Annotated in this window: 49 protein-coding genes and 1 pseudogene (1 of these 50 running past the window's edge); 23 read left to right on the top strand and 27 right to left on the bottom strand. The window is 37.7% G+C overall.

Features of this window, described 5'->3' with window-relative positions; all coding sequences use genetic code 11:
* Positions 1-31: 31 nt before the first annotated feature.
* Positions 32-739, bottom strand: a complete 708-nt coding sequence (locus LZZ90_RS12895; RefSeq protein WP_237791116.1) for a DUF4294 domain-containing protein — start codon at positions 737-739, stop codon at positions 32-34.
* A gap of 82 nt (positions 740-821) precedes the next feature.
* Between LZZ90_RS12895 and LZZ90_RS12890 the strand changes: the two genes are divergently transcribed.
* From LZZ90_RS12890 to LZZ90_RS12870, 5 genes are all read left to right on the top strand, one after another.
* Positions 822-1,910 (top strand): M42 family metallopeptidase, encoded by a 1,089-nt coding sequence (locus LZZ90_RS12890; RefSeq protein WP_237791115.1) that lies wholly within the window; start codon positions 822-824, stop codon positions 1,908-1,910.
* Positions 1,911-1,915: 5 nt separating this feature from the next.
* On the top strand, positions 1,916-2,344 hold the full coding sequence (locus LZZ90_RS12885) for a septal ring lytic transglycosylase RlpA family protein (protein WP_237791114.1): 429 nt from the start codon (positions 1,916-1,918) through the stop codon (positions 2,342-2,344).
* 1 nt (position 2,345) lies between these two features.
* The gene (locus LZZ90_RS12880; protein ID WP_237791113.1) at positions 2,346-4,298 is read left to right on the top strand and encodes a sensor histidine kinase; all 1,953 of its coding nucleotides are present in this window, start codon (positions 2,346-2,348) and stop codon (positions 4,296-4,298) included.
* Between the two features lie 3 nt (positions 4,299-4,301).
* Positions 4,302-5,009 (top strand): LytTR family DNA-binding domain-containing protein, encoded by a 708-nt coding sequence (locus LZZ90_RS12875; protein ID WP_237791112.1) that lies wholly within the window; start codon positions 4,302-4,304, stop codon positions 5,007-5,009.
* A 126-nt stretch (positions 5,010-5,135) separates the two neighbouring features.
* The gene (locus tag LZZ90_RS12870) at positions 5,136-6,473 is read left to right on the top strand and encodes a hypothetical protein (protein ID WP_237791111.1); all 1,338 of its coding nucleotides are present in this window, start codon (positions 5,136-5,138) and stop codon (positions 6,471-6,473) included.
* A 109-nt stretch (positions 6,474-6,582) separates the two neighbouring features.
* Here LZZ90_RS12870 and LZZ90_RS12865 read toward each other — a convergent pair whose 3' ends face one another.
* From LZZ90_RS12865 to LZZ90_RS12845, 5 genes are all read right to left on the bottom strand, one after another.
* Positions 6,583-6,969, bottom strand: coding sequence for an ankyrin repeat domain-containing protein (locus LZZ90_RS12865; protein ID WP_237791110.1), 387 nt, complete (start codon positions 6,967-6,969; stop codon positions 6,583-6,585).
* A 63-nt stretch (positions 6,970-7,032) separates the two neighbouring features.
* Positions 7,033-7,545: a hypothetical protein gene (locus tag LZZ90_RS12860; protein WP_237791109.1), complete on the bottom strand. Its 513-nt coding sequence runs from the start codon at positions 7,543-7,545 to the stop codon at positions 7,033-7,035.
* A 275-nt stretch (positions 7,546-7,820) separates the two neighbouring features.
* Positions 7,821-8,768 carry a phosphoribosylaminoimidazolesuccinocarboxamide synthase gene (locus LZZ90_RS12855; protein WP_237791108.1) on the bottom strand — a complete coding sequence of 316 codons (948 nt, stop codon included), beginning with the start codon at positions 8,766-8,768 and terminating at the stop codon, positions 7,821-7,823.
* A gap of 100 nt (positions 8,769-8,868) precedes the next feature.
* Positions 8,869-9,387 carry a hypothetical protein gene (locus LZZ90_RS12850; RefSeq protein ID WP_237791107.1) on the bottom strand — a complete coding sequence of 173 codons (519 nt, stop codon included), beginning with the start codon at positions 9,385-9,387 and terminating at the stop codon, positions 8,869-8,871.
* Between the two features lie 100 nt (positions 9,388-9,487).
* Positions 9,488-10,438 (bottom strand): PhoH family protein, encoded by a 951-nt coding sequence (locus LZZ90_RS12845; RefSeq protein WP_237791106.1) that lies wholly within the window; start codon positions 10,436-10,438, stop codon positions 9,488-9,490.
* 97 nt (positions 10,439-10,535) lie between these two features.
* On the opposite strand from LZZ90_RS12845, the gene LZZ90_RS12840 reads away from it, so the two are divergent.
* The 5 genes from LZZ90_RS12840 (at position 10,536) to dnaN (ending at position 15,324) form a co-directional block, all read left to right on the top strand.
* Positions 10,536-11,363, top strand: coding sequence for an S-adenosyl-l-methionine hydroxide adenosyltransferase family protein (locus LZZ90_RS12840; protein WP_237791118.1), 828 nt, complete (start codon positions 10,536-10,538; stop codon positions 11,361-11,363).
* 19 nt (positions 11,364-11,382) lie between these two features.
* Positions 11,383-11,679 (top strand): putative quinol monooxygenase, encoded by a 297-nt coding sequence (locus LZZ90_RS12835; RefSeq protein WP_237791105.1) that lies wholly within the window; start codon positions 11,383-11,385, stop codon positions 11,677-11,679.
* A gap of 16 nt (positions 11,680-11,695) precedes the next feature.
* A complete protein-coding gene (gldF, locus tag LZZ90_RS12830) occupies positions 11,696-12,421 on the top strand; it encodes a gliding motility-associated ABC transporter permease subunit GldF (protein WP_237791104.1) in 726 nt (241 codons plus the stop codon).
* 2 nt (positions 12,422-12,423) lie between these two features.
* Positions 12,424-14,109 carry a gliding motility-associated ABC transporter substrate-binding protein GldG gene (gldG, locus tag LZZ90_RS12825; protein ID WP_237791117.1) on the top strand — a complete coding sequence of 562 codons (1,686 nt, stop codon included), beginning with the start codon at positions 12,424-12,426 and terminating at the stop codon, positions 14,107-14,109.
* A gap of 96 nt (positions 14,110-14,205) precedes the next feature.
* Positions 14,206-15,324, top strand: a complete 1,119-nt coding sequence (gene dnaN, locus LZZ90_RS12820) for a DNA polymerase III subunit beta (RefSeq protein WP_237791103.1) — start codon at positions 14,206-14,208, stop codon at positions 15,322-15,324.
* A gap of 142 nt (positions 15,325-15,466) precedes the next feature.
* On the opposite strand, the gene LZZ90_RS12815 is transcribed toward dnaN, so the two are convergent.
* Positions 15,467-16,369 (bottom strand): hypothetical protein, encoded by a 903-nt coding sequence (locus tag LZZ90_RS12815; RefSeq protein ID WP_237791102.1) that lies wholly within the window; start codon positions 16,367-16,369, stop codon positions 15,467-15,469.
* A 41-nt stretch (positions 16,370-16,410) separates the two neighbouring features.
* Positions 16,411-17,241: a universal stress protein gene (locus tag LZZ90_RS12810; RefSeq protein ID WP_237791101.1), complete on the bottom strand. Its 831-nt coding sequence runs from the start codon at positions 17,239-17,241 to the stop codon at positions 16,411-16,413.
* Between the two features lie 178 nt (positions 17,242-17,419).
* Between LZZ90_RS12810 and mnmE the strand changes: the two genes are divergently transcribed.
* Positions 17,420-18,853, top strand: coding sequence for a tRNA uridine-5-carboxymethylaminomethyl(34) synthesis GTPase MnmE (gene mnmE / locus LZZ90_RS12805; RefSeq protein ID WP_237791100.1), 1,434 nt, complete (start codon positions 17,420-17,422; stop codon positions 18,851-18,853).
* Positions 18,854-18,900: 47 nt separating this feature from the next.
* Here mnmE and ilvA read toward each other — a convergent pair whose 3' ends face one another.
* The 7 genes and pseudogenes from ilvA to LZZ90_RS12770 form a co-directional block, all read right to left on the bottom strand.
* Entirely contained in the window at positions 18,901-20,145 is a 1,245-nt protein-coding gene (gene ilvA / locus LZZ90_RS12800; RefSeq protein ID WP_237791099.1) for a threonine ammonia-lyase IlvA, read from the bottom strand.
* Positions 20,142-21,188, bottom strand: a complete 1,047-nt coding sequence (gene ilvC, locus LZZ90_RS12795) for a ketol-acid reductoisomerase (RefSeq protein WP_237791098.1) — start codon at positions 21,186-21,188, stop codon at positions 20,142-20,144. The genes ilvA and ilvC overlap by 4 nt, the downstream gene beginning before the upstream one ends.
* A gap of 3 nt (positions 21,189-21,191) precedes the next feature.
* A complete protein-coding gene (ilvN, locus tag LZZ90_RS12790) occupies positions 21,192-21,710 on the bottom strand; it encodes an acetolactate synthase small subunit (protein ID WP_237791097.1) in 519 nt (172 codons plus the stop codon).
* Between the two features lie 16 nt (positions 21,711-21,726).
* Positions 21,727-23,421 (bottom strand): biosynthetic-type acetolactate synthase large subunit, encoded by a 1,695-nt coding sequence (gene ilvB / locus LZZ90_RS12785; protein ID WP_237791096.1) that lies wholly within the window; start codon positions 23,419-23,421, stop codon positions 21,727-21,729.
* 11 nt (positions 23,422-23,432) lie between these two features.
* Positions 23,433-25,108 (bottom strand): annotated as a pseudogene (ilvD, locus tag LZZ90_RS12780) (dihydroxy-acid dehydratase).
* Position 25,109: 1 nt separating this feature from the next.
* Entirely contained in the window at positions 25,110-25,997 is an 888-nt protein-coding gene (locus LZZ90_RS12775; protein WP_237791095.1) for a branched-chain amino acid transaminase, read from the bottom strand.
* 528 nt (positions 25,998-26,525) lie between these two features.
* Positions 26,526-27,080 (bottom strand): DUF6642 family protein, encoded by a 555-nt coding sequence (locus LZZ90_RS12770; protein WP_237791094.1) that lies wholly within the window; start codon positions 27,078-27,080, stop codon positions 26,526-26,528.
* Positions 27,081-27,477: 397 nt separating this feature from the next.
* Here LZZ90_RS12770 and LZZ90_RS12765 point away from each other — a divergent pair, with 397 nt between their 5' ends.
* Both LZZ90_RS12765 and LZZ90_RS12760 read left to right on the top strand, forming a co-directional pair.
* Positions 27,478-28,689, top strand: coding sequence for a DUF6600 domain-containing protein (locus LZZ90_RS12765; RefSeq protein ID WP_237791093.1), 1,212 nt, complete (start codon positions 27,478-27,480; stop codon positions 28,687-28,689).
* 100 nt (positions 28,690-28,789) lie between these two features.
* Positions 28,790-29,110: a hypothetical protein gene (locus LZZ90_RS12760; RefSeq protein WP_237791092.1), complete on the top strand. Its 321-nt coding sequence runs from the start codon at positions 28,790-28,792 to the stop codon at positions 29,108-29,110.
* Between the two features lie 468 nt (positions 29,111-29,578).
* Here LZZ90_RS12760 and LZZ90_RS12755 read toward each other — a convergent pair whose 3' ends face one another.
* From LZZ90_RS12755 to LZZ90_RS12700, 12 genes are all read right to left on the bottom strand, one after another.
* Positions 29,579-30,136, bottom strand: a complete 558-nt coding sequence (locus LZZ90_RS12755; protein ID WP_237791091.1) for a DUF4494 domain-containing protein — start codon at positions 30,134-30,136, stop codon at positions 29,579-29,581.
* 347 nt (positions 30,137-30,483) lie between these two features.
* Positions 30,484-30,684: a YqaE/Pmp3 family membrane protein gene (locus tag LZZ90_RS12750; RefSeq protein WP_237791090.1), complete on the bottom strand. Its 201-nt coding sequence runs from the start codon at positions 30,682-30,684 to the stop codon at positions 30,484-30,486.
* Between the two features lie 10 nt (positions 30,685-30,694).
* Complete coding sequence (locus tag LZZ90_RS12745; protein ID WP_237791089.1) at positions 30,695-31,594, bottom strand: Mrr restriction system protein; 900 nt, start codon at positions 31,592-31,594, stop codon at positions 30,695-30,697.
* A 47-nt stretch (positions 31,595-31,641) separates the two neighbouring features.
* The gene (locus LZZ90_RS12740) at positions 31,642-32,085 is read right to left on the bottom strand and encodes a hypothetical protein (protein ID WP_237791088.1); all 444 of its coding nucleotides are present in this window, start codon (positions 32,083-32,085) and stop codon (positions 31,642-31,644) included.
* 127 nt (positions 32,086-32,212) lie between these two features.
* Positions 32,213-34,381, bottom strand: coding sequence for a DNA/RNA helicase domain-containing protein (locus LZZ90_RS12735; RefSeq protein ID WP_237791087.1), 2,169 nt, complete (start codon positions 34,379-34,381; stop codon positions 32,213-32,215).
* A 15-nt stretch (positions 34,382-34,396) separates the two neighbouring features.
* Complete coding sequence (locus tag LZZ90_RS12730; protein ID WP_237791086.1) at positions 34,397-34,735, bottom strand: nucleotide pyrophosphohydrolase; 339 nt, start codon at positions 34,733-34,735, stop codon at positions 34,397-34,399.
* Between the two features lie 128 nt (positions 34,736-34,863).
* Complete coding sequence (locus LZZ90_RS12725) at positions 34,864-35,523, bottom strand: hypothetical protein (protein WP_237791085.1); 660 nt, start codon at positions 35,521-35,523, stop codon at positions 34,864-34,866.
* A 1-nt stretch (position 35,524) separates the two neighbouring features.
* Entirely contained in the window at positions 35,525-35,665 is a 141-nt protein-coding gene (locus LZZ90_RS12720; protein ID WP_237791084.1) for a hypothetical protein, read from the bottom strand.
* Positions 35,666-35,683: 18 nt separating this feature from the next.
* Entirely contained in the window at positions 35,684-36,481 is a 798-nt protein-coding gene (locus LZZ90_RS12715) for a hypothetical protein (RefSeq protein ID WP_237791083.1), read from the bottom strand.
* Complete coding sequence (locus tag LZZ90_RS12710) at positions 36,481-37,551, bottom strand: AAA family ATPase (protein WP_237791082.1); 1,071 nt, start codon at positions 37,549-37,551, stop codon at positions 36,481-36,483. The genes LZZ90_RS12715 and LZZ90_RS12710 overlap by 1 nt, the downstream gene beginning before the upstream one ends.
* Before the next feature lie 113 nt (positions 37,552-37,664).
* Positions 37,665-38,420: a LytTR family DNA-binding domain-containing protein gene (locus LZZ90_RS12705; RefSeq protein ID WP_237791081.1), complete on the bottom strand. Its 756-nt coding sequence runs from the start codon at positions 38,418-38,420 to the stop codon at positions 37,665-37,667.
* 535 nt (positions 38,421-38,955) lie between these two features.
* Complete coding sequence (locus LZZ90_RS12700) at positions 38,956-39,705, bottom strand: hypothetical protein (protein ID WP_237791080.1); 750 nt, start codon at positions 39,703-39,705, stop codon at positions 38,956-38,958.
* Positions 39,706-39,737: 32 nt separating this feature from the next.
* On the opposite strand from LZZ90_RS12700, the gene LZZ90_RS12695 reads away from it, so the two are divergent.
* The 10 genes from LZZ90_RS12695 to LZZ90_RS12650 form a co-directional block, all read left to right on the top strand.
* Positions 39,738-39,950 (top strand): hypothetical protein, encoded by a 213-nt coding sequence (locus LZZ90_RS12695; RefSeq protein WP_237791079.1) that lies wholly within the window; start codon positions 39,738-39,740, stop codon positions 39,948-39,950.
* A gap of 100 nt (positions 39,951-40,050) precedes the next feature.
* Positions 40,051-40,236 carry a hypothetical protein gene (locus LZZ90_RS12690; protein ID WP_237791078.1) on the top strand — a complete coding sequence of 62 codons (186 nt, stop codon included), beginning with the start codon at positions 40,051-40,053 and terminating at the stop codon, positions 40,234-40,236.
* A gap of 208 nt (positions 40,237-40,444) precedes the next feature.
* Positions 40,445-40,753 carry a GIY-YIG nuclease family protein gene (locus tag LZZ90_RS12685; protein ID WP_237791077.1) on the top strand — a complete coding sequence of 103 codons (309 nt, stop codon included), beginning with the start codon at positions 40,445-40,447 and terminating at the stop codon, positions 40,751-40,753.
* A gap of 946 nt (positions 40,754-41,699) precedes the next feature.
* Positions 41,700-42,395: a phosphoadenylyl-sulfate reductase gene (locus LZZ90_RS12680; protein WP_237791076.1), complete on the top strand. Its 696-nt coding sequence runs from the start codon at positions 41,700-41,702 to the stop codon at positions 42,393-42,395.
* 34 nt (positions 42,396-42,429) lie between these two features.
* Positions 42,430-43,332 (top strand): sulfate adenylyltransferase subunit CysD, encoded by a 903-nt coding sequence (gene cysD / locus LZZ90_RS12675; protein ID WP_237791075.1) that lies wholly within the window; start codon positions 42,430-42,432, stop codon positions 43,330-43,332.
* A gap of 54 nt (positions 43,333-43,386) precedes the next feature.
* A complete protein-coding gene (locus tag LZZ90_RS12670) occupies positions 43,387-44,619 on the top strand; it encodes a sulfate adenylyltransferase subunit 1 (RefSeq protein WP_237791074.1) in 1,233 nt (410 codons plus the stop codon).
* A gap of 1 nt (position 44,620) precedes the next feature.
* Complete coding sequence (gene epsC / locus LZZ90_RS12665; RefSeq protein WP_237791073.1) at positions 44,621-45,436, top strand: serine O-acetyltransferase EpsC; 816 nt, start codon at positions 44,621-44,623, stop codon at positions 45,434-45,436.
* 225 nt (positions 45,437-45,661) lie between these two features.
* A complete protein-coding gene (gene cysK, locus LZZ90_RS12660; RefSeq protein WP_237791072.1) occupies positions 45,662-46,573 on the top strand; it encodes a cysteine synthase A in 912 nt (303 codons plus the stop codon).
* Positions 46,574-46,651: 78 nt separating this feature from the next.
* Positions 46,652-47,467: a uroporphyrinogen-III C-methyltransferase gene (gene cobA / locus LZZ90_RS12655; protein WP_237791071.1), complete on the top strand. Its 816-nt coding sequence runs from the start codon at positions 46,652-46,654 to the stop codon at positions 47,465-47,467.
* On the top strand, positions 47,457-47,485 hold the start of the coding sequence (locus tag LZZ90_RS12650; protein ID WP_237791070.1) for a sulfite reductase flavoprotein subunit alpha. Its footprint extends 1,633 nt past the window's final position; the window shows 29 of its 1,662 coding nt (coding positions 1-29); its start codon is at positions 47,457-47,459; the stop codon falls past the right edge of the window. The genes cobA and LZZ90_RS12650 overlap by 11 nt, the downstream gene beginning before the upstream one ends.

The raw sequence follows: 47,485 nt of genomic DNA, 5'->3' as shown, positions 1-47,485 counted from the left end.
ATATATTAAGGTATACTATAGATAGGAGTAATTAATTTGTTTTTTCAACTTTTTCACGAGCCAAGCGCTCTTCTCTATTTTTTTTAGATTGATTGATCCTTTCTTTCCAGGTTGCTGAAAGCTCAGCAAGATCGATCGGTTTTGCAGGATCTTGTTTAGGAAGCCTGTTGTCACGAAACGCTTTTAGCAAAATACTTTCGATATAAAAATCTTCCAAAGTAGTAAATGGAGCGTATTCCTGCTTCAGATTAATATCAAACATACGCGCGGTGCTGTTGGACCAAAAGGCTTTCCACCCGCTTTTCAGGTTTCTGATTAACCCATAAGTCGTTTCTCCTGTTTGTCTATGCACCAGCTTCACAAGAATCTGACCGTCTTTTCGAGAAAACTTTTTAAGGCGCTCACCAAATTCATTTTCCAAATAGTTTTCTACTATTTTAAAATACTTCTTTTTTTCGCGTTCGGTTTTTAATTTCGCCATATTGGCATTTAATATTACCAGATTGTCGGCAGCAATTTTCGCATAAGGATATACCTTTAAAACACGGCGTTCTAAAATTCGCAGCTTTTTTTGTTCCTCTTCATAAGCCTTGTCCTTGGAAATAATCATTTCATCCATCTCTGTAGAAAAAACAATGGTAGTATCAATTTCGGTCTTCACAGAGTCTTTAACAGTTACTTGTGCATGAAGCGAAAGAGAAAAAAAGGCAGTAATGATAAAGGTTTTAAAAATTTTCATTCAGAAATGGTTTATTCAAATTTATACAAAAAATACAGGACAACTATAATACCAAATCGTTATTTTAGCAAAAAATAATTTTATGGCAACAAAATCTATACTACCAAAATCATCGATTTCATTTCTTGAAAAATACTTAAACAACGCATCTCCAACAGGTTATGAAGAAAGTGGACAAAAAATCTGGATGGACTACCTAAAGCCTTATGTGGATACTTTCATAACAGATACTTACGGAAGTGCCGTTGGAGTTATCAATCCAGATGCGAAATACAAAGTAGTAATCGAAGGGCATGCCGATGAAATTTCATGGTACGTTAATTATATAACCGACGACGGACTTATCTATGTAATCCGAAACGGTGGTTCCGATCACATGATTGCACCTTCCAAACGGGTTAATATTCACACTAAAAAAGGAATTGTGAAAGGAGTTTTCGGTTGGCCGGCCATTCACACGAGAAACCGTGGAAAAGAAGAATCTGCCAATCTTCATAATATTTTTATTGACTGTGGCTGTTCTACAAAAGAAGAGGTAGAAAAATTAGGCATTCACGTTGGTTGTGTAATTACCTACCCGGACGAATTCATGATTTTGAACAACGACAAATTCGTTTGCCGCGCCATAGACAACCGCATGGGCGGTTTTATGATTGCAGAAGTTGCACGTTTATTAAAAGAAAATAAAAAGAAATTACCTTTCGGATTATATATCGTGAATTCTGTGCAGGAGGAAATCGGTCTTCGTGGTGCCGAAATGATCACGCAAACCATCAAACCAAACGTTGCCATCGTAACTGATGTTTGCCATGACACCACGACTCCAATGATCGATAAAAAGATCGAAGGCGATTTGAAAATGGGTAAAGGGCCAGTAATTGCTTATGCTCCTGCAGTCCAAAACAAATTGCGTGAACTGATCGTGGATACGGCTGAAGCCAATAAAATCCCATTCCAACGTCATGCAACTTCGCGAGCAACCGGAACCGATACCGATGCTTTTGCTTATAGCAACGGTGGAGTGGCATCGGCATTAATTTCGCTACCATTACGTTATATGCACACAACCGTTGAAATGGTTCACAAAGAAGATGTGGAAAACGTGATCAAATTGATTTACGAAAGTTTACTGAAAATCGAGAATAACGAAACATTCTCCTATTTTAAATAATGATTATGAAGCTGAACTTCCCTAAAATCTTTGCCTGCTTTTTACTGTTGTCGTTTACCTTATTAATGGATAGTTGCGGTTCTTCTTCAAAAATAAGAACTACCAGCAATTCTTCGGAAACCACAAAAAAAGGAAAACTGTATCGAAGCAGTGGTATTGCTTCCTATTATCATGATAAATTCAACGGAAGGAAAACAGCCAGTGGCGAACGTTTTGATAATTCAGAATATACCGCCGCACACCGTGATCTTCCTTTCGGAACTAAAGTTAAGGTAACCAATTTAGCTAACGACAAATCAGTAGTAGTGAGAATAAACGACCGCGGCCCTTTTTCCAGAGGAAGAGAAATCGACTTATCCAGAAAAGCTTTCATGGAAATCTCCGATAAAAGCACGCATGGTGAATTAAAAGTAAAAATTGAAATTTTAAATTAAGATGCGAACGTTGCTCAAAAATAAGTTTTGTATTCTGCTTTTGTTCCAGCTTTTTATCGGGAAAGCCCAAGAAGCCGAAAAACTCAAAGCAGAATACAATTCGGGCAACAGCATTGAAAAAATCAATTTATACGAAAATTTAAACCTGAACGAAAAAAGGGCATACAGGGATTTTTTCTATCAAAATTTTCCGAAACTTGCCAAAGACGAGCAAATCACTTCAAATAAAAAAACATTAATCCGATACAAGTTCGCTCTTGCTGAAGTTTATAACATCAAGGAAGAAGAATTAAAATCGATTGAAATTTTAAAAGAAATCCAGAACGACAAGGATTACAAACTTTCCCAGACTGAACAAATGAACGTTTTGGTTGGGCTTCAAAAATCGTATTTGAACCTTAATTTGTATTCGAACGTTTTTAAAATCAACTCCGAAATTGCCATCCTTAGAAAAAAAGGAGCTTCGTTCCCACTTTGGAGTTATAATATTAAGAGTAATCTTTATGCACAGCTTTATCTTTTCGATAAGGCAATTCCTCAATTAAAGTCGGAAATCAAGGAATTAGTAAAAAACCCAGAGCACGACTCGTTAATTATTCCTTCAGCTTATAACGATTTAGGATTTTACTATTCAGTAAACGATAATATAGACAGCGCCTACCATTATTATAACTTAGCGATGCGAATAGCCGATCGATCACTCAAAAGACATGATAATGAAACTTATCAAAGGTTAATGGGTTTGGTCAAAGGGAATCTAGCGGTTTTGAAAATCAAGGAAAAAGATTATCGAAGTGCCATTCCACTCTTAGAAGCTGATGCAGCAACGGAACTTAAAACAAATAACAACAAAAACGGAGCCATCAGAAGCCTTATTTTACTTTATGAATGCTATTCGAAATTAAACAATCTTCCGGCTGCACAAAAAAGCATTGAGCAGATTGAACAGCTCATGAACAATGATATCTCACCTAAAGTAAAAGTAAGTTACTACAAAACTAAAGCCGAACTTCTGAAATCGTTACACCATGAAGATAAAGCGTATTTATTTTACGAAAAAGCTTTTAAATTAAGTGATTCCATCAACAATAAAGAACAACGTACTTTACTTGCTGGAAATGACATCCTTTATCAATTGGAGGAAAAAGATAACGTAATCGAAAAACAACAAGTTGATCTGGAGAAAAAGCAAAAAGGCATTCTTTCTATTGTTGCAGTCGCTTTAGGGATCATTTTGATTACGACGCTATTTTATCTGTACAATTCCAGAAAAAAAAGAAAAGAGATCGAACTGAAAAACGACGAAATCTCCAATAAAAACAAAACCATCAGGGAATCTTTAGCGGAAAAAGAAATGCTTTTAAAGGAAATCCACCATCGGGTTAAAAACAATCTGCAGATAATTTCCGGTATTTTAGAATTGCAAAATCTTACTGTTAGCGATGAAAATGCAAAAATCATTCTAAAAGAAGGACAGGCAAGGATTCAATCGATTGCTCTGATTCACAAAACCCTTTATCAGTCTGAAAATTTCAGCAGCGTTCCTTTAGAAAGTTATCTTAAAGAATTGATACATGCCATTCAAACTACCTACCGAAATTCTGCAACAAAAATTGAAACCAACGTTAAGGCTGAAAACATTGAACTGAACATCAATACTGCTATCCCATTAAGCCTCATTATTAATGAAATTATAACCAATTGCTTTAAACATGCCTTTACCGGAAAAGAAAACGGAGTGATTTCAATAACCATTTCAAAAGAAAACAATCAATACAAATTGGTGGTTCAGGACAATGGTATAGGACTTCCGGAAGATTTTAATCCGAAGAAATTAAAATCGATTGGTTTTGATTTAATTCAGGGATTAACCAAACAATTGGAAGGAAATTTTAACTTTGAAAACGAAAACGGAACCAAAATAAGCATCTTTTTTAAAGAAATTAAGAACTAAATTATGAGCACTCCTCTGAAAATCCTGATTGTAGAAGACGAATACATTACCCAAAAAACAATTTCTGTATACCTTACCGAAATGGGTTACGATGTTGTGGGAACTGCAATGAATTCAGACGAGGCCATTGAAATTCTGGAAAATGAAACCGTTGAGTTTGCCCTGTTGGACATTACCATACAAGGAGCAAATGACGGAATTTGGCTGGCGAATCATATTACCGAAAACTATCAAATTCCACATGTTTTCTTAACTGCTTATTCCGACAATGAAACCATAAAAAAAGCCATAGCTACAAATCCATACGGTTATTTGATTAAGCCGTTTCAAAAAGCGGAACTTTTCTCGGCAATCGAAATAGCGATGCTTAATTTCAACAAACTCTATACTTCTGAAAAAAAGGAAAACGATTATATTTATATAAAACACAACGAAGTTTTTGAAAAAGTCACTATTGAAAATATCGATTTCATTGAAAGCCAAAAAAATTATTTATTGATTATAACTCCAGAAAAAGAATACCGGTTTCGCTCCACAATTACAGAGTTCATCACTAAACTTCCTGAAAATTTCATCAAAACCCACAAAGGTTTTATAGTCAATACTGATAAAATACATGGGTACAGTTCTAATCAATTAAGTATTGGAAACCGTAAAATTCCTATTTCCAAAACCTATAAAGAAGAGGTTTTAAAAAAGATAACCGGTTAAAAAATAAACACTTATAATCTCTTTTTTAATTTTCATCCCTGAAAACCCACCCTATATCCCACATTTTTTTTAGCCTGTTTTCTTTTTCTAATTTTTGCTTTGTTAATCTAACTACAACAAAGCGTTATGAAAAAGTTATTACTGTTATTGCTTTTTCCTTTCTCTGTATCAGCACAAGTTGGAATTGGTACTACAACCCCTAATTCCAGTTCAATTCTTGATGTAACCGCTACAGACAAAGGTTTATTGATCCCCCGAATCTCTATTCCTAACCTAAACGCTGCGGCACCAGTTACAAGCCCTGCAACCAGTTTGATGGTTTACAACACCAACGCTGCAACCGGTATCGGCTATTATTACTGGGACGGAACCAAATGGACACCTTTTGCCGGAGGTACCAACCATTGGACAAAAGTTGGAAACGACATCTACAACAACAACACAGGAAATGTTGGTGTAGGAACAACAACTCCAACAAACAAATTCCACATTGAAAATGTCGGAGCACCCGGAAGTTTGTTAAGTCAAAATTTTGAGACCAATTCCATCGCACCACTAACAACTGGTGGAAGTGCTAACTGGGCAACCCAAAGTGCGGTAAAAAATGGAGGAACTTATGCTGCTAAATCAGGAGCTATAGGTGACAATCAAACTACACAAATGTCACATACGGTTGTCGTTCCGGCAGGAGGTGCAACTTTAAGTTTTTATTACAGTGTAAGTAGTGAAGTCAACTATGATTATTTGAAATTTTACATTGACGGTGTTCAGCAAAATCAATGGTCTGGGACTATTGGCTGGACACAACAGTCCTATTTGCTTGCTGCTGGTTCAAGGACATTACGATGGGAATACAGTAAAGATGTCTCAGGAATTTCAGGTTCTGATGCTGCTTATGTTGACGATATAAACATTGCAACAGCTGCACCAGCCGCACTTAGAATTGTTGATGGCAACCAAGGCTTAGGCAAAGCTTTAGTGTCTGATGCCAATGGTAATGCAACTTGGCAACAATTAACAGCCAGCAACGTTTCTATTCCGGATTTGGTTTCTATTCAGGATTTAGACATTCCTGTTTGTGGTTCCATTAGTGTTGGAAGTACTGGAAGTGTGACACGAACTATAAAAGGGGTAAGTACAACAATTACCTGGACAGTGCTTTCCAGACAAACAACAGCTGGTTCCACAGCGTCTATAAGTGGAAGCACCGTATTATTAGCTCCTGCAAAACCTGAAAAATTACAAGTTCGTTACGATTTTTCGCCACAATTACCTTTTAATCCATCAGGAATTATGTTTGCTCCGTACAACACAAGTTCCTACCCGGATACCTTTACCATAAATTATGCGTCAAAATCCCAATCTTCAATGACACTTAATATTACACGAACAGATGCTTTGGGAGACACTTCGGCAGCATGTTGGATGGGACAATTTTACTTTGATGCAATCATTATCAATTAATAAAAATAAATGATTAACTAAATACCACAACTAAAAACCTACTTAATTTAAACCAAAAAAACCACGCTATTGCGTGGTTTTTTATTGCTAACTATAACTCAAACTGTTTTTATTTTTTTGAAGATTGCTTCAGAATTTCTACCACTTGAGTAGCTTTCCCAGCTTCTGCATGTTGTAAAGCAGTGTAACCGTTGTTGTCTTTTTCCCAAACTTTTGCGCCTCGGTCAATCAAAAATTTTGCAATTTCCGGTTGGTTGTAACGAGCAGCATACATTAACGGAGTCAATCCATTAGTTGCTTCATTTACATCCATTCCATATTCGATGAATTTCTTAACAGTAGTTAAATCTCCTTTACTGATTGCAACACAAAGTGGAGTTACATCATAGTTATAAATTGCAACATTTTTTGAAGTTGATGTTTCAACATTCGAAGCTAAAGCAACATTTGTAGCAGCTACTAAAGCCAAACCTAATAAACTGATCGTTTTTTTCATGATGATGATGATTGTTTTTGATTAATGATTAAAAAATTTATTATTATTTTTTATGAGTGATTTTTAAAATTGATTTTCGCTTTTTCCCATTTTCGGAAAGAAAGCATCCTTAACAATAGTATTTTCGATTATTTTATTGTTCTCTAAGATAATTTCTTCCATGGTTCTTTCACTTAGAAAAGCGCAGCCTTTCATTGAATTGATGTTGTTAATGATCTGATCGGCTTCAGAAATAGACTTTACAGTTTGCTGATTATTATATGTAGAATTAACTTCTTCTAAAACAGCATTTTCTGTTATCTGGTTATTTTCGGCAATAACTTCCTCAATGGTTTTTTCATAAGGCTGAAAATCGATTCCTTGTGCATTTTCAACGGTCATTTTTCTTCCTCCGTGACCACATTTTTTTACTAAAGAATGATTTTCGTTTGATTTTACTACTCCAATTTCGTTTGAAGATTGTACTTCTGTCGAGCGGATTTCTTCTTTGATGAATGATTGCTGACAATTTAAAGCCGAAGCGAAACTTGTAAAAGCCACTAAAGCGATTCCTAAATAAGTGATTGATGATTTCATGATGATTGATGATTTTGATTGATGATTTAATTTTTTTCAGCTGCACTCCAAATAATTTGTCACGCCATCGGATCATAATTGATTTATTGAATAGACGCTGGAAAAATAAAATCGTTACTGTGAAAATTCCATTATAACAAAAATTTAACAACCCTTTACTGATAATCGATATTTCAATACAGATCGTCGATGCTTTTAACTTTTCTTTAATGACACCGCAAAGAACAAAAAAACCACGCAAAGCGTGGTTAGTATAAGTTTAAGATTGGATTATCTTATTTATTCAAAAAAGTCAAAACGTTTTTTTCAATACGTTCGTTAATATTTGAAATATCGGCTTTCACAAATTCTTCTCCTAAAATATTCTCGAACAATTCGATGTACCTTTCAGAAACTGTTGCAATGTACTCATCGGTCATCTCTGGGATTTGCTGTCCTTCTTTTCCTTGGAAACCGTTAGCAATTAACCATTGGCGCACAAACTCTTTCGATAATTGTTTTTGCGCTTCGTTTTTGTCCTGTCTTTCCTGATAACCTTCGGCATAAAAGTAACGGGAAGAATCCGGAGTGTGGATTTCGTCAATCAAAACGATTTTCCCGTCTTTGGTTTTTCCGAACTCGTATTTTGTATCCACTAAAATCAATCCACGTGAAGCTGCAATTTCAGTTCCTCTTTGGAATAATGCTCTTGTATACTGTTCTAAAACGATATAATCTTCTTCGGAAACAATTCCTTTGGCTAAAATGTCTTCTCTTGAAATATCTTCGTCGTGCTCACCATTATCTGCTTTGGTTGAAGGCGTAATAATAGGAGTTGGAAATTTATCGTTTTCTTTCAATCCTTCCGGTAAAGCTACACCACATAACATTCTCTTTCCAGCAGCATACTCACGAGCCGCATGACCAGACAAATACCCGCGAATAACCATTTCTACTTTAAAAGGATCACACAAATGACCAACGGCTACGTTTGGATCCGGAGTTGCAATCAACCAGTTTGGAACGATGTCCTGAGTTAATTGCATGAATTTCGTTGCAATCTGATTTAAGATTTGTCCTTTGTAAGGAATTCCCTTTGGCATAACCACATCAAATGCAGAAAGGCGGTCTGTAGCCACCATTACCAAAAGCTCATCGTTTATGTTATAAACTTCTCTTACTTTACCGCGATATACGGATTTTTGACCCGGAAAGTTAAAATTGGTCGTTGTGATAGTATTCATTTGTGTTGTGTTGTTGTTTTTGTGCTGCAAAAGTAATCCGTTTACAATTGCTAAACAAAAAAGGAGAAAACTAATTTTCTCCTTTTTATCTAAATCTTAATTATTTAAACCTGATGTTATAGGTTACTCCTAAACCGACACTCTGCAGATTAAAATTATTCTCGGTAAAGGTATTCTGGTAATACCCATAAATATTCCAATCGTAATTATGATAACCTATTTGCGGATTCAGATACAACCCTCCCTTATTATTGTCTACATTGGTTAAAAAACCATACCCCACATCGGTACCAAAAAACAATCCTTTTGGCATAAAATAGTAACGGATATGTCCTGCTAATGGAATCATGCCAAAATCTTCAAAATCATCTTTGGCGAAATAATGATTGTACCCTGAAGCAATCCCAATCCCGATATTACGGGTAACCATGTGCTGCCCTCGCAAATCAAGTCCTAAATTAAACGACGAGACATCGCTGGCATCTCCCACAGGAACACCTGCTGTAATCCCTGCTTTAAACCATGAATTACTAGGCGTGATTTCTGCTTCATTTTCCTGAGCATTGATGGTATTTAACGACAATAACCCAATTCCGAAAATTAAAAATAACTTTTTCATAACATCCTTTTATTGGTTAACAATACAAAGTACCTGCTTATTAACCAATAAAGGATTATAGGATTTTTTTTAATTATTACAGAATTTCCACAGATCACTTTTAGTCGTGATTTTCAATACTCTTATAAGCATCAATGATTTTCTTAACTAAACGGTGGCGCACAATGTCTTTATCGTCTAGATAAATAATACCGATTCCGTCTACGTCTTTCAAAACCAGCAACGCTTCTTTCAATCCTGAAATGGTTCTTCTCGGTAAATCCACCTGCCCAGGATCTCCAGTAATGATGAATTTAGCGTTTTTCCCCATACGGGTTAAAAACATTTTCATTTGTGAGTGCGTTGTGTTTTGAGCCTCATCCAAAATTACGAAAGCATTATCTAGTGTACGTCCTCTCATGAAAGCCAACGGTGCAATCTGAATAATACCTTTTAAGATATAATCTTCCAATGTTTGTGGTGGCAACATATCACGCAACGCATCATACAACGGCTGCATGTACGGATCCAGTTTTTCTTTCATATCACCCGGAAGAAAACCTAAGTTCTCTCCTGCTTCCACTGCCGGACGGGTTAAAATGATTCGTTTTACCTGTTTCTCTTTTAAAGCTTTAACCGCTAAAGCAACGCCTGTATAGGTTTTACCGGTTCCTGCTGGCCCTACGGCAAAAACCATATCGTTTTTCTGCACGTAATCTACCAGTTTTTGTTGGTTTGGAGTCATCGCCTTGATGAGCTTTCCTCCAATTCCGTGCACTAAAATTTTATCGTGGTCAGGCATTCTTTGCTCGTCCTGACTGTTAGTTTGAACAATACGCTCAATTACATTGTCGTCAATGGAATTAAAACGTGTGAAATGAGTCATTAGGCGATTGAAGCGAACTTCAAACTCATCCAAAATTTCCTTCTCCCCGTAGGCTTTCACCAACGTGCCTCGGGCCACAATTTTTAATTTTGGGTATAATTTTTTAATTAGCTCTAAATGAGCATCTTGCGTACCCCAAAAATCTTTAGGGGTAATGTCGGTCAATTCAATGGTTCTTTCGTTCAAAAGCAACAAGGATTTAATTAAAAAATAAGTTAGCTTTGCATTATCTCAAATCTACTAAATTTTAGAAAATCTTTCTGTAATAGTTATAAACAAAATGATGTCAATAATTACGCTAACTACCGATTTTGGCTTGAAAGACCACTTTGTGGGCGCGCTGAAAGGCAAAATTATTACAGAACATCCTCAGGCACAGATTATTGACATTTCACACGATATCGACCTGTTTAATATTTCCCAGGCAAGTTACATTATCAATGCAGCTTACAACAGCTTTCCGAAAGGCTCTGTACACTTAATTGGTGTAGATTCGGAACGTACTTTTGAGAACAAACACATCGCCATGCAGTGGAATGATCATTATTTCATTTGTGCCGACAACGGAATCCTGAGCATCCTTACCCAGAAAATCGTTCCGCAGCAAATTGTGGAAATCAACATACATGATCGATTACCAGAAGGTTCTTCCGATATGGATGTTTTTGTAAAAGTAGCTTGTCATCTGGCAAAAGGCGGAACCTTGAGTGTTATAGGAAAAGAGATTTCTCAGATTAAAGCGATGAGCGAATTACAGGCCACCGCTACTTCCGATTCGGGTTCAATTAAAGGATACGTTGTCTATATTGATCATTTCGGAAATTGCGTAACCAATATTTCTAAAAAGTTCATTGCCGAGATAGGAAAAGGACGCTCTTTTGAAGTACGGTTCGGAACTAAAACCATAAAAAGCATTCACAACAGTTATTCTGATTTTAAAGTCTCCGAAAAATTCACCTTGAAAGATTACGAAGGCGAACGCTTGGCACTCTTCAACGAAGCTGATTTTCTGGAAATTGCTATCTATAAAAGCAATCCGTCCACAGTTGGCTCGGCAACGTCTTTATTAGGACTTAAATTCAGGGATTTAGTTACCATTCAATTCATTTAAAAATCAACAAAAATATAGTATGTTTGTACGCATTGTAAAACTGAGTTTTCATCAGGAAAATATACCGGCCTTTCTAGAAAATTTCGAACAAATGAAAGAGAAAATACGAAATGCGCCCGGAAACCGTTTCTTAGAATTGTATCAGGACAAAAACAATCCGTGTATTTTTTTCACGTACAGCTATTGGGAAACCGAGCAGGATTTGGAAAACTACCGCAATTCAGAACTGTTTTACGATGTTTGGACGTTTACCAAAAAGCTTTTCAACGACAAACCGGAAGCTTGGAGCGTAGATAAATTAGCAACTTTAGAATAATTACGAAACAGAATAAATGAAAGCATTATTATTAAGAGAAATCAAATCGTTTTTCGGTTCGCCGATCGGGTATTTGGTTATCGCTATTTTTCTTTTGCTCAACGGCTTGTTCCTTTGGGTTTTTGAAGGAGAGTTCAACATTTTAAAAAGCGGTTTTGCCGATTTGAGCCCGTTTTTCACTTTAGCGCCTTGGATTTTAATCTTCCTGATTCCTGCCGTGACCATGCGCAGTTTCTCCGACGAGAAAAAACAAGGAACCATCGAACTCATGCTTACCAAACCCTTAAGCACTTGGGAAATTGTAAACGGTAAATTTTTAGGTGCGTTACTTTTGATTGTAATTGCGATCATTCCAACATTGATTTATGTTTTTGTAATTTCTGATTTAGGAAATCCTTCCGGAAATTTGGATATGGGAAGTACCATGGGATCTTATTTTGGGTTGTTGTTCTTAATTGGCGCTTATTCTGCAATTGGGATTTTTACTTCTACCCTTTCTGACAATCAGATTGTGGCTTTTATTATTGCTGTATTCTTGTGTTTTCTTTTCTTCTACGGATTTGAAGGCGTTTCAACCTATTTAGGAAGTTTTGGCGATTTGTTTGCAAGCTTCGGTTTTGAATACCATTTTAAAAGTATGAGCCGCGGAGTTTTAGACACCCGAGACATTTTATATTTCGTTAGCGTTACCATCGCATTTTTAGCAGGAACGGTTTATCAACTTAAATCTTTGAAATGGTAATGATGAAAGAAGCTAAAAAACAAGGATTAAAGCAATTAGGCTTACTTATTGCTGGGTTGATTATCCTGAATGTTGCAGGAAATTACTTTTTCAAACGATTCGATTTAACGGCTGATAAACGTTATACCTTATCCGAAACGTCATTAAATTTAATCAAACAAATCGATAGTCCTTTGTACATCGATGTGTATTTGGAAGGACAATTTCCGGGAGAATTCAAGCGTTTACAAAGCGAAACCCGTCAAACGTTAGAGGAATTCAAGGCGTACAATTCCAACATTATCTTTCAGTTTGTCAATCCGTTACAAAAAGAAGAAGAGCGTGATGCCAACATGAAAATGCTGTACCAACGCGGATTAACTCCCGTAAGCATCACTGTTGACGATAAAGGTAAACAATCTCAGGAAGTGGTTTTCCCTTGGGCTGTGGCTACTTACAAAGACAAAGTCACTAAAGTTCAATTGCTTAAAAACATGATGGGTGCTTCTACGGAGGAAAAAGTAGTAAGTTCCGTTCAGCATTTGGAATATGCTTTTGCCGATGCGTTCAACAAAATAGTTAAAGAAAAACAGAAGAAAATCGCCATTATCAAAGGAATTGGTGAATTGCACGACCTTCAAATTGCCGATTTCCTTAAAACAGTACGTGAGAGTTATTACATCGGGCCTTTCACTTTAGATTCTGTTGCTAAAAGCCCGCAAGCTTCTTTGGCCGCGCTTAAAAAATATGATTTGGCGATCATTGCTAAACCCTCAAAACGTTTTACCGAAGAAGAGAAAGAAGTACTGGATCAGTTCATTGTTAACGGTGGAAAAACACTTTGGTTAGTGGATGAAGTTCAGGCAGAAATGGACAGTTTGTACAACGAATCCGGTGCAATTTTAGCCTATCCGAAAGATTTGAATTTAACGGATATGTTCTTCAAATATGGCGTTCGTATCAATCCTTTATTGGTAAAAGATGAACAGGCAACGCCAATTAAATTAGCAACGGGTGAACCGGGAAGCCAAACGCAATACGAGCAGTATTTCTGGAAGTATTCGCCTTTTGTGTATCCGCAATCGCAACATCCTATTGTTAAGAACATTGAAGGGGTAAAATTTGAATTTGCAAGCCCAATTGAACTGCTTAAAAACGATATCAAGAAAACCGTGTTAATGGAATCTTCGCAGTATTCAAAAGCGGTTGGAACACCAACTCAGGTAAGCCTTGAAATGGTTACTGAAGAAACCGGACCTAAAGATTATCCTGACGGCGGACGTCTTCCAATGTCTGTTTTATTGGAAGGTAAATTCCATTCGATGTATGAAAACCGTGTGCTTCCGTTTAAAGACACGACGTTCAAACCGGAAGGAAAAAACAACAAAATGATTGTTATTTCTGATGGTGATTTAATTAAAAACCAATTGGATCAAGCTTATCAGCCTTTAGAATTAGGGTACGATAAATGGACAAATACCTTGTTCGGAAACAAAGAATTTTTGCTTAACTGTGTGAATTACCTTTTAGACGACAACGGACTTATTAACATTAGAAGTAAAGATGTAGACCTTCCGTTATTAGACAAAGAAAAAGTACACGAGAGTTATACCTTCACACAAATTGTAACTGTCGGATTACCAATAGTTATTTTAGCAATTTTCGGATTCCTGTTTACCTTCTTAAGAAAGCGTAAATATGCCCGCTAGTTGTTAATAAATTTGTTTTTGCCGTTAATTAGATTAGAATATATTTGTGAATTGTAAAATATAAGTGCAATTTTACAATCCTTAAAAAAGAAGAAGATGAAGTTTATAGTATCCAGTTCGTATTTGTTAAAGCAATTGCAAGTATTAGGTAGTGTTATCAACAGTAGTAATACCTTACCTATTTTGGATAATTTCTTGTTTGAATTAGATAACAACCAGTTGCATGTTTCAGCTTCCGATTTAGAGACCACCATGTCTTCCACTTTGGAAATTGATTCAACCAGCCAGGGAAGTGTTGCGGTTCCTGCAAAATTATTATTGGAAATCCTTAAAACATTTCCAGAGCAGCCGTTAACCTTCACGGTTGAAGACAACAACACTATTGAAATCAGTTCAAATTCAGGAAAATATGCGTTGGCGTATGCTCCGGGTGATGAGTTCCCTAAAGCAGTTGTTTTAGACGAGCCTTCTTCTACTTTAGTTCCTGCTGAAGTATTGGCAACAGCAATCAGTAAAACGATTTTCGCAGCCGGAAACGATGATTTGCGTCCGGTTATGTCTGGAGTTTTCTTCCAATTCTCAACAGAAGGATTAATTTTCGTTGCAACGGATGCTCACAAATTGGTAAAATACGCAAGAGCCGATGTGAAAGCGTCACAAGCTGCCGATTTCATCATGCCAAAGAAACCTTTGAACATCTTAAAAGGAATTTTAGCAACTTCCGATGCAGAAGTAAAAATTGAATACAACGATTCGAACGCAACGTTCACTTTTGATAATTACACGCTAACTTGTCGTTTAATCGATGGTAAGTATCCAAACTACGAAGCGGTAATTCCGAAAGAAAACCCTAACAAATTATTGATGGACAGAAGCCAGTTTTTAAGTTCTGTTCGTCGTGTGGCGATCTTCGCAAACAAAACCACTCACCAAATCCGTTTGAAAATTGCGGGAGCTGAATTGAATATTTCTGCAGAAGACATCGATTACTCAAACAAAGCAGAAGAGCGTTTAACTTGTGATTACCAAGGAGACGATATGCAAATTGGTTTCAACTCGCGTTTCTTAACCGAGATGTTAACCAACTTACAATCGGACGAAATTCAATTGGAAATGTCCTTACCAAACAGAGCGGGAATCCTTACTCCTGTTGACGGATTAGACGAAGGCGAAACTGTTACCATGCTTGTTATGCCAGTAATGCTTAATAATTAGTAAGCAGTCACAGTTAACAGTCACAGAAAAACTTTAGTATAACCGAGACTGAGAACTCAAAATACGCTATAACCAACCCTTTATACCAAAAAACCGCAAGACCATATTGGAATTGCGGTTTTTTATTTTTGAAATTTATTTTCTAGTTGTAATGAATAAAATACAATTTTCTATTAGAATTTTTCTTTAAATCTTCCTTTGCTTTTTGATGATTTTGTTCGAAGGTTTCTAAATCGGTTCCTTTACAAATGCCATACGAATAATGATACTTAAGTAATTCCAGATCTCCATCAGAAAGAGATTTAATTCCATCATAACAAGTAGAAAAATAACTAGTACAATCTTTATTGTTTGTTGCAAAAAAGTAGCCTAAGGTATAAATAAAATTTCTTCTCAGTTGATTTTGCCTTACATTTGTATCAGGATATACATCTGAGTTAATTTTCAGACTGCACTTATTAATTTGATAGTTTCTATTACTCCAAAACAAATAATACCCTACAGAGTTTAAAATATTTTCCTCATAATTAATAGGCTGCTGCTTGTTTGTATAGTAAATAAAATAATTTGACTCTTCTTTAGTTTTAACAATTCTTATTTTTAAAGAATCGATTTTTTTGTCGAGGTCTTTTACAAACTTTTTAAATTCTTTTTTAGTTTTCTTATCTACCGATTTATCAAAATAAATTTTTATTGGTTCTTTCCAATATTTCATTCTAGATTTTTTGTCCCAAGAAACATTGTTAAACCAATTTTGTTTATTATAAACCAACTTTTTATACTTTTCCAAAAAAAGAGAATCCTTAGGCTCATATAAAACTTTTACCCCTTTTTGATCGATATTATCGTTAATCTCTATTAAAGTATCCTTTCCTTTAACTGTAAAACACAAAGAGTCAACTTTATAAGCACCGCTTTTCTTTAATTCTTTATACGATTCATAAGACATGTAACGAATTTCTCTGTGAACGTGTGTTTTTTCTTTTGTTTGAGCAAATAAAGATCCGCAAAATAATACCAACACTAATGCTTGTATAAACCTCATTTTTTTTAAACAAAAATAATAAATTTCTTTCAATAATATTATTATTCGTGAAAAGCTAAAATCGGAGTTTCTATATGATAAGATAATTTCTGAGTTAAGCTATGGGTAAACAATTCTTCAAAGAAATTTCGTTTTTGGGTTACCATAGCAAGAATGTCAATGTCTTGATGTTCAACAAAATCCAAGATGGTTTCTTTTACATCATCGTGAGGGATAACGAAAAATTCCACCGGTTCGTTTTTAAATTCTGATTTCCAATATTCGATACCTTCATCGGTTACCCCAAACTTATGGGTTTTTACCGCTAAGCATTTCACTGTTGCATGGAATCGTTTTGCGATACTGATTGCTTTATGGAGCGCCATTCGATCGTGATCATTGAAAGTTGTAGTGAAACCAATGTATTTGATTCGTTCAAAATGTGCTTTATTCGGAATGCTCAACAAGGTTACCGGGACATTCACAATCGCATTTCCGGTATTGGAACCCAAAAAGATTTCCTGCAGTCCCGAAGCTCCATTGGTTCCCATTACAACCATATCAATCTTTTCTTCATGACAAAGTTCTTTCATAATACGAACCAAATCTCCATGGCGCAGTACATGACTCATTTTCACATCGTCTAACTGATGTTTCTCCGCAATTTTTCTAAGATGTGGAATCTGATCCTTAAAGTTTTCAAAATTGTTCAGTTCAATGGAATCATAAATTTCCACCAATGTTATCGGTACTTCACCAAAAGAAACCGAGGGCAAATCGTAGACATGAAGTACAATTACTTCCGCATCAATCGATTTGGCCATTTCTAAAGCGTAAACAAAAGCGTTATTTGCCGTTTCAGAAAAATCTGTTGGAAAGAGTATCTTTTTCATGACTGCTGATTTTTAAAATTCTTACATAAAGTTACTAAATGTAGCGCACATAAAAAGTGATAAATATCAGTTTTACAATTATTTAACCTGAAAAGCTTTTAGTTGTTGATTATTGGTTGTTAGCGAACTGCCGAAAAACTTTGTACCTTTGCAACCGCATAACTCAGTAACTCAACAAATGATTTCAAACGATACTATTGTGGCTTTGGCAACCCCTTCTGGTGCAGGTGCAATTGCGGTGATTCGTGTTTCCGGAAAAGAAGCGATTAGTATTGCTTCTGGAGTATTTCAATCCATTTCAGGAAAGGATATTACCAAACAACGTACACATACTTTGCACTTAGGACATATTGTTGACCAGGGTAAAGTGTTGGATCAGGTGTTACTGTCGATTTTTAAAGGAACAAATTCCTATACAGGAGAAAATACAGTGGAAATTTCCTGCCACGGATCAACCTATATTCAGCAGCAAATCATTCAGTTATTGCTTCGTAAAGGATGCCGAATGGCGCAAGCCGGAGAATTTACTTTACGTTCTTTTTTAAACGGCAAAATGGACTTATCGCAAGCCGAAGCGGTAGCCGATTTAATTGCATCAGATAACGAGGCCAGCCACCAGATTGCCATGCAGCAAATGCGTGGTGGATTCAGTAATGAAATTGCCAAACTACGTGAAGAACTTTTAAACTTTGCTTCGTTAATTGAATTGGAGCTAGATTTTGCTGAAGAAGATGTTGAATTTGCAGACCGAACCGCTTTTCACGAACTGGTAAACCGTATCGAATTCGTATTAAAACGACTAATTGATTCTTTCGCAGTTGGAAACGTTATTAAAAACGGAATTCCTGTTGCTATTGTTGGTGAACCAAATGTTGGAAAATCAACCTTACTGAATGCTTTGTTAAACGAAGAACGTGCCATCGTGTCTGATATTGCCGGAACTACCCGTGATACCATCGAAGACGAGTTAGTTATTAACGGCATCGGCTTTAGATTTATTGATACCGCCGGAATTCGTGAAACTCAAGACCATGTAGAAAGCATCGGAATCAAAAAGACTTTTGAAAAGATTGAACAGGCACAAGTAGTATTGTATTTGGTCGATGGTTCACAGTTTAATGCTGAAAGTCAATTAGAATTATTCATTAACGAAATCGGTAAAATTCAAAACCAATATCCTCAAAAATCATTAATCGTCATTGTTAATAAAAAAGATGTTATCCCTCAAGATACGTTCAACCAAATCAACAACAGATTGAGTGCTTATCAAGAGGAATTATCAACGGTAAACCGACATCTTTCAACCATTTTCATCTCCGCCAAAAACAAAGAAGGTATCGAAGATTTGAAAAACCAACTCTTATCTTTTGTAAATACCGGAGCGCTTCGAAACAACGAAACCATCGTTACCAACACACGCCACTACGATTCACTATTAAAGGCTTTAGAGGAAATTCAAAAAGTAAAATGGGGCTTGCAGAATAATTTATCGTCTGATTTAATGGCAATTGACATTCGTCAGGCGTTGTATTATTTTGGAGAGATTACCGGGCAGGTTACTAATGACGAGCTTTTGGGTAATATTTTTGCTAATTTTTGTATTGGAAAGTAACTTTACATAAAAAAGCCCGCAAATCATGCAGGCTTTTTCTAAATTATCTACAAAATCAGGTGCGTAAACAAATCCGCATCTTCATTCAGATACTGATAACTGTATTTTCTCAACTGCAGTTGCTCTTCAATTTTTCTGAAATCCTTCTGATCTTTCAATTCTACCCCAACAACAGCGGGACCACTTTCCCTGTTATTCTTTTTGGAAAACTGAAAATACGTTATATCGTCATCAGGCCCCAAAACATTATTCACAAATTCCTTCAAAGCGCCCGGCCGTTGTGGAAAATTGACAATAAAATAATGCTTTAAGCCTTCATACAGCAACGACCGCTCTTTAATTTCTTCAGTTCGGGTAATGTCATTATTGCTTCCACTAACAATACAAACCACGTTTTTGCCTTTAATTGCTTCCTTGTAAAAGTCCAAAGCTGCAATAGTTAAAGCACCAGCAGGTTCTACTACCAGAGCTTCTTCATTATACAATTGCAAAATGGTGGAACATACTTTTCCTTCCGGAACCGAAACGATATCGTGTAAAACCTCCTTACAAATAGCAAAAGTTATTTCACCCACCCGCTTTACAGCTGCGCCATCCACAAACTTATCAATGTGTTCCAATGTTGTGTTGGCTCCGTTTTGTATTGAGGTTTTCATGGATGAAGCTCCTGCAGGTTCTACCCCAATTATTTTGGTTTTTGAACTAAGCTGATTAAAAACCGAACAGACTCCAGCTGCCAAACCTCCACCTCCAATAGGAACAAAAAGATAGTCGATAGGTTCTTTGGCAGAATCCAATAATTCCAAAGCAATGGTGCCTTGTCCGGCTATTACTTCCCGGTCATCAAAAGGATGGATAAAAACCGCTTGACTATTTTCACAAAACCTACTCGCATCCTGAAAAGTTTCGTCAAAGGTGTCTCCTTTTAAAACAATTTTCACTTTGTCTTTACCAAAAAGCTTGACCTGCTTAATTTTTTGTTGTGGAGTTGTTACCGGCATAAAAATTGTCGCTTCAATATTGAGTTTATTGCAAGCATAGGCCACGCCCTGAGCATGATTTCCGGCGCTTGCACAAACTACCCCTTTTTGTTGTTGGGTCATACTTAACGAAGCTATTTTATTATAGGCTCCCCTTAATTTATAGGAACGTACCGGCTGCAAATCTTCCCGTTTTAGCCAAACCTGAGCGGAAAATGCTTCGCTCAGGTTTTCATTTTTCACCAAAGGCGTATGAACTGCAACATTCATTATTCTTTCTTTGGCTTGTGTTACTTTCTCTAACGTTATCATTGCTGATTGGGTCTTAACTTTCGCACTTGCATTCCGGTTTGCCAAAACTCGCTTTCATGGATTTGTTGCAATTCTTTTTGCAGTTTTTCTCGGTAATCGGGTTTGGAATTCGCTTCGATAACAATTTCTGCTTCCTTTCCTGAAAGCACATTGTCATACAATTCATTTAAAACAGGTTCTGTAGCTTCACGGAATTTTCCTTTCCAGTCCAGAGCCCCGCGTTGTGCCGTAGTGGAACAGTTGGCAAACATCCAATCCATACCGTTTTCGGCTACTAAAGGCATTAGGCTTTGGGTTAATTCTTCCACAGTTTCATTGAAAGCTTCACTGGGGGAATGTCCACGCTGACGTAACACATTGTACTGCGCCTCAAATATTCCGGCAATTGCCCCCATTAAAACACCGCGTTCGCCCGTAAGATCGCTGTATACTTCTTTCTGAAAAGTTGTTTCAAACAGGTACCCAGAACCGATAGCAATTCCTAAAGCCAAAGTGCGTTCTTTTGCTTTACCGGTAGCATCCTGATAAACCGCAAAACTTGAGTTAAGCCCTTGTCTTTTTAAAAACAAACTGCGCAATGATGTTCCGGAACCTTTGGGAGCAACCAAAACCACATCAACGTCTTTAGGTGGCACTATGCCTGTTTTCTCATGAAAAGTAACTCCAAAACCGTGCGAAAAATACAATGCTTTTCCTTTTGATAAATGTTTTTTTAAAGTTTCCCAAGCCTGCATTTGTCCGGCATCGGAAAGTAAATTCATAAGGATTGTTCCTTTTTGACAGGCTTTGTCCAATTCAAAAAGAGTTGTACCTTCTACCCAACCATCAGCCAAAGCTTTGTCCCAGCTTGCAGTCCCTTTGCGCTGGCCTACAATAACATTGATACCGTTATCTTTTAAATTTAAAGCCTGTCCTGGCCCCTGTACTCCGTAACCGATTACTGCTACGGTTTCGTTTTTTAATACTTCCTGCGCTTTGTGTAAGCTGAATTCCTCTCGGGTAACTACATTTTCCAGTACCCCTCCAAAATTGATTGTTGCCATTGTTTAGTGTTCTAATTCTTTTAAATACGTTGATAATTCTTTCATGGGCTTGGTGATTGCCACTCTTCCGGAGCGGGCAAATTCCAATATCCCATAAGGTTTTAATTTTTCAAATAATTGTTGTGTTTCCGCCACATGACCGGTTTTCTCAATCACCATAAACTGAGGGTCAACGGTTAAAATACGGGCATAGTTTTCCCGTATTACCTTTTCCACATCACCATTGCTCAATAAACCATTTCTGATTTTATACAAGGCAATTTCCTGATGCACCACCTCCTGATCTTCATGCACAAATACTTTGATTACATCAATTAACTTCTCAATCTGTCCGACAACTTTATCAATTTGTTCCCGATGCGTTCTAAGAACAATTGTGTAGCGAAACACCCCTTTCACTTCCGATTCTGAAGCGGTGATACTATCGATGTTTAAATGCCTGCGGGTAAAAATGATCGTGATTCGATTCAATATCCCGATACTGTTTTCGGTAAATACCGATACTGTGAATGTTGTTTCCATAGTTGTTCTTTTTAATTTATACCAAGCGTATTTCTGAAACCGAAGCTCCGGTAGGCACCATCGGAAATACATTCTCTTCTTTAGCAACCGCAACCTCCAACAGATAAGCTCCTTCATGGTCAAGCATTTGCTTTAAGGCTTTTTTCAATGCTGCCCTAACTTCTACTTTTTGGGCTTCGATGCTGTACGATCTAGCCAATGCCACAAAATCAGGGCTTATCATTTCCGTGAAGGAATAGCGTTTTTCGAAAAACAATTGCTGCCATTGTCTGACCATGCCCAAAAATTTATTGTTCAAAATCACGATTTTCACAGCCATTTTACTTTGCAGTATAGTTCCCAGTTCCTGAAGTGTCATTTGGAATCCGCCATCTCCAATTATTGCTATAACCTCTTTCTCAGGAGCTCCTAACTTTGCACCAATAGCCGCCGGCAACGCAAAACCCATTGTACCCAAACCGCCAGAGGTCACATTGCTCTTGGTTTGATTGTACTGATAATAGCGCGCTGCCATCATTTGGTGTTGACCGACATCGGTAACAATTACCGCTTCTCCTTTTGTGAGTTCCGAAAGTAATTCGATTACTTCATCCATTTTTAGTTCTTCGGAAGGCATTATTTTTTTGGTATTGGCTAACGTGTACACTTCCATTGCTTTGGCTTCTTTAAATTCCTGCAACCACAAGGGGTATTCTTTTTCTGAAATCAATTCTGTCATTTTCCTCAAGGCTTCTTTAGCATCGGCGTGAACCGCTACATCGGCTTTAATTATTTTGTTGAGTTCCGAAGCATCAATATCGACATGAATTATTTTAGCCTGTTTGGCATAACGCGAAACATCCCCTGTAACACGATCATCGAAGCGCATACCCACCGCCAACAACACATCACACTCATTGGTTTTGATGTTGGGCGCATAATCCCCATGCATACCCAAAAAGCCGGCATATAACGGATGATTGTTAGGAAATGCCCCTAGCCCCAAAAGGGTTGAGGCAACCGGTATTCCTGCTTTCTCGGCAAATTGCAGTAATTCCTTTTCAGCATTGCTTAACATAATTCCCTGACCAATTACCATTAAAGGTTTTTCCGCTTGATTGATCAATAATGAAGCCGCTTCAATAGCTGGTTTGGACAATTCTGGTTTGGGATGATAACTTCGTATCTGGGTGCATTTTTCGTAATGGAACTCCATCATTTCAAATTGGGCATCTTTAGTAATGTCAATTAAAACCGGCCCTGGACGACCTGATTTTGCGATGTAAAAAGCTTTTGCAATCGCAGCAGGTATTTCACTTGCTTTAGTGACCTGACAATTCCATTTGGTAACCGGCATTGAGATTCCCATAACGTCGGTTTCCTGAAACGCATCGGTTCCTAAAAGATGGGAAGCTACCTGACCTGTTATACATACCAAAGGTGTAGAGTCGATTAAAGCATCGGCTAACCCTGTGATTAAATTAGTCGCTCCGGGACCAGAAGTTGCAAACACGACTCCTGTTTTTCCTGATACTCGGGCATATCCCTGCGCCGCATGGATAGCGCCTTGTTCATGACGCACCAAAATATGGTTGACACTATCCGCATAGTCGTATAAAGCGTCATAAATTGGCATGATTGCACCTCCCGGATATCCAAATATCGTATCAACTTTTTCTGCAACTAAGGATTTTAAAACGGCTTGAGCGCCCGTTATTTTTGTTGTCTTCATCGCTTATTTTTTTAATTATCGGTTACACATCCGGTGGAAGCGCTGGAAACACATTGCATATACTTGTACAAAACCCCTTTGGTTACTTTAGGTTTGGGCTGCTTCCATGCCATTTTCCTTCTCAGCAATTCGAAATCATTTACTTTTACATTTAAAGCATTGTTCTGAGCATCAATAGTGATGACATCTCCATTTTGCACAAGGGCTAGTGTCCCGCCTACGTAGGCTTCTGGCGTAATATGTCCTACTACAAAACCATGTGTTCCGCCAGAAAATCGGCCGTCTGTAATTAATGCGACACTTTTACCCAGTCCGGCTCCCATAATTGCCGAGGTTGGCTTGAGCATTTCCGGCATGCCCGGGCCGCCTTTAGGTCCACAATAACGGATTACAATTACTTCTCCCGTTGTACTTCACTGTTTTTGATTCCTTCTATAACAGCATATTCATCATCATACACTCGGGCTGGGCCTTCAAAATAATCACCCTCGTTCCCGCTTATTTTTGCCACACTTCCTTGGGGAGCAAGATTACCGAAAAGCACTTGCAGATGTCCGTTTGGTTTTACCGGTGCTTTTACCTTGAGAAATACCTCCTGATCAGGTTTTAAATCCGGAACTAAGGCAAGGTTTTCTGCCACGGTTTTTCCTGTTACCGTAAGACAGTCGCCATGCAGAAAATCATGTTTCAGCAAATACTTCATTACCGAAGGAATGCCTCCTACTTCATGCAAATCTTCCATGAGGTATTTTCCGCTGGGTTTTAAATCGGCCAGAACAGGGGTTTTGTCACTTATGCGCTGAAAATCTTCCAAAGTCAATTCAATATCAACTGAATGGGCCATTGCGATCAGGTGCATCACTGCATTGGTGGAACCGCCTAACACCACTACCATGGTCATTGCATTTTCAAAGGATTTCTTGGTCATGATGTCTTTGGGTTTGATACCCTTTTCCATTAAAAGCCTCAGTGCCTTACCTGCCTGAAAACATTCTTCTTTTTTTTGAGAGCTTAAGGCCGGATTGGACGAACTGTAAGGTAAACTCATTCCTAAAGCTTCAATTGCCGAAGCCATCGTATTTGCCGTGTACATTCCACCACAAGCTCCTGCTCCGGGGCAGGCATTTTGGATGATTCCTTTATAATCTTCGGGTGAAATGGTGTTATTGATTTTCTTTCCGAGTGCTTCAAAAGCGGAAACAATGTTCAGAGATTCCCCTTTCCATTTTCCGGAATGAATGGTGCCTCCGTATATCATGATGGCCGGTCGATTGAGTCTACCCATTGCCATTACCGAACCCGGCATGTTCTTATCACAACCCACTACGGCTAGTACAGCATCATACCATTGCGCGTTAACCACGGTTTCTATTGAATCGGCAATAACATCCCGGGAAACCAAGGAAAAGCGCATTCCGTCTGTTCCGTTGGAAATCCCATCGCTAACCCCAATAGTGTTGAAAATTAAGCCTACCAAATTTTCACTCTGAACTCCGGCTTTCACTTCTTTAGCTAAGGCGTTCAAATGCATGTTACAGGTATTCCCTTCGTAACCTGTGCTGACAATTCCTACCTGAGCTTTCTCCATATCCGCTTCAGTTAAACCGATACCATACAGCATGGCTTGTGCAGCAGGTTGCGTTTGGTCTTGCGTTATGGTTTTGCTGTAATGATTTAATGTTTTCATATTAATAAGTGCTGAGTGTGGTTACTTTCTCTCTGACCAATTTGGCATAAGCCTCCTGCAATCGTTTTCCCAAAGAATCGTTCCAGTCTTTTCGGAATTTGATTTCATCTACCGATTCAATACCTATGATTTCAGCAGCAGTACCGCAATAAAAAGCGCTGTCGGCTTCCCATAAATCTTCAGGAGTATACAAGCCCTGCAACACTTCAATGCCCATTTTTTCTGCAAGTTCCAGAACGGTTGCTCTGGTAATTCCGGGTAAAATATTCCCAAGCTTTGGTGTGAACAACATACCATCGTTTTCAAAAAAAAGGTTGGCACCGGGACCTTCTGCTAAATGTCCGTCACTGTCTAAAAGCAAGGCTTCATCATAACCGTTATCCTTTGCTTCTGTGGTAGCAAGAATTGAATTTACATAATGCCCGCATACTTTAGCTTCGATTTGTATGGAACGTGGATGAGGGCGGCAAAAAGAAGAAATAGCCAAACGCAATTGTTTATCGCCCAAATAGGCACCCCATTCCCAGGCGCAAATCATAAGGGAAACTTTATTGGGGCGCATTAAACTCATGTTTGGGTTGCAAAAAACCAACGGGCGAACATACGCATCGCTCAAATTGTTAGCCTCCAAAAGATGGTAAGTGGCTTCAACCAATTCTGTTACGGTATAGTCAAAAGGAATATTGACCAGTTCGCAGGATCTCTTTAAGCGCTGATAGTGTTCTTCGGCTTTAAAAACGTTAGTGCCCTTTTTAGTTTTGTAAGCACGGATGCCCTCAAAAACTCCATAACCGTAATGCATTGTCTGACTGTACAAATCGGTAACCGATTCGCCTGCTTTTACCATTTCTCCGTCGAGAAAAATTACTGTGTGGTTGTTGTAGTACATAGGTTTGATTTAAAAAATGTTACGGATTGAAAACAAAAAAGCCTTTCCCGCATAGTGAGAAAGGCTCTGAAAAGTTTAGACAATATCAGCCTGACTCACCCGGATGGGTAAATAATAATGCTGATAATAATAATTGCGAATACTGTCATTTTTGTGTAAAATAAAAAAGCCTCCTGATTTCTCGGGAGGCTTTTTATATATGATTATAAAAACTAGTTACAGCACTCCCCCGCCCTTGCGATAATCGCAATTGCAATACTAATAGAAGGAATGATAACGATGTTTTTCATTGTTTTTCTGTGATTTGAGCTACAAAAGTAATGGAATTTTTCAAAAAACAAGTATTTTTTGAGAAAAATGTAATTTTCTTGTTTTTCCATCTTCTGTTCTGATATAAACTCAAGACATTTAAAACCCAAGTGCAGCAACACCTTACTCAGGTATAAAACCATTATCCGATAATCAATAAAAATTTGTTTTTTTATTGGAATCTCCACTATAAAATAGGGCTTGTGTTTTACTTCCCGCCTAATAATACATCTTAAACCCCATACTGTTTGCCAAAGCATATTGCTTATCGAAAAGTTCTTGGGTTAATTCAATAACATCATCATATTCTTCACTTAAAGAGAAATAAAGATTATCCAATACTGAGCTTAGAATAGGTGCCCGATTGCCATAACCCGAAATGGCTTTGGCACCGGTAACATCTAAAAAATACTGAAAGGTTTCTTCGTCTAAGTCCAGTTGCAACGTATTGGAAAAATGGATGATTTTCCCTTTGAGTTTACCTTCGAACAACTCCGCAATTTCCTCGAAACTATAGTAGTAGTCGTCTATTTTAAGCTCGTTGCTTCTTCCTTCAAAAACCAGATAAATGACTGCGTAATCCTTAAAATGACGGTCTTCATATAACAGTGTACTGATGCTTTCCTCAAACCCTTCAATACTGTCACAGGTTTTGTACACATTGGTAATGCCGTAACGCACCGCTAAAGTCTCTAAAGAAGGTAGAATTATGCTCTTTGAGGTTGCTGTGTCTGCAACGGATTCTAAGCAGTAGATGTAGTGGTTGTTGGGCATTTTCTTTTTTATTTCTCTTACAAAGGTCGGGAATTTTGTTTCTTCTTCTTTTGTCTTGATACAAAAGAAGCAAAAGATCAAGACTGGAACGCTGCGCCTAAAAAATAAAAGCAACTCCTAAATTATCCGAACTCGCTGGCGCTCAGACAGCGGATAATTCTTAACGGAGTTGCTTTTATTTTTCTTAACGGCTTCGCGTTCTAAGGTCGAGAAAAGCTTTGATTCACGATTGATCTTTGTTAATTAATGCATTTATAACTCAAAACATGGTAATTATACAAACATCCAATCAATTCATATAACACTAAAAATCAGGTATTTAATAACTTTACTCTGTAGTTTTCATTTGTTTTTTACAATACTATGAAACTACAAATTATACATTAAAGCTAAAGTTATGAAAACGATCAAGAAAATCATATTTATAGTAGTACTGTTGGTAGGTATGATGGGACTGACATCACAAAAAGCTACAGCTCAGGTGGCTGTGAGCTTTCAGATGTTTTATGATAACCTAAGCGTTCACGGTAGCTGGATTAGTGACCCAACCTACGGTTACGTTTGGTCTCCTAGTGTGGGCGCTGGGTTTGCCCCCTACCGTACCAACGGGTATTGGGTATATACCGACTACGGTTGGACCTGGGTTTCCAACTATTCGTGGGGATGGGGTCCTTTCCACTACGGACGCTGGTTCTATGACCCTTTCTACGGATGGTTATGGGCGCCGGATACCGTTTGGGCACCGGCCTGGGTAACCTGGAGGTATTATGACGGATATTACGGATGGGCACCTATCGCCCCGGGCATCAGCATTGACATTGCTTTCGGTAACAGTTACAGCGTTCCTTACAATCAATGGTGCTTTGTGAGAGAACGGGATTTTGGTAGACGTAACATCAGTAATTACTATGTAAACTCGTCCAACAACACTACGATCATCAATAATTCTACCGTAATCAACAACGTTCGTTCCGGAAATGGCGGCCGATACAATGCAGGACCAAGCCGAGATCACGTCCAGAAAAAAACAGGTAATGCCGTAGCGGAGGTAAATATAAAAGACAGAAACCAACCGGGTCAGAGTATGTCCCGAAACGAATTACAATTGTACAAACCTAATGTAGAGCGTGGAAATAAAGCTGCACCAGCTAAGGTAACAAGCAGAAATGAAGCAAAAGCAACACCGGAAAGAAAAACCGAAGCCCGAATTGTAAGACCGGAAACCAATCGAAATGCCAAAGAAGAAAGACAATTGCAACGACCAAAAGAACAACAACGTATAAATGAACCTGCAAGACAAAAAGAAAACCTAGGCACTAAAGCAAGGGAAAAAGCCGCTCAGGAAGAACGTGATGTTAGACGTTTCGAACAAAATGTAAACGAGCAGGAACAACAAATACAACGTGTTGAACAAAGGGCCCGTGAGAGAGAAAACAAACGAATCCAAAGACAACAGCCCACAGATGTTCAGCCTAATGCAGCACCTGCTAGAAGCGAAATTCAAAACCAAAGAAGGGAACTACAACAACGTGGTAATAATGTCGAAAAACGTACCCCTGTAAGACAACAACCGGAGCGCATTAACGAACCGAGCCGTCAGGGAAGATAATATCGTTTCATCCTTTTTGCTCCAAACACAATAAAGTGAAACGTTTTCAACATAATCCCACACAGTTTCAAAACAGTATAACAAATTAAAAACCAATAGTATGAAAACTCCATTTTTAAAAACAGTACTGCTATTCGTTGTAATGAGTATTACCCTAGCTGCCTATCCACTTTCAAAAGAGATTGATCCAATAACAACAAACAACAACCCAAAAACCGAAGATGTAAGAGGACAACAGTTAGTGGAGCGATTAAAAGAAATTAAAGCAATGGACAAATCCGAAATGTCCCGCTCCGAAAAAAAAGAGCTCCGTAAAGAGGTAAAAGCCATTAAAAAAGAACTTGCCATGAGCCACAACGGAATCTATCTTTCCGTGGGGGCCATCATCATTATTATCTTATTATTGATTTTGTTAGTTTAAGAATTATGTGGCTTCGAGAGCCTCAGCCACCAATAAGCAAACATAATTTTAAAAACCTAACGGTGTCTGAGGCTCTCGAAGGCACTTCTTTTCCTGACGGAGCTTTTGACAGGCCCAGTGGCCGGAAGGGTTAGGATGAGAATAATTATCTTTTCTTTTGTCTTGATACGAACCAATTGGTGGCTGAGGCTCCCTATGCTGGCGCTAGCATCTTGCTTGTGCATGCAAGTTGATTTCATTGGTTGTGTTTCTTCTTTTGTCTTGATACAAAAGAAGCAAAAGATCAAGACTGGAACGCTACACCTAAAAAATAAAACCGATTCCTAAATTATCTGAACTCCCTACGGTCAAACAGCAGATAATTCTTAACGGAATCGGTTTTATTTTTCTTAACGGTTACGCGTTCTAAGGTCAGGAAGGGCTTTGATTCACGATTTGTTTTTTTAATCATGAATTTTGCTGAAATGCTTACTCCTGAAATTCCGCTACCACTTCTTGGTCGAATTCCATGTGGTCCTGGTCTTCTGCTGTTACAGTGGGTCTAGAAGCTTTTAGAGCGTTGAACTTTTCAATTTGTTCCAATCCGTCTTCTTCCCCACTAAAATAAGGGAAAACGTCCATAATTGGTGATTCGGAAATGGCGGGTATGGTGTAGTCGCCCATGGTATTTTTCATGGCGAACATGGTATTGTCAAAGGCTTCTTTTACATCGTTAGCCTGAACTAACAGATACATATTGGTTTTGCGCTCCTTCCCGCTTTCTTCATCATAGGCCGTTAAAGCCACTTTCGATCGGAACCAACGGTCTGCATTCTCAAAGGGATGAATCTCTGCATAGTTCGCCACCTTTATGTTCGTGATTTTAAACTCCTCGCTTACATAGCTCATCATCTCCTGAGTAATTCTAGATTCTGCTTCTGTATAGGATAAGGCATCTACCAAATAAGGCTCTGTTGTTACTTTTTGTATTCCCGTTTCGTCTATTTTTCTGAATTTTACTTTGCATTCGTACCAAGTTGCGCTCATGTTTTTCTTTTTTTAAGGAGGGCAAATTTAGATTTTAATTTGGGGATATTTTTTTTGGTTTTGTCTTATTATTTTCTTTTGGTTTGGAAGTGTGGCTTCGACTCCGCTCAGCCACCGAAGGCTGAGTAGAATTACAAATGACTGAACGGAATTGCACATGACTGAGCAGAACCGGTGGCTGAGCGAAGCCGAAGCCACGCCAGATAAAAACTCCTGCTAAATTATCCAAGATTAGTAAAACTCAAACAGCGGATAATTTTTAACGCAGTTGGATTTATTTCTTAATGGTTGCGCGTTCGAAGGTCGGAGGCACTTTGATTTACGTTTTTGTTTATCCAGATTGATTCTTATGTTTTTCTCATTTCCTTAATAATCTTATTGGTTCTTCTATCTGCATACATACGGTTTAAAGAAGTAACAGCCCATATAAAGGCTGGAATCCAACCTATAATTGTAATTTGAAGAATTAAACAGATAATTCCGGATAGTATTTTCCCTTGTAAGAAGAGGGATAACCAAGGGAAGAAAAAGGCGATGACGTATCTCATTTTAAATCAATTAATCGTTACTACCTAAAAAATAGATTGGATGTAATGGTGATAGATTTTTTTGCTCATCATCCATTTTAGCATAGTACTCTTGCCATAAGGAAGTTAATCGCTCAAAATCAATTAATTCAATGTGTTCTCTGGATTCTCGTGCTTCTTTTATTGCGGGTTTTGAAAAACTTCCCGAAGTAACAAAAATACCGACATCAGAGTTACGTTTTAGTGTGCCTGCCAATTTTTGAACTTCATCAGAAGAAACATTGTCATTAGGTCGGTGTTTTACTTGAACAATAATTCTAGGTTGTCTTGTTCCAAGGGGATCAGTATAGGCAATTATGTCGATTCCTCCATCTGGTCCACGTTGCGCCACATCTGAAATATGATACCCCATAGCTCGAAGCAATTCGGCAACTAAATCTTGAAACTCATAAGGGTTTTTATTTACGATAAAATTTCTAATTCCATTATAGGCTTCGTCTTCATATTGATTTATGATAGACTTTTGAACTTGATTGTTATCTTCCTCATTAAAATCATCAATATCTTCTGCTACAGTTTCTTTTTTTCTTTTACCATCCCATTCACGGTATAATTTAGTAGCTGTAAGTAAGAGTTTTTCAGAACCAAGTTTAATTGCTTTTTCCCCTTCATCAGTTATTATCCAAGTTCCTTTATGTTTTCGTAAAAAACCTGCTTTCATACAATCAATAGTGAAAAAATGCAATATAGATTCCCATCTAACATATCCGGTTTTTTCAAAACGATGACTTTCGTATTCATCAAATTCAACCGTTTCACGTATTTTATCTACAACATCTTTTCCTCGCATTTCGCCACCGGCTTCTTTTAAAATTTTAAAAGTGGCGAAGATGGTTTTTTCAGCTATTTTTTGTGATTTTGATTTGGACATATTTTAATTGTTCAAAGTTTCTATACAGCTATGATTAAGTATATTTTTTAAAAATCGTTTCTATTGAGTTCGCCTCTCAAATCCCGATTTAACTCAAAGGAAAGAAAGTAGTAATAGAACAGTGCCTTAACGGTTGCGGTCATTTTTTTCTCTCCGGAAAGATATAAAGACAACGAAGTACGGTCTATAGCCGTTTGTGAGAGTATATCATTAGTGTGAAGACCAATTTCTTTAATTTTTGTAGCAACCCAAACATTGTCAATATCTTTAAGGGTTAAAGAATACCGAACCGGATGCACAATAAAATCAGGAAAAATATCTTTTGCCCGGGTCAATAATTCCTTTTTGGTTAAAATATAATTGTTGTAGTTGGAGACCTGTCGGATTCGTATTTTATTATCTTCTATAAATTCCACTTCAATCCCTACCATTTTTAAGTTTCGCAGGGCAATTTTCTGAAATTCCGTTAAATCAACTATACTATTTTCCATGCGCTTCTTCTTTTTTCTAACTATTCTCCACAATTAAAACCTCCTCCTTAGTTTACCTATACAACTTATAAACTAGTTTATCAATCTACATGAGAGAATACTAATTTTGGTATTATGTAAATTTAAATCACAACACTTTTATAAAAGTCCCAATTACTTGAAAGTGATTTATTTCTTCATCTCTTAAAACAATTGGTTCATATTGTTCTGTAGATAATGGCTTTAATGTGATTTCTTCATGACTCCATCCATCTTCATCTATGCTTTTCTTACTAGAATATTCTTTAATTGTATAGTTGCATCCAAAATCTGAATCGTATATTTCACTGCTTTCCACTAAAACAATTAAACCATTCCTACTACCTCCTGTATATTTCTTAAATAAACACAAACTGCCATTTGGAATTATTTTATTCATTGATTCACCAACAACTTTGCAAACAAAATAATCTTCTTTATTTGTAACATTTGTCAATTCAATATATCTTAAATTCTCGACTTTTTGTTGTTCAGAAAAGTTTCCTGCTGCTATTTCTAAATTGTAAAAAGGGATAGTTTGTTCACTTGGCTTATCTAAAATTTCAATATTAGATTTCTTTTTTATTGTAGTACTAAATTTTGGAATAAATTGAGAAAAATATTCTCTCAAATTAGGGTTGCATACATAGATATATGTGCCTTCAATTCCACGAAATAGTATTGTTTTATAGATGTTAATGATATAATCTAATAATACATCGTCTTCTTTAATAGAGTTTTTACCATTTTTATCTTTATATTTTTCTTTGTATACAATGAATTTATTAGTTTCAAGATCATAGTCTAGTTCTGGTCCAATAATTACTCCAGTATAATTCAAATCGTAACCTTGAGTCGTATGAATACATCCAACTTCATTTATTGCATTAGTTGAATTAACCCAATCTTTATCTACACTATTCCACTGTAATTTTGTTTTTTCTATTTGAATATCAAATAGGGATTTATCATTTTTTGAAATCCATTCCCAAGCAAAACCAGCCACTAAACGAGACAATCCAAGCTGTTTTTCTTTATTTTGAATTTTATCAATCATTTCGTCTAAATCTTCAAATAACAATAAATCGTAGAATCCAAATTTTGAAGAATTAGTTTCTAAATTATTTTGATTATCAAATAATTGATGGATTAATTTCACATACTGATTTCCTCCTTTTACTCGAAATTGTGTAATCAATTTTTCATTACGGGTAGTAGCTGCATTTTTTAAATTATTAAAACTTTCAGGTGTAGTATCCGATGGTTTAATTGATTGAAATTGATCATAGAATATTATCGATTTTTCACTTTGAAGTTGTAACCAATCTAATTCAGAAGATGTCATTTTATCTAAACCTAAAGCCTCACAGTTTTTGTCAAAGGTTCCGAAATAAGAGCCTAGATTTACCCTTCTTCTCAAACGATGCCCTTCATCAACAATTAATAAGTCATATTTTTGCTTTACAATTTCTGAAGGTCCAATCACCATTTTGCTGTTTAAACCTTTGATGTTTTTAAACACATTGGCAATTGTTTGTCTAAAGGACGCCATTGGAATAACCAATGCCATTTTCAAATCCGTATATTTTGCTTTAACTTCTTTTAGTGTGTCAAATAATTCTTCATCATCTTCATCAAAATCTGCATAATTAAAATCATCCAAATTAGTTTTTAGAAGTTTGAACAGAAAAATAGCTAAAATTGACTTGCCGGTTCCTGCTCCACCATGAATTAAACTAACTTTCGCTTTTTCATCTAAAAGACATTTTAAAATAGTTTTTAAACCAATAACTTGTTCTTTAGATAGGGATTTATAAGGAGAGTATTTAAATAAGTCAGAGTTATCAATATGTTCTAAAGAATGTCTGGCTATTCCGATACTTCTTAATTCATCCCAAATTCCTTTAAATAAATCCCAATAAATTTCTTTTTGTTGATAGTATTGATGATTTGAGATTCCTAAATTTCCGTTTTGCAAAGAATATTGTCCGTCAGCAGCTATATACCTTATTAGATTTGACTCAATATCTAAAGCTGCTGATTTATTAAATAAGTCGCTTAAAATTAAATTCACAAAACTTAGACTTTGCTTTTTCTCAGATTTTGAATGAGTTTTTAAACGTGTTAATACATCTGTTGTTTCACCAACATAGGCATCTTTATTATTCTTTTCCTCTAAAAAATAAACGAGTGGCCAATTCAAAAAAGTATTATGATTGTTAATTATTTTAGATTCTAATTCAGAATCGAATGGATATTGATTTATGGAAAAATTCATTAGTATTATTCTTGCTTATAACTCATCATATTTTTTTGCTGTGCCTTTTGCTCTATCAATAGGATATTTTTCAGCGTTACTTTTAATTTTTTCTAGAACTATATCAAAAACATCAAGATTGTGTTTTTCTGCAAGCAAAAATGAAAAAGAAAGCACATCTGCTAATTCTTCTTTTAATTTTTCAATTTTCACATTTTCAGTTTCATTATCTTTTTTCCATAAAAAAAGTTCATTCAATTCTGATGCTTCAATTGAAATGGCTAAAGCTAAATTTTTAGAATCATGAAATTGTTCCCAATCTCTATCGTTTCGAAATTGAATCAGTTCTTCGATTACTTTTTTATACTTATCCATAATATTCTATTTATTTGCAGAATCCCAAACATACCAATAAATAAACACTTACACAATCACTAAAATCAGTGATTTTATTAATTTCTTAAAAAAGGAGCGGTATTAAAACAATACCGCTCCTTAACTGTTTATAAATTACTATTCATCGGTTTTAATTGGCTCAAATAATCCAGAAAATCAATAGACCAAACTACTTTGTGTTCATACGTTAATGGGTTAAAAACCTTGTAGGCAATCAAATGGCTTTTCTTGAAATATAAATTTTCAATTAAAAGCACTTTTTCTTTTACATCTCTAAATTCAGGATGACGATAAGGAAAACCCATACCAATATCTTCCGGACGAATCATAAAATCCGTATTCTTAAATCCTAATACATTTTTAAAAAAAGGATGCGCGTATTTCTCATGAAACGTATTGGTGTTTTGCCAATGAAATTGCAAGGGCTCCTTCTTGATAATCTTTTTAATAAAAGGCATTGCCAAATGACTTTCAAAAAAGGAAAATTCATAAACATCAACAAATTGGAGTTCTCTTTCAAGATAATGCAAGTGTAAATCTCCACCTATTTCATCTTTAAAACTATACCCAATTATAATATCGTCATTAATAAACAATTTGGATATCATCTCTCCGGACAGACTTTCGGGGTTTACTACCCAGCGTTTTCTTTTCTTGCTGTTTGCTTCCTTATCATTCATATAAAATGGAAACTTCGTAATAATCGTTAAGATTTCGTCATTATTCTTGCCTTCAATGGCATAAGCTTTAATGTTAAGTTTGTCCATTTTATTTCTTATTTTGGTTAAGACCCATTTGTTTACTTCTATTACCATGAACTTGAGAATACTGCCTGTTTACTCCGTTAGTCCCTTTGTTGGCGTTTTTCATATTGGCTGAATTCTCAGCAGGTTTGATTTTTGATTTCATAATGTTTAATTTTTAAATCTATACTTTCTTTACAACTATACCTTGTTGGCTTAAGGTTTTTAAGACCCAATCAACCGCTTCCTTATCGGGAACAACACTACTGAAAATCTCATTAATGCATAAACTCCCTTTTTCGGTTGCTGTAAATGGATAACCATAATTACTGACCAAATCAGACCAGCCTTCTTGCTCAGCAACAGAAAACATCATTCTTCTTAACATGGCAGGATGTGCCAAACAAAACACAATTTCAGCCATTTGTAAACCTTGGTTAGCTTTCTTGACCACCACATCCACTTCAAAACTGTAACTTCCGCTTTTTGAATTATGATTACAGATTAACTCAACCCGATACCCCGAATATTCTAAGGCATCCACTAAAGCACAAATCATGGCACCGCGTTGAATAATCGTTTCAGAACAAATGGCAGCTGAAAAGGAAACAGAACAAACCAATGTGATAATTTTTCCTTCATTCACTTGCTCGTTATAATCCCTGATAATAAAATGTTCCGGATCGTTTGCTAAATAATTTCCCATTTCAATTACTCTTCCCTGAAAAGCATAAACAGGCAGATACGAAACCAGTTTATCGGCAATCATTTCATTTAAAACTATTCTGTATTTTTCTATTTCTGGTAATGCTTCCAGCCAACCTTGCTGGGCAATTTGTTTTGCCTGACTCCACGTTGAATTGCCATACCAATCCAGGTTGAAAAAGGAATCATCTCTTGATGATTTTCTATAAGCAGTACTCTCACTAAAAGCTTTTGACCAAAAGTCGGTCAGGTTCTCAAATTTCAAATATTTATTCATCACATATTTGCTTTTATTGTGGCAATAGTATTTTCATCCAATCCGTTCCAGAGCACATCCTTTTCAACTTGATTTCTCTCAATACCAACCTTTAATAATTTTGCTCCCTTGTAAGAGGCTCTTGGGCTAACCAAATGTCTGATATTTGCCCTACTTACTGCTTTTCGAACACGCTGTACATAAGCAACCCAGTTGTCATTTTGTGCAATTTCTTTTTCCAGTTCTTCGTCAATTAACATTTCAAAAAAAATAAAACGGTCTAAGGTTGCAGCATCTAGTTGATTACGTCCTATGTATTGGCGATCGGCTCCTTTTCCATAGGTATTAGCAGCAGCTATACAATAAAAGTCAGGATGTCGTTTCACCTTTGCGTCTGGAAAATCCATAAAATCATTTGCAAGTGCGGCATTAAAAGCCATAATGGCCTGAGGAAAACTGGCGTCTATTTCATCAAATAAAAACAAACCTCCATTTTGGTAAGCTTCTCTAAAAGTTGTGGATACTATTTCCCCTTTAGCATTGATAAAACCGGTTAGTTTGTATTCACTGTTTATAGCTCCGGTAAAATAAAATTCTACTTCTAGGGCTTTGGCAATACTCTGACAAATAGTTGTTTTTCCGCAACCGGCAACTCCTACTAAATATATATTCTCCTTTGTACTTACATAGCGAAGCAATTGCTCAAACTGATAATGTTGCGTTCCTAAATGCGTTACCTTTTCACCATTTAGAATACTGATATCAATCGTTTTTTTATTGCTTTTCTGGTCTATCTTTATAGCTAGCTCTCGCAGAATTTTTTTTGTTTCTCTATCGTTGTTAGCTATCTTTTGATGCAATACCGTAACTTTCTTATTGTAATCGTGTTCGATTTGTTTTTTGGTCAACGCAAACGATTGCATTTTCTCTTCTAAATGAGATTTTATGTTTTCAACAATGCGCTGTTCTATTTTACTGTCGATAGCAGGCAAATGCTTATGAATGGTTTGCACAACATAATCCTCAATAGAATGATTTTTAAAGTTTCGGTTAGAGCTTTTAATTTCAGTTTTTTTGGTTTCGGTTTTCATAGTTAGTTAATTATTACATACCAAAATTGTAATAAAAAAAGAAGCTGATATAACGTAGAATCATATCAGCTTATACCGAATAATAAAAGTGCTTTTTTGAATAATAAGAGCGGTTATTTTTTAAAAAATTTCAAAACCGATTGATAATTTTCTGAAACGGGAATTTTTTTAATTTCAAGTTTACCGGAAGTATTAAGAACTTCTACTTCAATGGTTTCCTCTTTCTTATTGTAGTGTTTAATATGATTCACATTCACGCGAAACGATTTATGAATGGTGATAAATTGTGACTTTAACAATCCTCTTTCTTCCATTTTAGAAAAAGAAAAATCAATTAACTTTTCAGTCGGGCGGTCGTTAAAATGTATTTGTTTGTTGTTGGATTCCGCTCCATTGGCTTTATCGGATGAAAGATATACGATACTGTCTACCGCTATTTTTATTCTTCTCTTGGTTCCGAAATCTAAATGAACATAATTTTGGTTGCCAAAGAAGTGCACTTCCTTCAAAAAACGCTGAACAGTTTTTTTAAATTCCAATTCCGAGAAGGGTTTGGTTAAATGATCAACACAAATGGAAAAATCCCTTTTTAAAACTTCCATTTCTTTTATGTACTGAGCTGTATTACTACTTACAAAGATTACAGGAAGTTTCAACTCGTAAGCCACTTCCATTCCGGTCATATAAGAATCTCCTAAATTAAGGTCTAACACCAATACATCCGGTTTAGATTCTTTAACTTCTTTCAAAAAAGTGGGCGAATCACTACAAGCTGTTACTACATTAACATTACCAAGTCCTTGCAAATAGATTTTGTTTGTTTGCAATTGCTCTTTATTGTCGTCCAATAATGCCGTTTTAAAAATCATGGTTGATGAATAAATTAACTCTAAAACATATTAATCTTGTTTCCCAAACATAACCATAAATAAACACTTACACAATCACTAAAATTAGTGATTTTACGAAATACCAAATTAAAAAAATCCCAACCATCAAAACAATCGGTACCTGAGCACAATAACCGGTGCCTGAGCGGAGTCGAAGGCACATTAATGGCTCCGCTCAGCCACCACCCATCAAAAAGAAAACGCCCATTAAAACCCCCAACCTAAGAACATGTAACCGTTAAGAAAAATAGTATTCCAAACAACAACCAATACCTGAGCAAAACAACCAGTGACTGAGCACAATAACCGGTACCTGAACACAACAACCGGTGCCTGAGCGGAGTCGAAGGCACATTAAACACAACTGGCTTCGGCTCCGCTCAGCCACCGTACCGCTCAACCACAAAAAAAAAGAAAAAACAAAACCCCATGCCAAAAGCACAGGGTTTCAAAAATAACTACAATCTAATTAAAACGGAGATTCCAATAAAATGGTAGCAGAGCGAAGTCGAAGCTAAACAATCTCAATAATATTCAACACATTATACTCTTCATTTTTAAGCGAATACTGCACCCCGTTCACTTGTTGATAAAACGAAACCATCAACAAAAAGAATTGCTGTCCGGTACCTGTGGGCACACTCGTTGGAGTCAATGTAATATTCGTTGGTGTTAGGTTCAGCGGTAAATTTACAATATTACTATACGCTACTTCCGACTCCTCTGTTCCAAAATCTAAGGCTAAAACCGCTCCTTGAAAACTTACGTGAGTAGCTCCTTGCGGGAAGAGTATCTGCTCTGCCGGAATAACAGTATTTAAAGTGATTACTCCTGTGGTGGTGTCCAAATCATAATTTGCATACAATACACTGTTTAGTTCTGCTTTTCCATTAAAATCAAAACCTTTCAAAGCTTGTTTTCCCTCCGGTGTGGTTATGCCCTGAGCAACGTTGCGATTTCCTCTTGCTGATACCGCATCAAAACTCTTCACTCGCGACATTACTTGCAGTAAACGACTGGTCAAACGGTTGTCTTTTGCTTTGAACACCATTGTTCCTAAAGCCGTACGAAGCAGTTTACCGCTTTTGCCGCTGCCGCCAAATTCCGAGTTGTTTTCTCTGGTACGCACAAAATTGGCATCTTTTGCAATACGGCTTTTATCGATACCCCCTTTTTTACGAACATAATAAACCCCTTCCTGTTTGTAGAACGTTAAATCTTCAACTGTTCCTTCAATTTTGATGATTCCTTTAGATTTTGCCATGATTAAATAATTTAAAAGTTAATAAATGTTTCATGCCAAAACCAAAACAAAGCTCGAGCCAAAAAACCATGCCATTGCCGAAATTGCTGCATTTTGCCGACAAAGACCAAAACCGTCACTTTCCTACCTTAATTTCAAAAATAATACATTTTCCTACAAAATCGGCACGATGTTTGTTGTTCAATTTTGAAAGAAAAATCACAAAAACACAATCCGAAGTTAAGCCGTACTTAAGCCGTACTTAAGCCGTACCAAAGCCATATATAAGCCGTATATAAGTCATGCAATACCCAGTATAAAAAAGAGCATCAAAAACCGAATAAAACAACCACTAAAAAACCAGCCATGAAAAGAATTTGTATCTACCCTAAAGACATTCAGCTAATCACCGGGAAAAGCGAACGCCAAAGCCGCAACATCTTAGCTAAAATCAAAGCCCACAACAACAAAGAAAAACACCAACTCGTAACCATCCACGAATTCTGCCTTTACATGGGACTAGACCCCGAAGTCATAACTATAAAACTCTAACAAAACAAAACAGCGACTGAACGAAGCCTAATCCCTTGGTAACTGAGCGAAGTCCCTCGGTAGCTGAACGAAGTCCCTCGGTGGCTGAGCGGAGCCGAAGCCACAACCATTCACAAACAAAACCAACCGGTGGCTAAGCGGAACCCCTCGGTAACTGAACGAAGCCCTCGGCGGCTGAGCGAAGCCGAAGCCACACTAAAAAACAAACATGAAAGGATACACATACATACTACAATGCGCAGACGAAAGCTATTACACCGGCAGCACAACCGATTTAGAAAGAAGAATACAACAACACCAACAGGGAGAAGGAGCCAATCACACCAGAAAAAGGCTTCCTGTCAAACTTGTTTACTTCGAAGAATATCAAAGAATCGACGAAGCGTTTTACAGGGAAAAACAAATACAAGGCTGGAGCAGAAAAAAGAAAGAAGCATTAATAAATGGCTGTGAAGAAGCATTGAAAAAAGCAGCAGAATGTATAAATGAAACCCATAGCAAAAACTTAAGAAAATAGTCACTTCGACTCCGCTCAGTGACCGCAATAAACAAGTATCGCTAATCCACCACTAACTACCGATGGCTGAGCTTCCCTACGGTGGCTGAACTTCCTTCCGATAGCTGAACTTCCCTCCGGTGGCTGAACTTCCCTCCGGTGGCTGAGCGGAGCCGAAGCCACAAATGCTCACAAACAGAAATCATAACAAAAAAGCCACTTCGACTCCGCTCAGTGACCGCAATAAACAAGTATCGCTAATCCACCACTAACTACCGTTGACTGAACTCCCCTCGGTGGTTGAGCGGAGCCGAAGCCACAAATGCTCACAAACAGAAATCATAACAAAAAAGCCACTTCGACTCCGCTCAGTGACCACAATAAACAAGTATCGCTAATCCACCACTAACTACCGGTGGCTGAGCTTCCCTACGGTGGCTGAGCGGAGTCGAAGCCACAAATAAATAGCAATTCCTCATCAAAACCCTCAAAACAACCCCAAAACCCTTCAAAACCCCCAAAAAAGAATAAAAAATTAAACATTTCACAAAAATAATTTTGCCAACAAAAAAAACCTTTATAAGTTTGCAGCGTTCAAAAGAACCAAAAAAGATGAAAAACCAAGTTGTAAACATGATGATGTGTATGTGCTGCTCAGTAACTGAGGGGTTATATGCTACGCGTTAATGTTTGGAACATTTTCAAGATACAGCAAAGACTCCTCAAGCAATTGAGGAGTTTTTTTTTGGCCCCTAATTTAAATTTTAAGAACAGAACAAAATGAATACACTAACGACCCTAACACTTTTACTGACATCTGCGGCTTGTATGATGATGATGTGTTGTATGCGAAACTTCGCAAGGGGCAGTCTGTTGTATTATTTGTTGTAACCAATAGTATTTAAAAACGTAAGCCTCTTGATTTCAAGGGGCTTTTTTTATTTCCAACTGTTAAATTATTTACCTGATGACTACTGAAATTATTAACCAATTAACCGAAAATAACAACCTGAGCGAGAACCTGAATTTCCTCTCAGAAAAGGTAGACGGAAAGCTTGTGTTCTCCTCTAGTTTCGGGATTGAAGACCAGCTCATTACCGATGCTATCTTCTCTCAAAAACTTGAAAACATTGAGGTTTTCACGCTTGATACGGGGCGCTTGTTTGCTGAAACGTATGCAGTTTGGGACAAAACACAATTGCAGTACAACCGAAAAATTAAGGCCTACTATCCTGCCGCTAACAGCCTTGAGGAGTTTGTCAATACCAACGGAATCAATCCTTTTTACGAAAGTTTGGAACTGCGCAAACAGTGCTGTCACCTTCGCAAAGTAGAACCGCTGCAAAGAGCCTTACAGGGCGCAACCGTTTGGATTACTGGTTTAAGAGCCGAGCACTCCCCTAACCGCAATGAGTTGCAGGTACTGGAATGGGACGAACAGTATCAGCTGTACAAATACAACCCGCTATTGCATTGGACTACCGAACAAGTGAAAGCAGTGGTCAACCAAAAAGGAATCCCGTACAACGTTTTACACGATCAGGGTTTTATCAGCATCGGTTGTGCCCCTTGTACCCGAGCGGTGAAAGCAGGGGAGGATTTCAGAGCCGGACGTTGGTGGTGGGAAGATACTTCCAAGAAAGAATGCGGGTTACATAAGTAGAATTTAGAAAACAGAAAATAAAAACAGAAAAGATATGAGCACAACAAATTATTTAAAACAATTAGAAGACGAAGCAATTTACATTCTTCGTGAAACGGCGGCACAGTTCGAGAAACCGGCGCTGCTTTTCTCAGGAGGAAAAGACTCCATAGTACTGGTGCATTTAGCATTAAAAGCATTTCGTCCGGGGAAGTTTCCGTTTCCTTTAGTACATGTAGACACTGGACACAACTTTCCGGAAGCACTTGCTTTCAGAGATTATTTAGCGGATAAGATAGGCGAAAAACTGATTGTCGCTTCGGTGGAAGACAGCATCAAGAAGTACAACCTGAAAGAAACTCAAGGTCGTTTTCCTTCCAGAAATGCATTGCAAACCTATGCCCTTTTGGATGCTATTCAGGAAAATGAATTTGATGCCTGCATTGGCGGAGCGCGTCGTGACGAGGAAAAAGCCAGAGCCAAAGAGCGCATATTCTCTGTTCGGGACGATTTCGGACAATGGGATCCTAAGTTACAGCGTCCTGAATTGTGGGACATCTTAAACGGTAAAATCGAGAAAGGACACAACGTTCGGGTATTTCCTATCAGCAACTGGACGGAATTAGACGTTTGGAATTACATCAAACAAAACAATATCGAACTGCCGAGCCTGTACTTCGCACACGACAGAGAATGCATTGTACATCAGGACAAATTAGTTGCCACTTCCGAGTTTATTCAACCTTTACCAACTGATGAAGTCGTGGTGGAAAAAGTACGCTACCGAACCGTGGGCGACATGACCTGTACGGCGGCTGTCCCTTCTGAAGCGGCAACCATTCAGGACATCATCAACGACATCATCCAAACCCGAATCAGCGAACGCGGGCAAACCCGACTGGACGACCAACTCTCCGAAGCAGCCATGGAAGACCGCAAGAAACAAGGGTATTTTTAACGCACAATCATAACTCATAACTCATAACTCATAACTTATAATTCATAACTCAAAATGAACACCTTAAAATTCATAACCGCAGGAAATGTAGACGACGGCAAAAGCACGCTAATCGGTCGTTTGCTTTACGATTCCGACAGTATTCACACCGATCAATTAGGTGTTTTACAGCAACAAACCAAACAGGAAGGCGTAACCATCGATTTGTCCTTAATCACAGACGGTTTACGTGCCGAGCGCGAACAAGGTATTACCATCGATGTGGCCTATAAATATTTCTCTACCAAGAAACGAAAATTCATCATTGCCGATGCTCCTGGACATGAGCAATATACGCGCAACATGATTACCGGAGCTTCCAATTCCGATTTGATTATTCTTTTAGTCGATGCCCGAAAAGGGATTACCATCCAAACCAAAAGACATGCTTCCATCGGCTCCTTAATGGGAATTAAAAAAGCGGTAGTTGCCATTAACAAAATCGATTTGGTGGACTATTCCGAAACGATTTTCAACGACATCAAAAACGCTTTTGATTCTATTAAAACCAACCTGAATTATGACGAGATCGCCTATATTCCGGTTAGTGCACTGGTGGGCGACAACATTGTGGAAAAATCCAATAACACTCCTTGGTTTGAAGGCGACACACTGTTAAGCACGTTGGAACATATCGAAATTTCTACCAAAGAAAATCTGGCTTCCCGTTTTCAGGTGCAATGGGTTATCCGTCCCAAAAATGAAGAAAACCATGACTATAGAGGCTATGCGGGTCAGGTACTAAGCGGAAGTTATCAGGTAGGCGATTCCGTAACTATCCTCCCTTCTGGTATTGCATCGACCATCACGAAAATTGAAAAGCATCAGCAGGAACTAGAAAAAGCGATTGCGGGAGAGAACATCGTTTTGCATTTGGCACACAACATCGACATCAGCCGCGGGGACAGCATCGTAAAAACCGATGAACTACCGAAAAGCTCCAACACGCTGAAAACATGGGTAAGCTGGTTGGACAACAGTTCATTGCAAATCGGGAAAACGTATTTACTGCAACATCGTTTTAAAGCGGTGCGCGTAAAAATAGAATCCATAGACCAAAAGTGGGACATCAACAATTGGGAATTCAGTGGTTCCGATGAAATCAGGCTTAACGACATCGGACAGGTTTCTTTGCGTACCAATCAACCGTTGTTTTTCGATGCTTTTGAAGAGAATTCCAAAAACGGGAACGCCATTTTAATTGACGAAACCACTTTTAACACCGTGGGCGCTTTAATGTTTTTATAAGATGACACATCCGATCTTCCATCAAAACAAACGAAAAATCAAAAAGCTCCCCGACAAAACCAAAACGGAAGCCTGGACGGAAGCGATTTTTCACTGGTTATTCTCAATTGGGGAAACTTACGATAACCTTGAGGTTTTTATTGACAAAGAGAAAACACTCAAAGCTCAACTAAATACATTGTTACAAAACGTTCTTACCGATACTGAAAATCCTAAAACAATAACCAGTACTTTTTTCAACCGATTGCCGAGCATCCGCCAACAATTGCAAAATGATTTGGAAGCCGTTTTCGAATTCGATCCGGCAGCCCAATCCATAGACGAAGTGCTCATCGCCTATCCTGGTTTTTTTGCTATAACAGTCTACCGACTCTCGCACGAGCTTTGGATAAATAAGGTTCCAATACTACCGCGATTGATATCGGAATACGTGCACAGCAAAACAGGCATCGACATTCATCCGGGAGCAGTAATTGGCGAACGATTCTTTATCGATCATGGCACAGGCATCGTAATTGGAGAAACTTCGGTAATTGGAAATGATGTAAAAATCTATCAGGGAGTAACTCTAGGAGCATTAACGGTAAGCAAAGACAAAGCCGAAATCAAACGTCATCCGAGCATCGGAAACAATGTAACCATTTACGCCAATGCCACGATTTTAGGAGGACAAACAACTATTGGAGATGATTCCGTAATTGGAGGAAACGTTTGGATTACCAATTCAGTACCAGAACAATCGTTAGTGTATCATAAAAGTGAAATTATTATCAAGAGCAAAGCAAAATTTCCCGAACCGTTGAATTTTGTTATATAAAAAGTACTAAACACAATAAACATGACTCGAGCCTGAAAAACGAACAGCATCAAACACCAATCGGTGCCTGAGGCCCTCGAAGGCACATCAATTAAACTAAATAAGATGACTCGAGCCTGCAAGGCGAACAGCATCGAATACCTATAACAAATATAAACTTAATAAGATGACTCGAGCCGTCAGGCGAACAGCATCGAACACCAACAACAAATAAAACTTAGTGAGATGAAAGCAACAACCATTTTAGAAACCATCGGAAACACACCGGTAGTAAAAATAAACAAGCTCTTTGGAGCAAATAAAAACGTGTGGATCAAACTGGAAAAATCCAATCCGGGAAGCAGTATCAAAGACCGCATTGCCTTAGCGATGATAGAAGATGCCGAGCAGAAGGGAATCCTAAAACCAGACAGTGTCATTATAGAACCAACCTCAGGAAACACGGGCATCGGATTAGCTTTAGTAGCTGCGGTTAAAGGCTATAAAGTAATATTGGTTATGCCGGAATCGATGAGTGTAGAGCGCAGAAAACTAATGGAAATCTACGGAGCACAATTTGAATTGACCCCAAGAGAAAAAGGGATGAAAGGTGCAATCGAAAAAGCCAACGAACTGGTAAGCCAAATCCCTAACGCCTGGTCGCCACAACAGTTTGACAACCCCGCGAATGTGGAAGTACACGAGCGTACCACCGCTCAGGAAATCATCGCAGATTTTCCCGAAGGATTGGACTATCTGATTACAGGCGTAGGAACCGGCGGTCACATCACCGGAACGGCGAAAGTTCTGAAAGACAAATTCCCGAACCTAAAAGTAATTGCTGTTGAACCGGAATTATCGCCCGTTTTAAGTGGTGGCGCTCCTTCCCCACACCCGTTACAAGGGATTGGTGCAGGCTTTATCCCATCCATTTACGGAAACGATTTAATTGATGAAGTGATTCAGGTAGGACGCGACGAAGCCTTTGAAAACGCAAGAAACATTGCCAAAGAAGAAGGTATCTTGGTTGGAATTTCCACCGGAGCTTCTTTATCAGCCGTAGCTAAAAAAATTAAAGAGATCCCAGACGGGGCCAACGTTCTTACCTTCAATTACGACACTGGGGAACGCTATCTTTCCATAGAAGGACTGTTCTAAAAACCAACTTACAAACTGCCTGATTTTCCTTGCTTTTTCAAGCGAGCCAGGGATTCTCACGCCTAAAAATAAAAAGAGATGAAGTTATTAAATAAAGGAAAAGTGATACTGGCAGGCGCCGGACCGGGTGATCCTGAACTGATTAGCCTTAAAGCGCTGAAGTATCTGCAAACCGCCGAGGTGATCTTAACCGATCGCTTGGTTTCACCGGAACTAATCGAAGAATATGCCAGCAAAGAAGCAACGGTAATTTATGTGGGAAAGCAATGCTCCAAAGGCATTCATACACCGCAGGAAGACATCAACGAACTGATGGTGGAATTTGCTTTATTGGGCAAACTGGTATTGCGTTTAAAAGGTGGGGATTCCATGCTGTTTTCTAATATTCTGGACGAATTGCAGGTCTTGAAAGCCAATAAAATAGCGTACGAAATCATCCCCGGAATCTCGGCGGCGTTTGGTGCAGCTTCCTATACCGGAATTCCGCTTACTGCTAGGGAACATTCCCGAGGTGTTCGCTTTTTAACCTTATACGATTTGAAAACCGTAGCGCCGAGCCAGTGGAACGATTGGGCAACCACCAGCGATACTTTAGTGTTTTACATGAGCGGGCAACGATTGGAAGCTCTAACCCAAACCCTGTTGGAAAACGGTATCAGTACTTCCAAAGGTTTGGCGGTCGTGCAACAGGCTACAACCCCGAACCAGAAAACCAGAGTCTTCTCTTTTGAGGAGTTGAAAACACAGGCACTTCCGGAGTTCGAATACGTCCCTACACTGATAATTATTGGTAAGGTAGTGAACCTGCATCAGGAATTCGCATGGGTAAACGAAAACGCAACGGTTGCCTCCTATTTTGATAACCATAAAACCATTTTTCAAAATGCTATCTGAAACCAAACTAACGCTGTT

The sequence above is a fragment of the Flavobacterium sp. SM15 genome, assembly GCF_022012335.1.
GTDB lineage: Bacteria > Bacteroidota > Bacteroidia > Flavobacteriales > Flavobacteriaceae > Flavobacterium.
The sequence above is the reverse complement of the archived record's forward strand: the minus strand, read 5'-3'. Positions and strand labels throughout refer to the sequence as shown.

What these genes read in the sequence shown, in the direction of transcription:
- LZZ90_RS12895 (WP_237791116.1), bottom strand. Translation starts at nt 739, where the DNA reads ATGAAAATTTTTAAAACCTTTATCATTACTGCCTTTTTTTCTCTTTCG.
- LZZ90_RS12890 (WP_237791115.1), top strand. Translation starts at nt 822, where the DNA reads ATGGCAACAAAATCTATACTACCAAAATCATCGATTTCATTTCTTGAA.
- LZZ90_RS12885 (WP_237791114.1), top strand. Translation starts at nt 1,916, where the DNA reads ATGAAGCTGAACTTCCCTAAAATCTTTGCCTGCTTTTTACTGTTGTCG.
- LZZ90_RS12880 (WP_237791113.1), top strand. Translation starts at nt 2,346, where the DNA reads ATGCGAACGTTGCTCAAAAATAAGTTTTGTATTCTGCTTTTGTTCCAG.
- LZZ90_RS12875 (WP_237791112.1), top strand. Translation starts at nt 4,302, where the DNA reads ATGAGCACTCCTCTGAAAATCCTGATTGTAGAAGACGAATACATTACC.
- LZZ90_RS12870 (WP_237791111.1), top strand. Translation starts at nt 5,136, where the DNA reads ATGAAAAAGTTATTACTGTTATTGCTTTTTCCTTTCTCTGTATCAGCA.
- LZZ90_RS12865 (WP_237791110.1), bottom strand. Translation starts at nt 6,969, where the DNA reads ATGAAAAAAACGATCAGTTTATTAGGTTTGGCTTTAGTAGCTGCTACA.
- LZZ90_RS12860 (WP_237791109.1), bottom strand. Translation starts at nt 7,545, where the DNA reads ATGAAATCATCAATCACTTATTTAGGAATCGCTTTAGTGGCTTTTACA.
- LZZ90_RS12855 (WP_237791108.1), bottom strand. Translation starts at nt 8,768, where the DNA reads ATGAATACTATCACAACGACCAATTTTAACTTTCCGGGTCAAAAATCC.
- LZZ90_RS12850 (WP_237791107.1), bottom strand. Translation starts at nt 9,387, where the DNA reads ATGAAAAAGTTATTTTTAATTTTCGGAATTGGGTTATTGTCGTTAAAT.
- LZZ90_RS12840 (WP_237791118.1), top strand. Translation starts at nt 10,536, where the DNA reads ATGTCAATAATTACGCTAACTACCGATTTTGGCTTGAAAGACCACTTT.
- LZZ90_RS12835 (WP_237791105.1), top strand. Translation starts at nt 11,383, where the DNA reads ATGTTTGTACGCATTGTAAAACTGAGTTTTCATCAGGAAAATATACCG.
- gldF (WP_237791104.1), top strand. Translation starts at nt 11,696, where the DNA reads ATGAAAGCATTATTATTAAGAGAAATCAAATCGTTTTTCGGTTCGCCG.
- gldG (WP_237791117.1), top strand. Translation starts at nt 12,424, where the DNA reads ATGAAAGAAGCTAAAAAACAAGGATTAAAGCAATTAGGCTTACTTATT.
- dnaN (WP_237791103.1), top strand. Translation starts at nt 14,206, where the DNA reads ATGAAGTTTATAGTATCCAGTTCGTATTTGTTAAAGCAATTGCAAGTA.
- LZZ90_RS12815 (WP_237791102.1), bottom strand. Translation starts at nt 16,369, where the DNA reads ATGAGGTTTATACAAGCATTAGTGTTGGTATTATTTTGCGGATCTTTA.
- LZZ90_RS12810 (WP_237791101.1), bottom strand. Translation starts at nt 17,241, where the DNA reads ATGAAAAAGATACTCTTTCCAACAGATTTTTCTGAAACGGCAAATAAC.
- mnmE (WP_237791100.1), top strand. Translation starts at nt 17,420, where the DNA reads ATGATTTCAAACGATACTATTGTGGCTTTGGCAACCCCTTCTGGTGCA.
- ilvA (WP_237791099.1), bottom strand. Translation starts at nt 20,145, where the DNA reads ATGATAACGTTAGAGAAAGTAACACAAGCCAAAGAAAGAATAATGAAT.
- ilvC (WP_237791098.1), bottom strand. Translation starts at nt 21,188, where the DNA reads ATGGCAACAATCAATTTTGGAGGGGTACTGGAAAATGTAGTTACCCGA.
- ilvN (WP_237791097.1), bottom strand. Translation starts at nt 21,710, where the DNA reads ATGGAAACAACATTCACAGTATCGGTATTTACCGAAAACAGTATCGGG.
- ilvB (WP_237791096.1), bottom strand. Translation starts at nt 23,421, where the DNA reads ATGAAGACAACAAAAATAACGGGCGCTCAAGCCGTTTTAAAATCCTTA.
- LZZ90_RS12775 (WP_237791095.1), bottom strand. Translation starts at nt 25,997, where the DNA reads ATGTACTACAACAACCACACAGTAATTTTTCTCGACGGAGAAATGGTA.
- LZZ90_RS12770 (WP_237791094.1), bottom strand. Translation starts at nt 27,080, where the DNA reads ATGCCCAACAACCACTACATCTACTGCTTAGAATCCGTTGCAGACACA.
- LZZ90_RS12765 (WP_237791093.1), top strand. Translation starts at nt 27,478, where the DNA reads ATGAAAACGATCAAGAAAATCATATTTATAGTAGTACTGTTGGTAGGT.
- LZZ90_RS12760 (WP_237791092.1), top strand. Translation starts at nt 28,790, where the DNA reads ATGAAAACTCCATTTTTAAAAACAGTACTGCTATTCGTTGTAATGAGT.
- LZZ90_RS12755 (WP_237791091.1), bottom strand. Translation starts at nt 30,136, where the DNA reads ATGAGCGCAACTTGGTACGAATGCAAAGTAAAATTCAGAAAAATAGAC.
- LZZ90_RS12750 (WP_237791090.1), bottom strand. Translation starts at nt 30,684, where the DNA reads ATGAGATACGTCATCGCCTTTTTCTTCCCTTGGTTATCCCTCTTCTTA.
- LZZ90_RS12745 (WP_237791089.1), bottom strand. Translation starts at nt 31,594, where the DNA reads ATGTCCAAATCAAAATCACAAAAAATAGCTGAAAAAACCATCTTCGCC.
- LZZ90_RS12740 (WP_237791088.1), bottom strand. Translation starts at nt 32,085, where the DNA reads ATGGAAAATAGTATAGTTGATTTAACGGAATTTCAGAAAATTGCCCTG.
- LZZ90_RS12735 (WP_237791087.1), bottom strand. Translation starts at nt 34,381, where the DNA reads ATGAATTTTTCCATAAATCAATATCCATTCGATTCTGAATTAGAATCT.
- LZZ90_RS12730 (WP_237791086.1), bottom strand. Translation starts at nt 34,735, where the DNA reads ATGGATAAGTATAAAAAAGTAATCGAAGAACTGATTCAATTTCGAAAC.
- LZZ90_RS12725 (WP_237791085.1), bottom strand. Translation starts at nt 35,523, where the DNA reads ATGGACAAACTTAACATTAAAGCTTATGCCATTGAAGGCAAGAATAAT.
- LZZ90_RS12720 (WP_237791084.1), bottom strand. Translation starts at nt 35,665, where the DNA reads ATGAAATCAAAAATCAAACCTGCTGAGAATTCAGCCAATATGAAAAAC.
- LZZ90_RS12715 (WP_237791083.1), bottom strand. Translation starts at nt 36,481, where the DNA reads ATGAATAAATATTTGAAATTTGAGAACCTGACCGACTTTTGGTCAAAA.
- LZZ90_RS12710 (WP_237791082.1), bottom strand. Translation starts at nt 37,551, where the DNA reads ATGAAAACCGAAACCAAAAAAACTGAAATTAAAAGCTCTAACCGAAAC.
- LZZ90_RS12705 (WP_237791081.1), bottom strand. Translation starts at nt 38,420, where the DNA reads ATGATTTTTAAAACGGCATTATTGGACGACAATAAAGAGCAATTGCAA.
- LZZ90_RS12700 (WP_237791080.1), bottom strand. Translation starts at nt 39,705, where the DNA reads ATGGCAAAATCTAAAGGAATCATCAAAATTGAAGGAACAGTTGAAGAT.
- LZZ90_RS12695 (WP_237791079.1), top strand. Translation starts at nt 39,738, where the DNA reads ATGCCAAAACCAAAACAAAGCTCGAGCCAAAAAACCATGCCATTGCCG.
- LZZ90_RS12690 (WP_237791078.1), top strand. Translation starts at nt 40,051, where the DNA reads ATGAAAAGAATTTGTATCTACCCTAAAGACATTCAGCTAATCACCGGG.
- LZZ90_RS12685 (WP_237791077.1), top strand. Translation starts at nt 40,445, where the DNA reads ATGAAAGGATACACATACATACTACAATGCGCAGACGAAAGCTATTAC.
- LZZ90_RS12680 (WP_237791076.1), top strand. Translation starts at nt 41,700, where the DNA reads ATGACTACTGAAATTATTAACCAATTAACCGAAAATAACAACCTGAGC.
- cysD (WP_237791075.1), top strand. Translation starts at nt 42,430, where the DNA reads ATGAGCACAACAAATTATTTAAAACAATTAGAAGACGAAGCAATTTAC.
- LZZ90_RS12670 (WP_237791074.1), top strand. Translation starts at nt 43,387, where the DNA reads ATGAACACCTTAAAATTCATAACCGCAGGAAATGTAGACGACGGCAAA.
- epsC (WP_237791073.1), top strand. Translation starts at nt 44,621, where the DNA reads ATGACACATCCGATCTTCCATCAAAACAAACGAAAAATCAAAAAGCTC.
- cysK (WP_237791072.1), top strand. Translation starts at nt 45,662, where the DNA reads ATGAAAGCAACAACCATTTTAGAAACCATCGGAAACACACCGGTAGTA.
- cobA (WP_237791071.1), top strand. Translation starts at nt 46,652, where the DNA reads ATGAAGTTATTAAATAAAGGAAAAGTGATACTGGCAGGCGCCGGACCG.